General features: G+C 59.2%; 45 protein-coding genes and 2 pseudogenes (1 of these 47 running past the window's edge). 28 read left to right on the forward strand and 19 right to left on the reverse strand.

Annotation, left to right across the window (positions count from 1 at the left end; genetic code table 11):
- Window positions 1-92, reverse strand: a pseudogene (locus tag FJ942_RS29090) (molybdate ABC transporter permease subunit); the annotation flags it as partial.
- Window positions 93-699: 607 nt separating this feature from the next.
- Between FJ942_RS29090 and FJ942_RS07105 the strand changes: the two are divergent.
- The 3 genes from FJ942_RS07105 to FJ942_RS07115 all read left to right on the forward strand — a co-directional run bounded on the left by FJ942_RS07105 (window position 700) and on the right by FJ942_RS07115 (window position 4,287).
- Window positions 700-1,374 (forward strand): hypothetical protein, encoded by a 675-nt coding sequence (locus FJ942_RS07105; protein ID WP_140567311.1) that lies wholly within the window; start codon window positions 700-702, stop codon window positions 1,372-1,374.
- 538 nt (window positions 1,375-1,912) lie between these two features.
- A complete protein-coding gene (locus FJ942_RS07110) occupies window positions 1,913-3,262 on the forward strand; it encodes a UDP-glucose/GDP-mannose dehydrogenase family protein (RefSeq protein WP_140513535.1) in 1,350 nt (449 codons plus the stop codon).
- Window positions 3,259-4,287, forward strand: a complete 1,029-nt coding sequence (locus FJ942_RS07115; protein ID WP_140513533.1) for an NAD-dependent epimerase/dehydratase family protein — start codon at window positions 3,259-3,261, stop codon at window positions 4,285-4,287. The genes FJ942_RS07110 and FJ942_RS07115 overlap by 4 nt, the downstream gene beginning before the upstream one ends.
- Before the next feature lie 57 nt (window positions 4,288-4,344).
- Here the strand turns inward: FJ942_RS07115 and FJ942_RS07120 are convergent, their stop codons facing one another.
- A complete protein-coding gene (locus FJ942_RS07120; protein WP_140513531.1) occupies window positions 4,345-5,244 on the reverse strand; it encodes a formyltransferase family protein in 900 nt (299 codons plus the stop codon).
- A gap of 433 nt (window positions 5,245-5,677) precedes the next feature.
- Between FJ942_RS07120 and FJ942_RS07125 the strand changes: the two genes are divergently transcribed.
- The 9 genes and pseudogenes from FJ942_RS07125 to FJ942_RS07165 all read left to right on the forward strand — a co-directional run bounded on the left by FJ942_RS07125 (window position 5,678) and on the right by FJ942_RS07165 (window position 18,186).
- Window positions 5,678-6,661: a sulfotransferase domain-containing protein gene (locus FJ942_RS07125; RefSeq protein ID WP_140513529.1), complete on the forward strand. Its 984-nt coding sequence runs from the start codon at window positions 5,678-5,680 to the stop codon at window positions 6,659-6,661.
- Window positions 6,662-6,678: 17 nt separating this feature from the next.
- The gene (locus FJ942_RS07130; protein WP_140525323.1) at window positions 6,679-7,782 is read left to right on the forward strand and encodes a glycosyltransferase family 4 protein; all 1,104 of its coding nucleotides are present in this window, start codon (window positions 6,679-6,681) and stop codon (window positions 7,780-7,782) included.
- Between the two features lie 371 nt (window positions 7,783-8,153).
- Window positions 8,154-9,974, forward strand: coding sequence for a sugar transferase (locus FJ942_RS29095; RefSeq protein WP_140513525.1), 1,821 nt, complete (start codon window positions 8,154-8,156; stop codon window positions 9,972-9,974).
- 288 nt (window positions 9,975-10,262) lie between these two features.
- Window positions 10,263-11,666 (forward strand): lipopolysaccharide biosynthesis protein, encoded by a 1,404-nt coding sequence (locus FJ942_RS07140; protein WP_224519136.1) that lies wholly within the window; start codon window positions 10,263-10,265, stop codon window positions 11,664-11,666.
- Complete coding sequence (cysD, locus tag FJ942_RS07145; RefSeq protein ID WP_246679710.1) at window positions 11,667-12,677, forward strand: sulfate adenylyltransferase subunit CysD; 1,011 nt, start codon at window positions 11,667-11,669, stop codon at window positions 12,675-12,677.
- Window positions 12,677-14,608 carry a sulfate adenylyltransferase subunit CysN gene (gene cysN, locus FJ942_RS07150; RefSeq protein WP_140897414.1) on the forward strand — a complete coding sequence of 644 codons (1,932 nt, stop codon included), beginning with the start codon at window positions 12,677-12,679 and terminating at the stop codon, window positions 14,606-14,608. The genes cysD and cysN overlap by 1 nt, the downstream gene beginning before the upstream one ends.
- A 6-nt stretch (window positions 14,609-14,614) precedes the next feature.
- Entirely contained in the window at window positions 14,615-15,832 is a 1,218-nt protein-coding gene (locus FJ942_RS07155; RefSeq protein ID WP_140498434.1) for a glycosyltransferase family 4 protein, read from the forward strand.
- Window positions 15,833-15,844: 12 nt separating this feature from the next.
- Window positions 15,845-15,937: pseudogene (locus tag FJ942_RS28820) on the forward strand (sulfotransferase); the annotation flags it as partial.
- Between the two features lie 50 nt (window positions 15,938-15,987).
- Complete coding sequence (locus FJ942_RS07165; protein WP_140567298.1) at window positions 15,988-18,186, forward strand: acyltransferase family protein; 2,199 nt, start codon at window positions 15,988-15,990, stop codon at window positions 18,184-18,186.
- Window positions 18,187-18,284: 98 nt separating this feature from the next.
- Here the strand turns inward: FJ942_RS07165 and FJ942_RS07170 are convergent, their stop codons facing one another.
- A complete protein-coding gene (locus tag FJ942_RS07170; protein WP_140513519.1) occupies window positions 18,285-19,163 on the reverse strand; it encodes a sulfotransferase domain-containing protein in 879 nt (292 codons plus the stop codon).
- A 438-nt stretch (window positions 19,164-19,601) separates the two neighbouring features.
- Here FJ942_RS07170 and FJ942_RS07175 point away from each other — a divergent pair, with 438 nt between their 5' ends.
- Together FJ942_RS07175 and FJ942_RS07180 are read left to right on the forward strand one after the other, a co-directional pair.
- Window positions 19,602-21,758 carry a nucleoside-diphosphate sugar epimerase/dehydratase gene (locus FJ942_RS07175; RefSeq protein WP_140567295.1) on the forward strand — a complete coding sequence of 719 codons (2,157 nt, stop codon included), beginning with the start codon at window positions 19,602-19,604 and terminating at the stop codon, window positions 21,756-21,758.
- A gap of 20 nt (window positions 21,759-21,778) precedes the next feature.
- Entirely contained in the window at window positions 21,779-23,233 is a 1,455-nt protein-coding gene (locus FJ942_RS07180) for a hypothetical protein (RefSeq protein WP_140897415.1), read from the forward strand.
- Between the two features lie 103 nt (window positions 23,234-23,336).
- On the opposite strand, the gene FJ942_RS07185 is transcribed toward FJ942_RS07180, so the two are convergent.
- A complete protein-coding gene (locus FJ942_RS07185) occupies window positions 23,337-24,677 on the reverse strand; it encodes an O-antigen ligase family protein (RefSeq protein WP_181169841.1) in 1,341 nt (446 codons plus the stop codon).
- Window positions 24,678-24,957: 280 nt separating this feature from the next.
- Between FJ942_RS07185 and FJ942_RS07190 the strand changes: the two genes are divergently transcribed.
- Window positions 24,958-27,255, forward strand: a complete 2,298-nt coding sequence (locus FJ942_RS07190) for a polysaccharide biosynthesis tyrosine autokinase (RefSeq protein ID WP_181169843.1) — start codon at window positions 24,958-24,960, stop codon at window positions 27,253-27,255.
- 36 nt (window positions 27,256-27,291) lie between these two features.
- Here the strand turns inward: FJ942_RS07190 and FJ942_RS07195 are convergent, their stop codons facing one another.
- The gene (locus FJ942_RS07195) at window positions 27,292-28,422 is read right to left on the reverse strand and encodes a glycosyltransferase family 4 protein (RefSeq protein WP_140633019.1); all 1,131 of its coding nucleotides are present in this window, start codon (window positions 28,420-28,422) and stop codon (window positions 27,292-27,294) included.
- A gap of 66 nt (window positions 28,423-28,488) precedes the next feature.
- Complete coding sequence (locus FJ942_RS07200; RefSeq protein ID WP_140633022.1) at window positions 28,489-29,709, reverse strand: glycosyltransferase; 1,221 nt, start codon at window positions 29,707-29,709, stop codon at window positions 28,489-28,491.
- A 143-nt stretch (window positions 29,710-29,852) separates the two neighbouring features.
- On the opposite strand from FJ942_RS07200, the gene FJ942_RS07205 reads away from it, so the two are divergent.
- The 9 genes from FJ942_RS07205 (at window position 29,853) to FJ942_RS07245 (ending at window position 39,125) form a co-directional block, all read left to right on the forward strand.
- The gene (locus FJ942_RS07205) at window positions 29,853-31,214 is read left to right on the forward strand and encodes a polysaccharide biosynthesis/export family protein (protein WP_140498443.1); all 1,362 of its coding nucleotides are present in this window, start codon (window positions 29,853-29,855) and stop codon (window positions 31,212-31,214) included.
- Window positions 31,211-31,873, forward strand: coding sequence for a sugar transferase (locus FJ942_RS07210; protein ID WP_140498444.1), 663 nt, complete (start codon window positions 31,211-31,213; stop codon window positions 31,871-31,873). The genes FJ942_RS07205 and FJ942_RS07210 overlap by 4 nt, the downstream gene beginning before the upstream one ends.
- The gene (locus tag FJ942_RS07215) at window positions 31,870-32,547 is read left to right on the forward strand and encodes a PIG-L deacetylase family protein (protein WP_140498445.1); all 678 of its coding nucleotides are present in this window, start codon (window positions 31,870-31,872) and stop codon (window positions 32,545-32,547) included. The genes FJ942_RS07210 and FJ942_RS07215 overlap by 4 nt, the downstream gene beginning before the upstream one ends.
- A 22-nt stretch (window positions 32,548-32,569) precedes the next feature.
- Window positions 32,570-33,745, forward strand: coding sequence for a DegT/DnrJ/EryC1/StrS aminotransferase family protein (locus FJ942_RS07220; RefSeq protein WP_140897418.1), 1,176 nt, complete (start codon window positions 32,570-32,572; stop codon window positions 33,743-33,745).
- Entirely contained in the window at window positions 33,742-34,752 is a 1,011-nt protein-coding gene (locus FJ942_RS07225) for a thiamine pyrophosphate-dependent dehydrogenase E1 component subunit alpha (protein ID WP_140897419.1), read from the forward strand. Before FJ942_RS07220 ends, FJ942_RS07225 begins: the two co-directional genes overlap by 4 nt.
- A gap of 3 nt (window positions 34,753-34,755) precedes the next feature.
- Window positions 34,756-35,688 (forward strand): transketolase C-terminal domain-containing protein, encoded by a 933-nt coding sequence (locus FJ942_RS07230; protein WP_140498448.1) that lies wholly within the window; start codon window positions 34,756-34,758, stop codon window positions 35,686-35,688.
- A gap of 6 nt (window positions 35,689-35,694) precedes the next feature.
- Entirely contained in the window at window positions 35,695-36,789 is a 1,095-nt protein-coding gene (locus tag FJ942_RS07235) for a NeuD/PglB/VioB family sugar acetyltransferase (RefSeq protein ID WP_140498449.1), read from the forward strand.
- Window positions 36,790-37,111: 322 nt separating this feature from the next.
- Window positions 37,112-38,296 (forward strand): acyltransferase, encoded by a 1,185-nt coding sequence (locus FJ942_RS07240; RefSeq protein ID WP_140818776.1) that lies wholly within the window; start codon window positions 37,112-37,114, stop codon window positions 38,294-38,296.
- A gap of 97 nt (window positions 38,297-38,393) precedes the next feature.
- On the forward strand, window positions 38,394-39,125 hold the full coding sequence (locus FJ942_RS07245; RefSeq protein WP_140897420.1) for a cysteine hydrolase: 732 nt from the start codon (window positions 38,394-38,396) through the stop codon (window positions 39,123-39,125).
- Between the two features lie 161 nt (window positions 39,126-39,286).
- Here the strand turns inward: FJ942_RS07245 and FJ942_RS07250 are convergent, their stop codons facing one another.
- The 5 genes from FJ942_RS07250 to FJ942_RS07270 form a co-directional block, all read right to left on the reverse strand.
- Window positions 39,287-40,048, reverse strand: coding sequence for a Crp/Fnr family transcriptional regulator (locus FJ942_RS07250; protein WP_140498452.1), 762 nt, complete (start codon window positions 40,046-40,048; stop codon window positions 39,287-39,289).
- A 131-nt stretch (window positions 40,049-40,179) separates the two neighbouring features.
- Window positions 40,180-40,959: a response regulator transcription factor gene (locus tag FJ942_RS07255; RefSeq protein WP_140498453.1), complete on the reverse strand. Its 780-nt coding sequence runs from the start codon at window positions 40,957-40,959 to the stop codon at window positions 40,180-40,182.
- A 440-nt stretch (window positions 40,960-41,399) separates the two neighbouring features.
- Window positions 41,400-43,049, reverse strand: coding sequence for a GMC family oxidoreductase (locus FJ942_RS07260; RefSeq protein WP_140567280.1), 1,650 nt, complete (start codon window positions 43,047-43,049; stop codon window positions 41,400-41,402).
- 144 nt (window positions 43,050-43,193) lie between these two features.
- Window positions 43,194-43,673: a MucR family transcriptional regulator gene (locus FJ942_RS07265; RefSeq protein ID WP_318012505.1), complete on the reverse strand. Its 480-nt coding sequence runs from the start codon at window positions 43,671-43,673 to the stop codon at window positions 43,194-43,196.
- A 485-nt stretch (window positions 43,674-44,158) separates the two neighbouring features.
- Complete coding sequence (locus FJ942_RS07270; RefSeq protein ID WP_140498455.1) at window positions 44,159-44,353, reverse strand: hypothetical protein; 195 nt, start codon at window positions 44,351-44,353, stop codon at window positions 44,159-44,161.
- 688 nt (window positions 44,354-45,041) lie between these two features.
- Here FJ942_RS07270 and FJ942_RS07275 point away from each other — a divergent pair.
- From FJ942_RS07275 to FJ942_RS07290, 4 genes are all read left to right on the forward strand, one after another.
- The gene (locus FJ942_RS07275) at window positions 45,042-47,048 is read left to right on the forward strand and encodes a DUF4838 domain-containing protein (RefSeq protein ID WP_140897421.1); all 2,007 of its coding nucleotides are present in this window, start codon (window positions 45,042-45,044) and stop codon (window positions 47,046-47,048) included.
- 758 nt (window positions 47,049-47,806) lie between these two features.
- Window positions 47,807-48,136, forward strand: a complete 330-nt coding sequence (locus FJ942_RS07280; protein WP_140658147.1) for a DUF768 domain-containing protein — start codon at window positions 47,807-47,809, stop codon at window positions 48,134-48,136.
- Between the two features lie 79 nt (window positions 48,137-48,215).
- Window positions 48,216-48,716: a metallophosphoesterase family protein gene (locus FJ942_RS07285; RefSeq protein ID WP_140498549.1), complete on the forward strand. Its 501-nt coding sequence runs from the start codon at window positions 48,216-48,218 to the stop codon at window positions 48,714-48,716.
- A 178-nt stretch (window positions 48,717-48,894) separates the two neighbouring features.
- Window positions 48,895-49,200: a hypothetical protein gene (locus FJ942_RS07290; protein ID WP_140498458.1), complete on the forward strand. Its 306-nt coding sequence runs from the start codon at window positions 48,895-48,897 to the stop codon at window positions 49,198-49,200.
- 135 nt (window positions 49,201-49,335) lie between these two features.
- Here the strand turns inward: FJ942_RS07290 and FJ942_RS07295 are convergent, their stop codons facing one another.
- The 8 genes from FJ942_RS07295 to FJ942_RS07330 form a co-directional block, all read right to left on the reverse strand.
- Window positions 49,336-50,520, reverse strand: coding sequence for an FAD-dependent monooxygenase (locus FJ942_RS07295; protein ID WP_140672073.1), 1,185 nt, complete (start codon window positions 50,518-50,520; stop codon window positions 49,336-49,338).
- Window positions 50,517-51,239: a class I SAM-dependent methyltransferase gene (locus FJ942_RS07300; protein WP_140672075.1), complete on the reverse strand. Its 723-nt coding sequence runs from the start codon at window positions 51,237-51,239 to the stop codon at window positions 50,517-50,519. The genes FJ942_RS07295 and FJ942_RS07300 overlap by 4 nt, the downstream gene beginning before the upstream one ends.
- Window positions 51,240-52,325 (reverse strand): type III polyketide synthase, encoded by a 1,086-nt coding sequence (locus FJ942_RS07305; protein ID WP_140513489.1) that lies wholly within the window; start codon window positions 52,323-52,325, stop codon window positions 51,240-51,242.
- A gap of 455 nt (window positions 52,326-52,780) precedes the next feature.
- Window positions 52,781-53,968 (reverse strand): extracellular solute-binding protein, encoded by a 1,188-nt coding sequence (locus FJ942_RS07310; RefSeq protein ID WP_140672076.1) that lies wholly within the window; start codon window positions 53,966-53,968, stop codon window positions 52,781-52,783.
- Window positions 53,969-54,002: 34 nt separating this feature from the next.
- Window positions 54,003-54,764 carry a glucosamine-6-phosphate deaminase gene (locus FJ942_RS07315; protein WP_140672078.1) on the reverse strand — a complete coding sequence of 254 codons (762 nt, stop codon included), beginning with the start codon at window positions 54,762-54,764 and terminating at the stop codon, window positions 54,003-54,005.
- A gap of 2 nt (window positions 54,765-54,766) precedes the next feature.
- The gene (locus FJ942_RS07320; protein ID WP_140650349.1) at window positions 54,767-55,819 is read right to left on the reverse strand and encodes a LacI family DNA-binding transcriptional regulator; all 1,053 of its coding nucleotides are present in this window, start codon (window positions 55,817-55,819) and stop codon (window positions 54,767-54,769) included.
- 212 nt (window positions 55,820-56,031) lie between these two features.
- Complete coding sequence (gene uxuA, locus FJ942_RS07325; protein ID WP_140625465.1) at window positions 56,032-57,216, reverse strand: mannonate dehydratase; 1,185 nt, start codon at window positions 57,214-57,216, stop codon at window positions 56,032-56,034.
- Between the two features lie 35 nt (window positions 57,217-57,251).
- Window positions 57,252-57,671, reverse strand: the 3' portion of a protein-coding gene (locus FJ942_RS07330; protein ID WP_140672117.1) for a GntR family transcriptional regulator. Its footprint extends 255 nt past the window's final position; 420 of the gene's 675 nt are visible here — the last part of the coding sequence; the start codon falls outside the window, past its right edge — the gene reads right to left on this strand; the stop codon is at window positions 57,252-57,254.

The following is a 57,671-nucleotide window of genomic DNA, read 5'->3' on the forward strand; positions in this document are numbered from 1 at the left end:
AAGCCGAGCGTCAATCCGAAACCCGGAATGACGCTCGGCTGTCGAAACCGCCAACCCGCCCGAGCGGGTGCTGTGATGGCCACTGCTGTCATGGAGTTCCGGATCGCCCCACTCTTCAAGCCAGATTGCCCTTCGCTATGACTTCAAGAGCCTTGGGCGTGCAAGTTCGTTGAAAGATACGGCGCCTACTTCCATTCGCCCAAAGGCGTGTGGATTTTCTTCCTTCGCCGTCATTCGGGCTTTCTCCAGCTCTTCTGACTACTCCTTACTGCGCAGGTCTCCAGGTCTGGTTGGATGAGCACCATAACCGAAATGATAGGGTACGCGCATTCTTCAATCGTCGAAAAATTAAGCCACAAGCCTTGCATGTCGCGACCAGCGTTGGGTCCCGAGCATCCACCGCGCGCATACCGCCCGGCAGACGGCGTTCGGCGGATCGGACGGCAGAATTTGCAGACGTCGTCGTGTGGACCAGGCGACGCCGACAATGACGAAAGCGAAGCTATGGCAGCAAGTAGTAGCGAACACAATCGCGCGCGGATCAGCCGACAGTCGGAAGTGGGACCCTTGCTCAAAAGAATAGGTTGGCCACGCCACTAAGATATCTCACGCGTTCCCGTGATGGCCTTCTACGCAATACAAAACCAACGCATCATGGAGCGCATAAATCAGATTAGAAATCCGCCTGGGGAGGAGGATATGAAAAACATCTCAAATGACCTGATGGAAATTGCCGGCCGAATTCGCCCTGCGCGGGAAGCCTTCGCGGAGGCGGACAGGAGGAGGGTCGAATCCGCTTTGGAGGCAGGACGACTTCTTTGCCAGGCCAAGGACGACTGCCTGCACCAGCAATGGATGGCTTTCCTGAGATGGGCCGATATGGATGAACAAGAGGCTCGAAAGCTGATGCAGCTTGCCCGCGCGGGACTGACATCGTGCATCGTTTCGGAAATCGGCGGCATCGATGCGGCACTGGCCTATCTTGTGGAGGCAAGATTGCCCGAGCCGGAAGAGTGCCTGACTGTTGGCCGCGTAGGCTGGCCGGAAAAGAACACGCCCTTCGCGATTATCAAACCCAATGCCGCGCATCCCGGCTATTACGATATCGCCATTGCCGACATGTGGGCCAATCCAGCAACGGTTTTCTCATCGAGAAAGCCGCTTCGGGGGGAAAGCATGAGGCAAGCCGACGGGTCGTTCTTCAACAGCCTCTGGCATATTGTCGATCGTGAATTGGATGTCCCGCATTCGCAGCGCGAGTTCCAGATGATGCCGGCGGATCTGTTCTCGCGAGATGGTGCCTTCCTCTTCGCCAAGCCTGTCTCCGCGGCTGACAGTGCGACGGAAAGCGAGGCCCACAGCTACATTCTTTGAATGTTCGCCGGCAAACGCGACCGCGCAGCCCCGCAACAATTCCATTGCATGGACCGGAAAATCGCCCTGCCGGCCTCGGCGTGCTCTGCCTAGCCTTGTTCGTCACGGCAGAACACTCCAGCGCGCCGTCTCACCCGGACGAAGATCTATCAAGCTCAGGCGAGGCTGTTCGAGGGCAATTTCCTGACTCGGCTCCCGGACGGCAAGTTGAAGCGAGAACCGAGCTACCTCTAGGAACATGGCAAGAAGACCAAACGGCAGCCGACCGGAATTTTTGACGGAAAATGAACTCAAGCAATCGACGCGCCAATAAAGCGCCGTCAGCCGGCTTGCAGCCGAGCGTGGCTACGCGCCAGATCATCTCGTCTCGTCCATTTGCAATGGCCATCAGCACTTAGCGTTGTCAAACCGCGCCAGACGACCGTCCGGGCCCATACCAGGTCTCGGAAGTGGTAATGTCTTATCCGATTGCGCACTCCATTTTCTTGGCCGCTGCTGGCTTAATCGCGTCAGTTGTCATCATCAGAGTGGCGGTTACATGCGCATCGCGATTGTTGGTTCGGGTTACGTGGGTCTTGTATCGGGCGCTTGCCTGGCTGATTTCGGCCATCAAGTCGTCTGCGTCGATAAGGCGGAGGCCAAGATTGCCGATCTCCAGGCCGGAAGAATGCCGATCTATGAGCCAGGTCTCGACGACCTCGTCGACAAGAATTCCGCGAGCGGCCAGCTCACCTTCACCAGCATGCTTACAGCGGCAGTCGCCGACGCGGACGTGGTGTTCATTGCGGTCGGGACGCCTTCGAGGCGAGGCGACGGCCATGCCGATCTGTCCTATGTCTACGAAGCGGCCCGGGAAATCGCGGCCGCTGTTCACGGGTTCACCGTGGTGGCAATCAAATCCACTGTGCCGGTGGGCACGGGGGATGAGGTCGAACGGATCATTCGCCAATGCAATCCCCTGGCCGATGTGGCCGTCGTCTCCAACCCGGAATTCCTGCGCGAAGGAGCCGCGATCGACGACTTCAAACGACCAGACCGGATCGTTATCGGCCTCCCGTCGGACGAGCGTGGCCGGGAGGTGATGGCGGAGGTGTATCGGCCGCTCTATCTCAACCAGGCACCCATCCTGTTTACCGGCCGCCGCACGTCCGAGCTGATCAAATATGCGGCCAACGCCTTCCTGGCGCTCAAGATCACGTTCATCAACGAGATCGCGGATCTCTGCGAGAGCGTGGGCGCGAACGTGCGCGAGGTAGCGCGGGGCATCGGGCTCGACAATCGCATCGGCTCAAAGTTCCTGCACGCCGGCCCGGGCTATGGAGGATCCTGTTTTCCAAAAGACACGCTGGCTTTGGTCAAGACGGCGCAGGACAGCGGCGCGCCATTGCGCCTGATCGAAACGACGGTTGCCGTGAACGACCAGCGAAAACGCACCATGGCGCGCAAGATCGTATTTGCCTGCGGCGGAGATGTCCGCGCAAAGACAGTGGCCTTGCTGGGTCTTACCTTCAAACCCAACACCGATGACATCCGTGAAGCGCCTTCCCTCTCGATCATCCAGGCCTTGATCGATTTTGGAGCACATGTCCGAGTGTATGACCCCGAAGGCATGGAACAGGCGAAAATCGTGCTCGGCACAAGCGTAAGCTATGCCGAAGGCGCCTATGAATGCGCCGAGGGCGCCGACGCGCTGGTCATCGTGACCGAGTGGAATCAGTTCCGCGCCCTGGATTTTGAACGACTGTCCCGCACGATGTCGAAACGGGTGGTGGTCGACCTGCGCAACATTTACCGGCGGGAAGACATCTCCAAGCACGGCTTCGAGTACGTGAATATCGGTGAGGGAGCGGTCGGAGACAAGGCAGTTTTCGCCGCGGCCGCGGAATGAGGTATCTGGTCACCGGCACCGCAGGATTCATCGGTTTTCACTTGGCGCGCCGGCTCCTCGACGACGGTCATCGCGTCACCGGCTTCGACGGCATGACGCCATACTATGACATCGTCCTGAAGCAGTCCCGACACGCCCTGCTTCAAAGATACGACGCCTTTCGCGCCCATATCGGCCAACTGGAAGACCTGGATGCCCTTCGCCGCGCCGCGGACTACGCCCGGCCCGATGTGATCGTGCATCTGGCCGCGCAGGCCGGTGTCCGCTACTCAATCGACAATCCGCGAAGTTACACGGACAGCAATCTCGTCGGCTCGTTCAACGTCCTTGAGCTTGCGCGTGATCTCAAGCCCCGGCATTTGCTCCTTGCGTCCACGAGCTCGGCCTATGGAGCGAACGACAAGATGCCATTCGTCGAAACCGACAAGGCTGATTGGCCGTTAACCTTCTATGCGGCCACGAAGAAGGCGATGGAGGCGATGGCGCACTCCTATTCACATATCTTCGGAACGCCGACCACATGCTTCCGCTTCTTCACCGTATACGGCCCCTGGGGCCGGCCCGACATGGCGCTCTTCAAATTTGTCGACGCGATCGAGAACGGCCGTCCGATCGAAGTGTATGGCGAAGGCCTGATGAAGCGCGATTTCACCTATATCGATGATCTCGTCGAAGCCATCGTCCGACTCGTCGAATGCACGCCGGCGACAGGTCGCGCGGCGTCCGCTCCCGGCGTCGTCGACACGCTGTCACCCGTCGCGCCGTGGCGTGTCGTCAACATAGGCGGCGGCGAGCCTGTCGGGCTGCTGCCTTTCATCGAGACGATCGAGAACTGCCTGGGCAAACGCGCCATCCGCAAGATGTTGCCGATGCAGGCTGGCGACATGCGGGCAACCTATGCCGACCCCCGCCTGCTGGAGGCCCTTACGGGCTTTCGCCCTTGCACCAGCGTCGAGGACGGGGTGACCGCCTTCGTACGCTGGTATCTGGAAGAACGGCCGTCGCGGCCGACAATCGCCGCCTGAAGCGCGCAGACCTGTGCTCCGTGCACGCGCCTAGGTCCTTGGCGCGACACAGGTTGGTCATGCCGAGGCCAGCTTGGCATGTATCCTGGGCCTTTCGCCATGCCAGGATGTCACCTCAATGGCGGCTCCGTCTCCACAAAGCACTGTAAAGCCGCTGTCGGTATGAGTTTGGACCTGGCCGGTCAGCCCGATATGGCGCCCAGGCGGGGCAAACATGCGCGCCTTGTCGATCACGATCTTGGCACCGGCAGTGAAAGTGAAGGCGCCCGGATAGGGATCGCCGACGGCGCGGACGAAACGAAGGACATTCTCGGCAGCATCGCTCCAGTCGATTATTCCGTCATCGGCCGTGCGCTTTGCGCAATAGCTGGCAAGGGATTCGTCCTGCGCGACGCCCACGGCCTTGTCACGACTTATCGCCGAAACGACAAGCGGCGTCATCTCGAACAGTGCCTGCTTGTGCTTGTCGTAGAGCGAGCGCGCGGTCTCGTCCGGTGCCACGGCAAAAAGCTTCTGGAGGACGATAGGGCCACTGTCGACACCCTCGTCGAGCCGGAAGAAAGTCGAGCCCGTCTCCTTTTCATTCGCAATGATCGTCCAGGGGATCACCGCCCTGCCCCGAAAACGCGGTAACGGCGCCGGGTGAAAGCCGATCGAGCCATATCGGGCGACCGAGCGAAATTCGCCGCGGCAGATTTGCGACCAGCCGACCACCATCGTCAAATCGGGCCGCTCGGCTTCGAGCCTGTCGATCGTGTCGGGCGCATTGATGTCCTTGGTCAGGTGGACCGCGGCCCCGGCCAGGCGTGCCGGCCCCGCCAGATCGACGAAATCGGAATGGCGTTTGGAAGCTTCGCCCGCAAGGGTGACAAGCAGCGAAGGCGTCATGCCAGCTTCGACAAGGGCATCGAATGCGACCCGAGATCCCTCCACCGCACCGACAAAGGCTATGCGCATGAATTCAAGGCTCCAACTCACCGGCGTGAGCGATAGATGGACACAGATCTCTTCTATTGTCTGCTTCGTTTCTGCGCCCAAGTCCTCCTTTAGAGGTAAACGGCAGCCGGCGATGCATCCCTATGTGCAACTCGTCCCTTCAAAGAAAGCTGGGTATTTAGGGGTTGCGACAGCGGGATTGGAATACGCGATGGACAGCTTCGCCGGCTTGGCATTTCTGGATCGCAGCGCCACTACAGTCGGGAAGGGCGGATCTGATCTGCTACGCATGGCGATCCTGCTTTCTGGACGCCGACGCATTTGTGCTTTCGTCCCGCTACGAAGATTGCGCGGTACCACTCAAGGCCATGGCCGGCAGCCCGCCCATCGCGTCCTTCGACTGCGACGTCATACATGCTGCGCTACGATCCCCAAGGACTGAAGACCTGTCACCATGCTGACGACCACCCGTCTGACATTGCATAAGATCGACGCCCGGATCAGGATGACCTGGGCTGCGTCGGGCGCAGACGCGTTTCTTGTCTCCTATCCCGAATCTGGAGCAACCCAGCTTAGACATATCCTTTCGGAATACTTTCGTCGCCACGCCAACGGCGAAAATGTCCATCTTTCGCCAATGTTCGAGGTTCTTCCGGATTTCGATCTCGATCCGACGAGGGGCATCCCGGCTTTTCGTTACACAGATGAGCGCCATCGTGTGCCGCTCGTCCTGGTTTCGCACCTCACCTATAGACGCTCGCTTTTTCTCAACCGACCCATCATCTTCATGACTCGAGATCCGCGCGACGTAATCGTGTCAGCTTATTTCGATGCCACACGTCACAAACGCTGCTTCGAAGGCACCATGGACGCGTTCATTGCCGATCGCGAACAAGGCCTGCCGGCTCTGATAGTATATCTGAATGATTGGGGTAGAGGTCTAAAGCATCACGTAAGTGCAGTATTGGGCTATGGGGAACTGACGGAAGACCCTATGGGTGCCTGCACGCGTATCCTGAGATTTCTCGGCCACACACCGTCCGTGCGCGCGCTTCAGGATTCTATCGACGCCTCGCGTTTCGATGTAATGCGTGAGCATGAGATGGCGGGCGGCCTAGCGGCCCACGATGGCGAAAGCCAGCATGCGCGTCCCGGCAAGGTCGGCGGCTTTTCCGATCATCTTAGTGATGCGCAAGCCGAACTCATTGAGCAGACCTGCATCGACTGGCTAACTCCAGCCGCGATCGAACTGCTTGCCCGTGGCGGAACGCGGCTCGCATGCGGCTGGTATGAACTTCGCCGCCAATTCATGGATGAACACGGCCAAGGCGAGACGATCAAGAGAGATCTTCCTGTCGTCGAATCCCTTTCCACCAATCCATGCAGCAACTTGGCGGAGATCGCCGAGAAGTATGGAAACAATCCATCGACGTCCTGACGTTAAGAGGGGAGTAAATGCGACTTGCGATTGTGCAGGCGGGCCTGGGTGCAGGAGGGACGGAGCGCGTCGTCAGTCTGCTTGCCGCAGATCGATGCAGGCGCGGAGATGAAGTCCATCTATTTGCTTTCGTGGGAGAGCAAGACAAGAGCTATTTTGCCCTGCACCCGAAGGTCACTGTCCACAGACTTGTAGAGGATGGAGCTTCGCGGCTTTCGAAACTCGGATTTGTCCGCAGCTTGCGGCGCGTGGTCGTGTTGCGCGCGGAATTCAAGCAGCTTCAGCCCACTCTGATCGTTTCATTTCTAACAAAGATTAATATTCTCTGCCTGCTGGCGGCGAAGAATCTTGGCATCCGGGTTATTATCTCGGAAAGAAACAATCCCAAAGCGCAGAAGAAACACGCCGCTTGGCGGCTCGTTTCTGGCATCATACTTCGGCAGGCGGATCGGCTCGTCATGCAGACTGATGCGATTGTCAAGACGCTTCCGGATACGCTCAGAAAAAAAGCCCACGTTATCGGAAATCCTTGCGAGGTCATCGGAAATCCGTGCGAGGCGACCGATGCCTACAAAGACCATGGCAATGAGATGTTTCGCCTGGTCGCCGTCGGACGCCTGGTGGAACAGAAAGGCTTCGACACGCTGATAAAGGCGTTTGCTAAAGTCGCCAGCGAATTTCCGGCATGGGCGTTGACAATCTTCGGCGAGGGACCTGATCGGGTTCTTCTTCAACGTCAGATCGATGCGTTGGATTTGGAGGACAGGGTAAAGCTTGCCGGCATTACCGAGCGTCCGGGCGAATGGGCGCGCGACGCCTCCCTCTTTGTCCTGCCGTCACGCTACGAAGGCTTTCCCAACGTGCTGATCGAGGCGATGGCGGCAGGCCTGCCCGTCGTCGCAACGGACTGCGATTTCGGTCCATCCGAAATCATCGAACCAGGCGTTTCGGGTCTGCTGGTACCAGTCGACGATGTTGCCGAGTTGGCATCCGCGATGGCATGCCTGATGCGAAACAATGCTCTTCGCCACAAAATGGGTAGATCGGCCCGGAAAACGATCGATCGGTTCTCAATGCAGCAGATTGCGGAAAAATGGGACTCCGCTTTGACGAAATTCTGAAAGTGAAGGCAATCGATCACGAACTCAGTTATTCAGGTTCGTGATCTACGGATGAAAATATCCAATGCCGGACAAGAACACCTCGAGCGTTTTCAAATCTGGCGCACATATCCTGATGTTCATCCGGAGAATGATCTTTGATAGGCGCACTTTACAGCCAATGTAACTAAAAGCGGCGACCTGTCGCGCGTGGAAGGCAATGCCCGCACATCGTCCCTGATTGGGATCGGTCTCAAGACACAAGGCACATGTAGACTTCGAGATTGTGTCCCGTGGCGTGGCCTGGCTTTTGACCACTACGAAGCCTTGCGGTTGGCCAGAGGACGTATCAGCGAGCTGCGGCAGGCATGCCGATGAAAGGAGCATCGCTCATGAAACGCACGTTCGATCTGCTCGGTGCCGCCTGCCTTCTGCTGCTGATGTCGCCCTTCATCGCGGTGCTTTCAATAGCAGTCGCGCTGCTTCTTGGGCGGCCTGTTTTTTTCCGCCAGGAACGTCCCGGCCTGCACGGGAAACCATTCAAGATAATAAAATTCAGAACGATGACCGATCGTCGGGATCGTCATGGCCGGCTGCTTCCCGATGCTGACAGGCTGACTGGCTTTGGCAGCTTTCTGCGCGCAAGCAGCCTTGATGAGCTGCCCGAATTGATCAATGTATTGCGGGGTGAGATGAGCCTCGTCGGGCCTCGTCCCCTCTTGATGGAGTATCTCCCCCGCTACAGCCCTGAGCAGGCGCGTCGTCACCAAGTCATTCCCGGCATCACAGGTTTGGCGCAGGTGAACGGCCGCAACGCACTTGATTGGGAGAACCGCTTCGTCCTGGACGTCTGGTATGTCGATCACCGGACCTTCGCACTTGACCTGAAAATTCTCTGCCTGACCTTTTACAAGATCTTCACCCGAGAGGGGATCAGCGCCGCGGGACACGCCACCATGCCCGAGTTCATGGGCTCGCAGGTTTTGCAGTCGGGCGGGCCGTTGAGGACGTCTGGATCGCGCCTGCCACGGTTGGCCGCAAGGGTTGCAGCCATCGGTATTCTGCTAGAACTTGGGACTGCCGCTTTCGTTTTTGTTGTCGATCCATATGGGATCAACCATCATCTGGAGATTCCTGATTTCAATGCCGAAAAGACACATCGCCTTTCGATCGGTACGACAGCCGAGCGCTCACTACGTCTATGGCTCACCGACTACGACACTTTGATCCTCGGCGGCTCGCGGGCGCGCGTCGGGCTTGATCCCGCCGGACCGAGCCTAGCTAGGCTGAAGGCCTACAATGCCGCGGTTCCGCATGCGAGCATGGTCGAACTCTATGACATTGGCATGTTCGCCCTGGCTCACGGCGCACCCCGCCGGATGATCGTCAATCTCGATTTCTCCATGTTTGAGGCGGACCGAACGGAAACCCAAGATTTTCCGGAGTCCGGCTTTGCCGGAGTTCCAATGCCTATCGTTTATGCGCGGTCCCTGTTCTCCCCCGAAAGCTTTATCGACGCTTTGCGGACGGTGCACGCCAACAGCATTGGATTTCGGGAGACCGACAAGGAAGACGGTTTTCACCAGATCATGTTGGCACATAATTACAGCTACAGACAGGTGTCCGACCAGAGGCTGAATCGGTTGATGGCGGAGTTTTCGTCTCCCGGCAGCTTCGATTATGACATCACCAGAATCGGCCTGTTGCATGACCTGCTGGATCGTCTCACCGCCGCTGGAGTAGACGTCACGCTCTTCATTTCGCCGATACATGCTCGTCAGATGGAAGCACTCAGGGCCATGGGGCTACTCCCGGTTTACGACCGCTGGCGTGTGGATCTGACGTATACCGTAAGTCAGGTCAACGCATCCAAGACAGCCACGTCTGAAGTGAAACTGTGGGATTTTAGCGGCTATAACTCCGTTACAATGGAAGACATTCCGGATCCGGGCGATCGTCATCAGACGATGCGGTGGTACTGGAGCTCTGCGCGTTACACTCCGGCCTTGGGAGAGTTGATGCTGGATCGCATGCTCGGCCAAGCCTATTCGGGCCCGTCGGATTTCGGCATATCTCTTACCGGATCCAACCTTAGATCAATCCTCGACCAACAGCGAAAGAGGCGCACCATATATGTCGTGCTTCATCCCGAGGAGATTAATAGGATATGGAGCCGTTTGCTTTTATTTAAATTTACAAAGCCAAATATCTAGGCAATTTTCTCTTTATTAGTTCGGTATGTCTTATAGTTCTACTTTTTTGTTCCGCATATATTTAGCGATAAAACGGCCATGAAGCTGCTACCGCTAATGGGGTAGGCCATCGGTCGTAGCGGCGATCAGGTCCTAGCTTATTGGGGTTGCGACAGGACCAAACTTGGTCGTGGCGGCTTTCTGGTTTCTGCCGATGATGGATGCATCGGCAGAAACAATCCCGGAGAACGACCAAGGGACGCGTACTGCCGATCAAGAATGAGCGGGGCGACTTTGGCTACGGTTGCGATGATCGGAAGACTGGCTCGACGGGTGCTGCAAGCTGCCAGGCGCAAGAGTGCGGGCCGCACGCGCCTGGCCAATATCGCACACCTTCTGACCGGCAATTTTCTTGGCTCATTGCTGGCGCTTGTAGCCTTTACGCTTTCAGCACGAGCGCTTGGCGTGACGAACTATGGTGAGCTTGCATTGATCATCGCGTTCACAAGGGTCGTCGAGCGCGTTGTCAGCTTCCAGTCGTGGCAGCCAATTATCAAATACGCAGCCGGCATGAACGCATCCGAGGGCCACGAGAATTTGCGCGTCCTCATGAAGTTCGGCCTGCTTATCGATGTCGGCGCCGCTGTCAGCGCCTGGGTCGTCGCCATTGGCGCGGCCCTTCTCATTGCGCCGGTTTTCGGTTGGTCGACGCAAATCGTGCATCTTCTTGTTCTCTACTCCAGCGTTCTGCTGTTTCAGATTTCCGGCGTCCCCGTGGCTGTCCAACGCATGGCCGGCAACTTCCGCCTCCTCGCCTATGGGCAGTTGCTCAACGCCGTTCTGCGCGTATTGCTGTGTCTGCTCGGCGTGCTGCTCAATGGCGATCTCGCTTACTTCACGGCGGTTTGGGCCGGAACGCAGATCCTCGGCTCCCTGGCGCTCCTGACGCTGACCATGCGCGCGCTACACAGGCAGGGTGTCCACAATGTCCTGGGCGCGCCTTTGGCCGGCATCACACGCCGCTTCCCTGGCATCTGGAATTTCGCGTGGTCGTCGAACATCTCACTCACCTTGCGCGCGAGCGCGCAAGAACTCGATACGCTGCTGGTCGGATGGCTAGCCGACCCGGCCTCGGCTGGCTTGTACCAGATCGCCAAGCGCATAGGCCGCGTCGGCCAGCAAGTAGGCCCGCAGGTGCAAAACGTTCTCTATCCCGATGTCGCCCGCCTTTGGGCAAAAGGCAGCATCGAGGAATTCAAGCGGGTGATCTTTCAGACCGAAGCCATGCTGCTCTGCTTTGGCGTCATTTGCGTCCTGGTCGTGGCGGTGCTCATCCGGCCGCTGCTCGCCTGGACCGCGGGACCGGAGTTCATAGGCGCAGCCAGCCTCGTCATCGTGCAGATGGTGGCGGTCACGTTCGTGCTTTCGGGCTCAGCCGCCCGCTCGGCGCTGCTTGCCATGGGCCGGCAACGTGAGGTGTTGCGCATTGTTGTCGTTGCCACAGCCGCCTTCCACGTGACGGCCCTCCTGCTCATCCCGCGGATCGGCGCGATGGGGGGCAATATTGCCCATATCGTCCTGGGCATTCTGTGGGCCTTCGGCCTGGCGCTTTCGTTGCGACAGGCGCTCAAGACCGCCCATCATCCCGACCGGCAAACCCCGCCGGCGGACGCTCTCAACCAAGCAAGTCTTGCCCCTTCAAAGGCGATCTAGATGTCTCTTGCACCTCAAGCTCTTGCGCCTCAAGCCCAGGCACCTCAAGCCCAGGCACCTCAAGCCCTGGTCACTTTGCCTGCAGCGCAGCGGCGCTCGCCTTCCTCTCCTTCGTCGCTCACACATCTGCAACGACTCGAGGCTGAATCAATCCATATCATTCGCGAGGTCGTCGCCGAACTGCGCAACCCGGTGATGTTGTATTCGGTGGGCAAGGACTCGGCCGTAATGCTCCATCTCGCGATGAAGGCCTTCTATCCGTCGCAACTGCCGTTCCCCCTTCTCCACATCGACACGACGTGGAAATTCAAAGAAATGATCCGTTTCCGCGACGAGACTGTCGCGCGGCTTGGCCTGAAGCTGCTGGTGCGTCGCAACGAGGCCGGCCTGGCCGAAGGGATCACGCCATTTACACATGGCTCGTCGACCTACACGCAGATCATGAAGACGGAGGCGCTGAAATCGGCACTGACCTCGCTCGGCTTCGACGCCGCTTTCGGCGGCGCGCGGCGCGACGAGGAAAAGAGCCGCGCGAAAGAACGGGTGTTTTCGCTGCGCAGCGATAGCCATGGCTGGGATCCAAAGAACCAGCGCCCGGAACTATGGAACCTCTACAACGGCCGGCTGAAACCAGGGGAGTCCGTCCGGGTCTTTCCTCTCTCGAACTGGACCGAAACCGACATATGGCAGTACATCATGAGGGAGAACATCCCCATCGTCTCGCTGTATTTCGCGGCCAAACGCCCCGTGGTGGAGCGCGACGGACAGTTGATCATGGTGGACGACGATCGTCTGCCGCTCCGCCCAGGCGAATCCCCCGAAATGCGCTCGGTACGCTTCCGCACGCTTGGCTGCTATCCCCTCACCGCGGCCACTGAAAGCACTGCCGCGTCTGTTCCCGAAGTGCTCCAGGAAATGCTTGTCGTGAGGACCTCCGAGCGATCAGGTCGGCTGATCGACCATGACGAGGCAACCTCGATGGAAAAGAAAAAGCGCGAGGGGTACTTCTGATGCTGGGTTTTGCTCAAACCGCGGAACTCGAATCTTCTTCGATAGACGAGATCACTTCGCAATATCTTGCTGTCCACGAGAAGAAGAGCCTGCTGCGATTTTTGACATGCGGCAGCGTGGACGACGGCAAGTCGACGCTGATCGGCAGGCTGCTCTACGACACGAAGCTGCTGATGGAAGACCAGCTTGCCACACTTACCCGCGATTCCCAACGCCACGGCACAACCGGCGGCGATCTCGACTTCGCCCTTCTGGTCGACGGTCTGGCCAGCGAGCGCGAACAGGGCATTACGATCGACGCGGCCTATCGTTTCTTCGCCACGGAACGGCGCAAATTCATAGTCGCCGACACGCCCGGCCATGAGCAATACACCCGCAACATGGCTACTGGCGCATCCAATGCCGACCTGGCGATCATTCTTGTCGATGCGCGGCAGGGCATTCTGACCCAGACACGCCGACATTCCTTCATCGTTTCGCTGCTCGGAATCCGGCATGTCGTCCTTGCGGTCAACAAAATCGACCTGGTCGATTATTCGCAAACGGTATTCGACGAGATCGAGGCGACCTATCGAAGCTTCGCGGAACCGCTTGGCTTCGCGTCTCTGGATGCCATCCCGCTGTCGGCGCGTTATGGCGACAATGTTCTTTCGAAAGGCGAGAACCTGCCCTGGTATCGGGGCCCGACGCTCATCGAGCATCTGGAAACCGTCGAGGTGGAACGAGACCGCCGTAGCGCGCCTTTCCGGATGCCGGTGCAATGGGTCAATCGCCCGAACCTCGACTTTCGCGGGTTTGCCGGCACCATCGCCGCCGGCGTGATCCGGCCGGGAGACCGTGTGGTCGTGGCACGATCCGGCGTGACGAGCCTGGTCAAGCGCATCGTCACCCAGGACGGAGACCTGTCGGAGGCAGCGGCCGGCGAGGCTGTCACGCTGACGCTCGAAGACGAGATCGACGTTTCTCGCGGCGACGTCCTGGCGGGGGCGGCGGAGCGCCCGGAAGTGTCAGACCAGTTTGCGGCCCATCTGCTCTGGATGCACGAGGATCCATTGATCCCCGGCCGCCCGTATCTGATCAAGCTCGCCACCAGCGTGGTGGGTGCGAGCGTTACGCAGATAAAACACCGGGTTGACATCAATAATTTTGCAAAACTGGCAGCAAAAACCCTCGAGAAGAACGACGTCGGCTTCGTCAACTTGACGACACAGGCACCGCTCGCCTTCGACCCGTTCTCCAACGTGCACGAAACCGGCGCGTTCATCGTCATCGACCGGATCAACAACCACACGGTCGGTGCCGGAATGATCGACTTCAGTCTGCGCAGGGCGAACAACGTCCATTGGCAAGCACTGGATGTCGACATGAATGCGCGGGCGATCGCCAAAGGTCAAAAGCCCGTGGTGCTGTGGTTCACAGGCCTGTCGGGCTCCGGAAAGTCGACGATCGCGAATCTCGTGGAGAAGCGCCTCCATGCGATCGGCAGGCACACCTACCTTCTGGACGGCGACAATGTTCGCCATGGCTTGAATCGAGATCTCGGCTTTACCGACGCGGATCGCGTGGAGAACATTCGTCGCGTCGCCGAGGCCGCCAAGCTGATGGTCGACGCGGGGCTGATAGCGCTCACTTCATTCATTTCGCCATTCCAGGCGGAGCGGCGGATGGCGCGCGACCTCTTCGGCCCAGGGCAGTTTATCGAGATCTTCATCGACACACCACTGGAGGTCGCTGAAAGCCGCGACCCGAAGGGCCTTTATCGACGCGCCCGAAATGGGTTGATCCAGAATTTCACGGGCATCGGCAGTCCCTATGAGCGCCCGGAAGCGCCACAGATCACGGTTACGCCGGATCTGAGCGCCGAGGAGGCCGCGGAAGTGATCGTCAGCTACCTCGAACGAGGCAGCTACCTCGGAACCGCGACCGGGTAACAGGCGATGGTTGGAGGAGCTAGCCAAGGGCCGATACGGGTTTGCTTTCCATTTATCGGTGATGATGTCGGTGGAAGCCACATCTCGGCGCTCAAGCTCATCCAGAACCTCGATACATCGAAGGTCGTTCCGATTCTGGTGCTTCAGGAAACGGCCGGGCCTCTGGCGGCCTTTCTGCAAATGGAGGGCCAGCCCTTCACGGGTTTTCCGCTGCCGACGACTTCGCCTGGAAAGGGAATAATCCCCGGCGATGTCATGACCTATCTGACCAGTACGCTTCCGCGCATGCGGCGTTTCATCAAGGAGCAGAAGTTCGATATCGTTCACACCAATGACGGCAGGACGCATGTGAATTGGGGCATTGCGGCGAGGCTGGCAGGTGCTCGGCTGGTTTGGCATCATCGCGGCGACCCCGACGCCAAGGGCGCTAACGTGCTTGCGCCGCTCATCGCGCATCGCATGGTGACGGTGTCGCGATTTTCGCGACCGCGGCATCCGATCAGATCCCTCAAGGGACGGCTCAGCGTCATCCATAGTCCCTTCGACCATCCGTCGACTGTGCCTGACAGGATCGCGGCCAAGGCCGCACTTCTGGACGAGCTAGGCCTTGCACCAGGAACACGCGTCCTGAGCTTCATCGGCGGGCTGATCGAACGAAAGCGGCCGCTCCTCTTCATCGATATCCTTGATCGTTTCGTGCGGGAGCATCCGCAAATCCCGGTCGTCGGCTGCGTGTTCGGGAATTCACCCGCGGGCTCGCAAGATCTTGAAGCGGCCGCCCGCGTGCGCTGCGCCGAGCGCGGGCTCGGCCAAACGGTGCGCTTCATGGGTTTTCGCAACCCGATCGAACCTTTCCTCGCGGCAACGGATGTTCTGGTGGTTCCCGCCATGGGAGAGCCCTTCGGCCGAACCCTTATCGAGGCGATGTTTCTTGGGACGCCGGTGGTTGCAACCGATCATGGCGGCAATCCGGAAGCTATCGAGAACGGGCGGACCGGATTTCTGGTCACACCGGAAGACGCCGGGGCCTTCATGGAGCCGCTATCGCGGTTGCTGTCCAATCCGCCGCTCTGGGCCCGGATCAGCGATGCAGCCCGCGACCACGCCTTCTTCTCCTACAGCACGCACCGCCATGTCGAAAATGTCATGAAGATCTATGACAGGGCGCTTTGCTCCCGCAAAGCCGGCTTGGCGACCGACCTAACCAGCGAAATCGGCGGTTAAAGGATTTTCGCAATGCGGGTAGAGCACATCGATTTCCTTGTCATCGGAGCCGCAAAAAGCACAACGACCTGGCTGCAGCAGCAGCTTCAGGCCGATCCGAGCGTCAGCACGCCGGCATCCTGATAGACGCATCCAAGGGAAGGGCCTCCTTTGACATGAGTGAGTTTCACGAAAAGTCAGCTGCGCCATTGACATATGGTTCCCCCGGCATTGATCGAGGTCTGCCGTACGAAGCCCATCATCCTGCTCGCAATGCGAACCAAGACACGGGAGCTGCCCAGAGTGGGATCGTGGCCACGACCCCGGCCGGTCAAGTTGGATATCGCCGCGAAATTGACGGCCTGAGGGCGATCGCAGTCGTTCTGGTGATCCTCTACCATTCAGGGCTTCGCGTCGCGGGCCTTGACCCCTTTGCGGGCGGTTTTATTGGCGTTGATGTCTTTTTTGTTATTAGCGGCTATCTGATTGGCTCGATTGTACAGCGGGAAGTCATGGATGGGACTTTCTCGTTCGCCAATTTTTACGAGCGTCGCGCGAGACGGATCCTACCTGCGCTGTATACCGTCTTAGCAGTAACGATCCCCTTCGCTTGGCTATATATGCTGCCGAGTGCCTTTAGAGACTATTCGGCGAGCCTTTTGGCAACCGTGTTTTCAGCCTCCAATCTATATTTCTGGCATGTTGCGAGCTATGACGCAGCCGACAATCTTTTTCGTCCATTAATTCACACCTGGAGCTTGGGGGTCGAAGAACAGTTCTACGTGATCTTCCCTTGCTTTCTTCTACTGGTGTGGAAATTTTCTCGGAAATTTTTAACAGCCATCCTGTGCATTGGGCTCGTCGTTTCGTTCATTCTTGCGGAGTGGATGACGCGGCATTTCCCGGACGCATCTTTTTTTCTACTGCCAACCCGAATCTGGGAACTAGGGTTGGGGGTGTTTCTGGCAAGACGTGAATTGACTGGCGGCCGGCTTGTGTCGATGCGCTCTTCGCGAGTCGCGCCTGCGGTCGGTTTGGCGCTCCTGATCTGCTCGGTGCCGCTGATGAGGCCGCAGTGGCATCACCCAGGACTTGTAACGTTGATCCCGGTTGCAGGAACGGCATTGCTTATCTGGTATACAGGGCACGGCGATCCCATTACACGAGCGCTTTCCTCCCAGCCATTTGTATTTGTCGGCCTGATATCATATTCCCTCTACCTTTGGCACCAGCCGATATTTGCTTTCGGCAGATTGAGTGTGACCAATTCTGTCGATGGAACGATGGTATTTTGTTGGATTTTGATGTCTGTCATACTTGCCACTGCGACTTACCGCTTCGTTGAGATGCCGACTCGCAGCAGAAAGCGAACCAGCAAGCGCGTTATATGGCTGATTGCCTCACTGGGGGCCGTGTTACTCAGCGGCGGCGGATACTACTGGTATGTCCAAAATGGCATGCCAAGCCGTTTTGCGGACGGCCTGGCCCCGATTGCCGCTGCATCCGATATTCGCGAGGCTCAGATCTTTCAGAACGGGAAGAGCTGTCTCAACTTTGCGCCTGAACAGGGCCCTTGTACCTTTCATGGCTCGAATCCCGAGGGCTATGCTCTTGTTAGTTTAGGTGACTCTCACGCTCGCACTCTGCTTGGTCCGATGCGAGACAGCCTCGATGACTACCGAGATATCGCCTCGTTCACACCGCTCAATCGAGGCGGCTGCGTATTTCTCCTCGGTCTGCAAAGGGTTGACGTGGACCAACCGGGTTGTCCAGGCGACTACAACGACAAGAGGCTCGACTACGTAGGCAGGCTGAAGCGACCGATAGCCGTGCTCTTGTGGCGTCTCCCCATTCTCGTGGAGCAGAGCCGTTACAACAATGGCGAGGGGGGAATCGAGCCGGGCGACGATCACCCGCATTTGGCCAAGCTGGGTGAAACCGGGCCCGCCGATCCGGCTGCAGTCGCCACGGCCATTTCCCGCACCATAAACACACTTCTGGAGCGCGGGGTGAAAGTTGTCTTAGTCTATCCTGTCCCGGAGATGGGTTGGAACGTCCCGCAGGTGCTTCTCATGCGGGCCAGACGCCAGAACGATCCTGCAGCTTATATGCAGGCGGACCCGATTTCGGTTTCCTACGGGGATTTCCGCCGGCGAACGCAACGGACATACGCATTATACGATAATGTCGGATCCGATCCAAATCTCGTGCGTGTGTATCCGGAGAAGGCCTTCTGCGATCAACAGCGCTGTTTCGCCAATCGAGGCTCTCAGATTTTTTATCGGGACGATAACCATCTCAGCGAGACCGGGGCGTCCAAGCTCAACGTTTTGATCATGGACGCCATCAAAGCACGGTGGGGAAATGACCGATGACAGGCGAAGGAAGAGCCGTGGACTTTTTCGACCGGGAAGTCTTATGCGACGTCCCAGCACGGAAGCGACAAGGCTTCCCCTTGCAGTAGAGCTCGACGCTATGCCTTGCGGTGGTATATTTCGAAATACGGGTCCAAAGAGCTGGAAATTCTCTCATCCATGTAAGCGATCTCGTCTCTGTTGAAATAGTCGACATAACCGCCAATTTTACCCCGGCGCACCTTAAAACTGTCGGGATTCGACTGGTCCGTCGGGCGCATTCTTTCGTGACCGAAAGCGTCTGCCATTTCGATCTTTCGCAAATTCTCGAAAGAGCCAAAGGTTGTCGCCTCATCGAGGATCATCTCCGGCACGCCCTGAATGCCCAGAAAATCTAGCGCCGTGCGAAGCGCCGATTTTGGAGCTTGGCGCATATGTTCGTAGGACAGCATTTGAAATGCCTTCACCTTATCGCGGTTGTGCGCCCAAGCGTTGTAGAACGCTATGATGGAATCAATGCTGCCGACATCCTGGGCAAGAAACTCACTGATCGTTCCGTCAAACACCTTCATTCGGTGCGTTGCGTCGAAATAATATGAAACAAGCACGTCTCTCGGATCCCGAACCAGAAATAGGATCTTTTTTCCTGAATATTTTGACTTATCGACCTGGATTTCGCTGGGACGCTTAAGGTTTGGGCTGTCGTCGTGAGAAAAGCCGATGCAGGGAATATTCGATGAGATCTTCCAGAAATGCTGGATTTCCATCGGATTCTGCAGGTTAAGGCCGTAGTGTTTGTCGATGACGCGGCCAACCATGGTGCGCAGCCACGTTCTACCGCATTTCGGGTATGAAAGCACAAAGGAGTCTCGCGACCAAAAGATCATCTGGCGGCGCAACGCTCCCAGGGGACCCGAGTAGCGTATTTTCTTTGGAACGACGGCTTCGCCAAGGAAAAAGGTAGCGTCGCGAAGATTGTTCTTCAACTGTCCGAGCATAGAAAGCTTCCTCTGCTAGCGTGAGTTTGGCGCATTGGCGGCGTCAACAATGAAGTGCCCGAAGAACGGGACCGCCGGACCGAAACTCAAGCGACCATTTTAATCTCCGCCATTGTAAGCCATTGCGTCGGTGCAGCGAGACCTAGCTAGCTGGCTGGCCCGGACTGATGGGAGTACCTCTTTGGATTAACGCGGCAAAGTCCGCTTGCAGTTCCGATAGCCCCCCCATGCACAAAAGCATGTGTTGCTTAGAAAGCGGGTAAAGCGCCCCATAGCAGCGATAAGATCGTAGCCTCGAATCCGAACGATTGCAGGCCAACCTGTTCTTGATTGAGCAAGGGACTGGCAGGCACGGATTTGTGCCTGCGAGTTCAAACAGCCGCATCTCTTGACGCGCTCTCTTGGGGCGCGGCGGCTAAGCTTTGTCGAGGTCTAGAAATGAGCCAGTCAGATCAGCCGTTTGAGGCAATCAGTCCACTGGGAGGCCAATCCCTTTTGCTGGCCACTGCGATCGCTCTCGGCCGTCTCGTCAGCAAACCGCGGACGATTGTTCATGTGCTGTCTTACTTGCGCCGGCGGGTGACCGGGCGCGCCAAGGCCGTTGGCAAGAACCTTCATCTCTACATCATCGATCTGGCCCTGGCGCTGGCGGCACTGTCGTTTGCTTCATTCATGCGATTGGGCCTTGATGGAGAATTCACCGGTCCGGAAAGCCACGCTTCGTTGCTCTTCGCACTCCCTTGCTTCCTGCTTACATGCGCCGTGGTCTTCCCGGTGACTTGCCTCTACACCCGCAACTGGCGATATGCTTCTGTCGGCGACATGCTCGGTATCGTTCGCGCGGCATTCGTCACATCGCTGGCCTTCGTGTTCCTGATGTTTGTGGCTACACGGCTCGATTCGATCCCGCGCTCGGTGATAGTGATCCAGTTTCTGTTGCTCGTGCCGCTGCTTATTTCAGTTCGCATCCGCTCCAAGCTCGTTGAGCTAAGCCGCTTTGGTCCGACTGCGAACAGAGCGAGAAACGGACGCGACGTGGTCCCTGTGCTGCTGATCGGTGCAGGCGATGCGGCCGATCTTTATATTCGCGCGCTGCAGCGGGATCCGAATGCACGCCATTGGCCGGTCGGCGTGCTCGATAATGGCGCAACGACAGAGGGCTATTTCCTGCGCGGCGTGCCGGTTCTGGGCAGCATCGAAGACTTCGACATGGTCATCGGCGATCTGGAAGGTCGCGGCATCAAGCCCCGCCACGTGATTTTCACCGAAAGGGTGCCTGGCCTCGTCGACCCGATGCTTGAAGCGCTGATCGACCGGGCCGACCGTCTGGGCATCGCTGTCTCTCGCCCCGCCCCGGTCCTGGAACTGCGCAATCCTAAATATCAGAGTCGCTTCGACTTGCGCCCCATCGAACTTACCGACCTTCTGGAGAGGCCGCAGGCGGTTCTTGATAAAGATGCGTTGTCCCGAATGATCGAAAACAGGCGCATCGTCGTCACCGGCGCCGGAGGCTCGATCGGCGGAGAGCTCACGCAGCAGATTGCCGCGCTCGGCCCCACCGAAGTGGTCCTGATCGATAACAGCGAGTACAATCTGTACGCCATCGATCTGGAATTGGCGGAGAAATTCCCGAATGTGCGCCGGAAGCCATATATCTGCGACGTACGCGACCCTGTTCGCCTGGGCGAGATTTTCCGACGCCATCGCGTTGACTTGGTCTTCCACGCGGCGGCGCTCAAACATGTGCCGATGGTCGAGTTGAATCCCTGTGAGGGCATTCTTACCAACGTCATCGGTACTATGAACGTGGCAGAAGCGACCCGCCTTTGCGGCGCCAAGGCAATGGTCCAGATATCCACCGACAAGGTTGTGAACACGACCAGTGTCATGGGCGCTACCAAGCGCCTAGCGGAACTCTACTGCCAGTCCCTGGACCTCGCCTTCACCGCCGGCGATACCCCCGTCCGCTTCATGACCGTTCGTTTCGGCAATGTTCTGGGTTCAAGCGGGTCGCTGATCCCGCTGTTCAAGCGCCAACTCGCCCACGGCGGTCCGCTGACCGTGACCGACATGGAGATGAAGCGCTTCTTCATGACAATACGCGAGGCGGTTGAACTGACCTTGCAGGCATCGGCCCATGGTCTGGAGAAAAAACTCGGACAGGGCGAAATCTTCGTTCTCGACATGGGTGCGCCAATCAAGATCATCGACATGGCGCGCCGCATGATCAAGCTCGCGGGATTTCGGCCGGATGAGGACATCAAGATCAAGATTGTCGGCTGCCGGCCGGGAGAAAAGCTGTTCGAGGAACTCTTCGACGAAAGCGAAAGACGTGTCGACGTTCCGATTTCCGGAGTCTTGGGCGCCGTGCCCAACGCGATGCCGCTTGACACGCTTCGCAAGGGATTTTCGCAATTGCGTCGCTTGGCGAGGGCCGGCGACACTGAGGGAGTGTTAAATCTTGTTGCGGATATGCTTCCCAGTTATCGCAGAGACGAAGCCAAGCCTGCGGCGGCGGTGACGGCGCCATTCGTGCCTCATGTGATCCTCGGTTCAGCCAAGGCAACCACGCGTCCACACGAGGCGGCCGCTTGAGGCCCAGCGGGAGCGCTGCCGTGCTAAGGCATATTGCCTCGGCTCTGTTTGTCGCGCTGTCGTGCGGCACCGCACTGGCCGGGGCGCCTCAACCTCAGCCGACAGTGGCCGAGGCACGGGAGGCGGTCGAGGCTGCCGGGGCCTATTTCCGCGATCATCTCGGTGTGGCGGGAACTTATGTATGGAAATATTCCCTCGACGGCCAAAAGAGGGTGGGCGAAGGCGGTACCGTGCCCGCGAGCGTTGGCTGGGTGCAGCCGCCTGGTACGCCGGCTGTCGGCGCTGCGTTCCTGCGCATTTTCGAGGTTACCGGCGACAAGCAATGGCTTCAGTCTGCCCAGGTCGTGGCAACCGCTCTGGTCAAGACTCAGCTGGAGTCCGGCGGATGGTTTTACAAGATCGAGACCGACCCGCAAAAGGCGGCGACATGGTGCTACCGCGCACTGAAGGTAGGCGGGAATACCTGTCGCGATATCAAGGACAATCCGCAACGCAACGAGACTGTCCTCGATGACAACAACACACAGAGCGTGCTGAATTTTCTGATGTGGTTCGACCTGGCGAGCGGCGGTTCGGATCCGGAGGTCCGTTCCTGCATCGACAGGGCGCTTCATCGATTGATGCGGGTGCAATACGCGAATGGGGCCTTCCCGGTCTTCTTCAAGGGAGCCGCGCCTGGGGCGGATGTAAAGGCTGCGGCCAAGGCGAGTATTCCGGCCAGTTGGTCTCACGAGTGGCAGAAGCCTGATCGTCCGCCCTATTTCATCATCAACGACAATCTTCCCCGCGATATGGGTCGTCTCTTTCTCAACGCCTTTCGCACATATCATGATCCCGCATATCTCAAGACGGCGGAGAAGGTCGGTGATTTTCTCCTAGCAGCCCAGTTGCCCGCGCCACAACAGGGCTGGGCTCAGGGTTACGATCGTTCCATGCAGCCGGTTTGGGGGCGCAGGTTTGAGCCGCCAGCGGTCGTCTCGCGCGAAACCGCCGGTAATATTGATTACCTGATCGAGTTGAACGAGCAAAACAGGGATGCGCGGTTGCTGCACGCGGCGACGACTGCGGCCACCTGGCTACAGGCGGCGCGCCTGTCCGACGGCAGTTGGGCACGTTTCTACGAACTCAACACCAACCGGCCGCTTTACATCGATGAGGGCGGCCAAGTGACCTTCGACGACATGGACCTCCTGAAACACTACGGCATGAAAACCGGTGCAGAGATCGAGCCGGTGTTCGCTCGGCTCGAGATTGCAAACCGGGGACAGAGAGTTTCACGTCAACGACTGTGGATCAGTGCCGCGGATGAGTTGAGTGCTGGCGAACTGAATTCAAAGGTGCGTCAGCTCGTCGACAGTCAGGATACCCAGGGACGCTGGGTTGAGGGCCGGTTTATCGAGGGAGAAGACTTCGTCGAGGGCGTGTTCGCCCTCGCTCGTTTCATCTCCGCGCAAGCATCAGAACCGGCGAAATAATTTCCATATATCGCTCGCTCTTGCGATGGGGCGATCCTGACCAGATCTTCCGGTGCGTCGATCTAGCCTTTGTAGGAGCTGGAAAGCTCGGCTGGTGGGCCCCTTAGATCGGCCTGCGTAGGAAAGGCCGCGAACGACCGTATGTGGAGCGAGTACCGCGAAGAAAGCGCGTGACCGTTCTTGAAGCTGGGCCGTCGCGCAAAATCGCAACACTGGGCGCCATTCCAAGCAGCAGAGGCACGAGAAAGAAACGACTGTAAAGATGCGGCAGCGCGTTGGCCAGCGCCGCGAAAAGGAGAACGGTCGTCGCTGTGCAAATGGCGGATACCTTGCCTTCACGACTCCGAGCGGCAAGGATGGCGATGGTGATGCCTGCCACGAGCAGGAGCAGAAAACCGACGAATCCGGGCAGCCCTGCCTCGACCCATATGAGGAGATAGGTGTTGTGGACCGGGGCGTGCAATTCGCTGACCAGCCGATACTGGTCGGCACCGATGCCAAGCAGCGAATTATTGTCCGCTTTGCCAATGGCCTCATGGATGAGCCGCATACGGTCTGCAAACGTGCCAGCCTCATCGAGGTCACCATTCTGCAGTGCATTCAGCACGCGGTGTTGGAAGACCTCGGGCAAGAAGTCCCGACCCCAGGTAACGGCAATGAAGAATGTTGTGAGCGACGTCACTGCTAAAGAAATGATGCGGCGCCACGAGCCCGTCGCGACTACGAAGATGGTGACCGCAAAGACAAGGCCGATCAGGCCGGTATTGGATCCTGTCAAAATAATGCCATAACCAAAAAGCGGCAGTCCGACCCAAAGCCAGCGACGCTTTATGCAACCTGACGCCACCAGCCACAACATTAGCGGGACAGAGAGCGCTATCAGCGTTGCGCATTCATTCTCGCGTTCCACCCAACCCTGGAAACGACCATTGCCGCTGACAAAGACGGTGCCGCGTTGCTTGAGGATGTCGATTATCACTATCCCCTGCAGACACATCACGGCGATCGAGCAAAGAAATGATTTCATCAAGAGAACGATTTCGGCCCAGGGCCTCGACACGATCATGAAGGCCAGGAGAAAGTAAGCGTACAGATATTGCGCCGAGATGATGAAGCCTCGCTGCGGATCTCCGTGGATCAGACTGCTTAGCAGCAGCATCCCGCATAGTAGGGCGATGCCGATGTTCCATAGAAACGTCCCCGCGCCCAAGGGAGAGATCGAAAAGGATTTCCCGAGTATGGCTGCGAATACGGCCGCGAGAGCGAAGCCGTCGCTGATGGTAAAATAGAATGCATCAAACCGAAGAATATTGAAGGGCGTGAGAAAGACGGACGCCACGGCGAACCAGAGCCCGAGTCTCCCGGCTACCTCTGGCAACGATGTGACGGCCGGTTTGGGGCCGGGCCTTGTCCAATAATGGCGAGGAGCCCTGGCGTAGTTCATCCTCACTCCTGAATCTGCTTGAGAGTCCTTTTCGCCAGCCCTCATTGGGCCTGCAGTTCAGCCTATCTGCCAAGATAGGGCCCGGGCCGGTTACGCTATCCTTTTGGATGATGTCGCCTTTGCGGCTAAGCCTCTTGAGCGCGATTGCGGCCGCGCAACCATGTTAAAACTGTCGTCGCGGTAAGTCGCGAATTCGATGTTGGGTAGCCTCCAGGTCCGATGTGGCAGGGCCGGCTTGGACCAGTCGAAGACAAACAAAAAAGGGGCGGGATCTGTGAGCTTGATAGACGACAACAGCGTGTGGAGCCGTCTGGAACCATTTCTTCAAGAGCCGATCGAGCCGTCGAAGGAACGCACTTTCGGCCCGCGCGAGCTCTACACGCTTTTCCGAAGGCGCCTCCCCTTGATCCTTGCGGTCGTGACTACCGGCACCGCTCTCGCGCTCATCACGGCCGTGGAACTTCCCAAGACGTACACCGCTCGCTCGATGATCGTTGTCGAATCCGACGATCCCAATCCTCTCGACACCGCACAAGCGCAGCCTAATCAACAGCCCGACAAGTCGCGAATGGACACCGAGGCGGATCTGATCACCTCTCGTGTCTTTGCCAGCCTGGTCGTCGACAGACTGGACCTCATCAAGGACCCGGACTTCAACACCTATCTGAAACCAGCCGCGAGCCGAGCTTCCCCTTCGGATTCGGGCCCTGGACTGCTGTCACAGGCCGTCGGCTTGATCGTCTCGATACCGCGAGCGCTATGGAGCCTTGTCGCCGGCGCCGACCCGCAGGATCCCGCGTCGCTGCCATCGAAGGGGGTTCAGCAAGATCGGGCGATTTCATCGTATCTGTCGAGCGTTTCGGTTGACCGGTCCGGAGAGAGCTCGGCGATGACGATCTCCTTTTTCAATGACGACGCGTCGAGGGCGGCCCTGATAGCCAATGCGACGGCCAAACTGTTCGTGGAATGGTCCCGGGACAACAAACGGCAGGACATCAAGGACGCCGTTAGCTTTCTGAGGCAGCAATCGACGGAGCTTGCGTCACGGATAGCCGCCATAGAAGGCCAGATCGCCCAGTATGCGCGAGAACACGGCGTATCCAGCGATCCACGCGATGATCTGCTGCGCGCCTCGATCCAGCAAAGCAACGAGCAGCTCAGCACCGCCAGAGGTGAATACACGCAAGCGCAGGCGCGCCTCGCCCAGGTCAGGCTGGCGGCCAAGACCGGCGACGCGGGCGCGAACGTCGATCCCCTGCTCTCATCGGACTTCCTGACATCCCTGCGCAACGACGAAGCGACGGCGATGAGGGATCGCGCGCAACTGGCCAGCAACTACGGGCGCAATCATCCCTTGGTCCAGGAGGCGGATGCAAAAGTAGCGGCCGTCCGCGCGATGATCTCTCAGGAGATGCTGCGTACGATCGCAATCTTGGAAAACGACGTCCGCGTCAACGAAGGCAGGGTCAACCAACTCGCGAAGACTTTGGAGGAGTCCAACGAGCAACTGCGGCAAAGGAGCCTGGCGGAAGCGAAGCTTCGGGAACTGAACAACCAATTGTCGACCGAGCAGAAGCTCTACGACCTCGTATCAGGCAGGCTTGGCAGCCTCGATCCGTTTTCCGAGGCGGTCGAGCCCGGCGTGCGGACGGTTTCCGCTGCCGAGATTCCGACGAGCCCTTCCTTTCCCAAACTTCGTCTGATGACGGCAGGCGGTTTCGCCGCGTCGCTGATCCTAGCCCTGATCCTTGTGCTGACGCTTGAAAGCATGGATGTGAGAATACGCGAGTCACAACGGGTATCGAAGCTTATCCGTGCGCCACTGCTGGCGTCGATTCCGCAACTGCCCAAGAAATTCCTGCAACGCGCCACGCCTCCTCTTGAAACCTTGTTGTCGCAACCACGGTCGGCCTTCTCCGATGCCTTCCGGTCGCTGTACATGGCCTGCACCCGGATGAACGGTGGCCGGAGCAAACAGGTGATCCTGGTCAGCTCAGGACTACCACAGGAAGGCAAGACAACGACGGCCATGGGCCTCGCCGTGGCAGCTGGAATGGACGGCGCCCTGACAGCGCTGATTGATCTGGATTTGCGAACCCGCAGCATCCATAGCGCCATGCAGTTTGGGCCCGCCGACAAGACACTCAACGACTACCTACATGGTGGTTGCACCCTGGCAGAGATCGTTCAGACGCTTCCTGAAGTTCCGCGACTGGATGTGCTGGCGCCATCTGCCGACGACCAGACCTTGCCTGAATTCCTCAATTCCAGCCAATTCGCGAAATTGCTGGAGGCGTTCCGGCTCGAATACGACGTGGTGATCATCGACGCGCCGCCTGTGCTCGTCGTCGAAGACGCAATCAGGATTGCCGCCTCGGTGGATACCGTCGTGGTCGTGGCCGCGTGCGACAGCACCACGCAAGAGGCTCTCTCCCAGGTTGTCGAGCGCCTGCGGTTCGCCGGCGGTCCATCGATCGGCTGGGTGTTCAACCGCGTCGACCCCTTCCGACAGGCCCGTGGTGCCCTGCGGAAAGCCTATTTGAAACGGCAGCAGATTCGTCGTTATTTTCCCGCTTGACCGCCATCGGCCGCGCGGCCGATCAGGCGCGGCCGACTATATCCCCATCGCCTCGAGCAGGGTTTGGTTCACCTTGTGAACATCGAACCGGTCTTCCGCGAGCTTTCTTGAGTTGGCGCCCATTTTTGCGGCGAGTTCCTCATCCTCGAGAAAAGCCCGCTGCGCCGAGGCGAGAGCTTCCACGTCTCGCGGCTCGACCCGGAAACCGTTCTCGCCCTCGATCACCGTTTCTTGACAGCCAGGGGCGTTGGTCGTGATTATCGGCCGACCGGTCGACAAGGCTTCCAGCGCGCTGCGGGGAATGCCCTCCCTGTAATAGGACGGCAACACGAACACGGTGGACGCGGTCAAATAGGGACCGACGTCGTGTGTTTCGCCGAGATATTCAACGGCGCCTTCCTTGGTCCACTGGTCCATTTCGGCTTTCGAGATGGAGAGGGGACTGGGATCGAAGGGCCCGAGAATCTGAAAGCGTGCAGCGCGGTACTTGGTCTTCAGGATACGCGCGGCGGCAGCAAACTCGGCAATTCCCTTTTCGCGAAGCAAGCGAGCGATCAGAAGGAAGACGGGAGGCCCTGAAGGTGGGGGGCTTGCGGCAAACAGTGTCAGGTCCACTCCTGAACCCGGGATCATGATCACCGGCGTCGTCGCAGAAACCATCCCATGGCGCCGGATGTCGGAAGCGTCGGCGTCATTGTAAGCGAAAACTGCTTCGCAGCCGACCAGAGCCGAGCGGTAGAGACCAATACTCAACCGGCGCAAAATGGTTGCGCGCAGCCCCGTCATGCTGCCGCTGAATATGAAGCCGAAGCCTGTAAAGAGCGCAAACCGGCGCGGTACACGGGCAAGGCGGGCAGCCAATCCACCATAGATGATCGGCTTCATCGTATACGCCAGGACGATTTCGGGCGCCAAGCCGCGAATGAGCTTGTAAAGCGCCTTGAGCGTTCGCAAATCGGCCAGCGGACTGGTACCCGTCCTGGCCATCGGAATCCGTCGGAAGGTCACGCCAATTGCCTTGAGACCGGCGATCGCCCGCTCATCTTCATCGGGGGCGAGCGCAATGACATCATGCCCCGCAGCGACCATGGCCTTCAACAATTCGAGACGAAAGTTGACAAGCGAACGCGTCAGGCTCGCAATGACGACGATGCGCTTGCGGCGCATCGCATAGTCCACAGGGGCGCGAGGAGAATCTCGACCATTCATGTGCACAGCAACCACCAGCCGCTCCTATCGGATATGGCGACGACGCCCTAGAGCTGCTTCGTAGAGTTCCAGGTGCCTGCCGACGTAAAGGGAAAGCGAGAAGTTCTCCATGACGCGACGACGCGCTTGTTGACCCAAGGCGCGGCGCTCGGCCGGTTCAAGGCTGACAAGCCTGATCAATCCGGCGGCCAGAGCTTCACTATCTCCCGGTGGAACGACCACGCCGCTGTCGCCGACCAGCCAGCCGGAGTCGCCGACCGCGGTAACCACCGCCGGCACGCCGCTGGCCATCGCCTCGCCTACGGCAAGGGAAAATGCCTCGCCCCAAGCCGAGCAAAGCGCGTAGACGTCGAAGCCCGGCATGAGGTCGGCGATGTCAGCGCGGATGCCGGGCGTGGTAATGCGGTCGTCTATGCCGAGCTCACGGGCGGTGCGCCGCACCGGGCCGTCGGCATGTCCCTCCCCGATAAATATGCCCTGAACGTCGTATCCCTGTTCCAGGAGCCGGCTGATGGCGCGGACCAGGCTAACCTGGTCCTTCATGGGATGGAAGCGTGCCACATGGCCGATCATCAGCCGTCCGGGCGGCAAGCCGAACAGGCGGCGCAGCTTCGCACCGGCGTCGGCCGAGGGGGAAAATTGATCGCAATCCGTCCCGTTCGGGATAACCACCCTCCGGCGCGGATCAAAGCCCAGGCGCTCGTGATCATCGGCGGCGACGCGCGAGCAATATGAGATCGCGCTGGTGCGCCTCGACAGGCGGGCCGAGAGCCGTATCAATTGGCGCGTCAATGGTTTTTCGTCGGCGAGATCTCGAACCGTGTGATGGATGCTCCAGATGACCGGCGAGAAATTGAGCCCTAGCATCGAGCCGAGCGTTGCCGCGACGTTGCCGTGATACATCCACCCGTGAAGAAGATCGGGGGCCGCCCGTCTTATCGACCGCGTCAGCCGAACGACATCGCGCGGTCGCGGCCGTTCCGTCATGCCGAGCGAAACGAGCCCCGATCTTGTATATTCTACGTTTGCAGCCACCGGACCGGGTGAAAGCAGGGACAGAACTGAAGTCGAGAAGCGATTTTGGTCGACCTGGCCAAGAAAACGGGCAAGCATGACCTGAGCGCCGCCGACGTCGAGACTGGTAATGGTGTGAAGAACACTTGTGTGCACGCAAGCTTCCCAGCTGTCTGCAACGCTCCGCCCTGAGGAAGCATTCAATCGTCCGACAGTATCCAGCCGCACCATACGTTGGTTGCAGTCGACATCCAGTTAGCCAAATTAGGTGGGAACCAGACCGAAGGTTGTCACCGCTCCACCAAAGGTATGACTCATTGTCCTCGCGCAGGTGTCGCTAGGGTCTTTGCAGGAAAATTCTATGGTGGGCTTCCATGGCATCTTATTGCAATGCGGCGCGGAGCAGGCGATCGACAGGCGCGTGGACCAGTACATTCCTTGCGAAAGCACTGGGATCCGCCAGTATTGCGATCCTTGCGGTTGCAGCGATTCTGATTTCCCAGCTTGATGCCTGGGCCGCGGCGGACGATGACTACAAGGTTTCGGTCGGCGATGTGGTGTCGTTTGACTTCATCGACGACGCGCTTCCCGCCGAACAACTCACGGTCGCCAGCGATGGCGCGATCAACATTCCGCTGATCGGCAGCTTTGAAGTCGGCGGCCTGACGGTGCCCGACGCCTTGAGTCGTATCCGTAAGGCATTCATCGAGCGTGAACTCTTCAATGACCCGCATATAGCTCTTGCGGTGGTGAGCTTCCGCCCGATCTTCGTCCTTGGGGATGTAAAGGCGCCGGGCTCGTTTCCTTACCAGCCGGCACTGAACGTGGAGCAGGCGGTGGCGCTTGCGGGCGGCCAGTCGACCGGGGGAGCCACGGCGGAGGATCGCGTCGTAACACGCGCCCGGTTGCGCGGAGCTCTTGATGAAAGCGTGGTGGAGATCGCCAAGGAGGCGGTCGCCGCTGCGCGCATCAAGGCCCAATTGGCAAACAGCGACAAGATCTCGGAACTGGATCTGCCTGCCAAGATCAAGGGCCTCATGAACGCCAACCTGCTCGCGACGCTGCTTCCTACCGAGCAGCGCATCCTTGAAGCAGATCAACATGCGCTGACGACACGTCGCAAGCAGCTCTCGGCGGGGATCGAAGAAGTAAATGTTGCCCTCGCCAATGTTCAACAGCTTTCGGACATACAAAAGACAGTGATCGCTTCGGCACAGGCGGATCTCGATCGCATCAGGGGCCTCAACAAGAAAGGTCTCGTCACAATCACAGACCTCTCGAACGCCGAGCGCGAAGCGACCACGCAGCAATCCCATCTGCTTGAAATCTACAATCAGGCATCGACGGTGCGCCGCGAATTGAGCCAGTTGCAGCGCGACCTGGATGACGCCACCCAGACCTGGACACACACGGCGCTGACGGATCTCCAGGCCCACAACTCTGAAATCGAGCGCCTGATCGCGGTTCGAGAATCGACCGAGGAACAGATCCTGCTGTTGAGCTCGCTGGCCGCGGAGCAGACACGCAGCAACAACTCCATCACGTTCACCTACCAGATCCGCCGCAAGGTAAATGGCCAGACCGCCACAAAGGTGGCGACCCTCGACGATCCGGTTGCGGCCGGAGATACGATCCTTGTGTCAATAAACCGCCTGGATAGCGCCCAGGACACGACAAGCCGTTCAGCCACTACCTTGGCGACGACCTCTTCCGTCCAGGTCGGACCGTCGCAATGATCGGCCTCAGCACCCCAACAGCACGTTCCGGCGGCTGGACTGCGCGCGTTCCGCTTGGCCGGGCCATACCAAGCCGTATCGCCGCGGTGATCCTTTTGGTTCTCAGCCTGCCGCTATGGCTCGTGGCTGCTGCCATTGTCTGGGCCAGTGTCGGCCGTCCATTGTTTTTCCGCCAGTCTCGCAGCGGGCTGGAAGGTCGCCCGTTCGTGATCTGCAAGTTTCGTACGATGCACGAAGGGCGAGACGGGAATGGCATGCTGCTCCCCGACGCCTTGCGTGAGACGCCGGCCACGCGGCTGATGCGCTCCGTCCGCATCGATGAGCTGCCGCAGCTTCTCTCGATCGCCAGGGGGGACATGGCCTTCATGGGGCCCCGTCCGTTGCTCCCGGCCACCATCGCCGAATTCGGCGAGCTGGGGCGTATTCGTGGCACGGTCCGCCCCGGCCTGTCCGGATGGGCACAGGTGAACGGCAATACCCGCCTCACCAACAGCGAAAAGCTGGCGCTCGACCTCTGGTATGTGCGCAACCGCAGCCTGTGGCTCGATCTGCACATACTGGTTCTGACTGTCCAAGTGGCACTGTTGGGCGAACGTGTCGACCGCCGCCATGTCGACCATGCTTTGAAGGCTATGCCCGCCGGGACGGTCCGGCCATGAACCCAGCACTCGGTCGACTTCTGGTGATCGCACCGCATCCTGATGATGAGGTCCTGGGGTGTGGCGGCACGATAGCCCGGATGGCTGCGCAAGGCGCAGAAGTTCATGTCGCAGTGGTTACGCGAGGCAGCCCGCCCGCCTTCACAGAGGAGATGACGGAACGGGTTCGCAGCGAGGCCAAGGCGGCGCATGCCTGTTTGGGCGTGCAACAGACGCATTGGCTTGATCTGCCGGCAGCGCAGATCGCCGAGACGCCGCACGCGACGCTCAACAGGGCGCTGCTGACCCTGTTGCGGGATGTCGTGCCGGATACGTTGCTCATCCCTTTCGTCGGTGATGTGCACATGGACCACCAGCTGATCTTCCTGTCATCGCTGGTAGCGGCTCGCCCGACCCAATCTCAATATCCGCGGACGATCATGGCTTACGAGACCGTCTCCGAAACGAACTGGAATGCCCCCTATGTGACGCCGAGCTTCGTGCCGAACGTCTTCATAGACATCGCATCGACGCTGGACCGCAAACTCGAAGCTGCGTCGATGTTCGCCTCACAGATCAGAGATTTCCCGCATGAGCGTTCGATCGAAACCTTGCGGGCGCTTGCGATCGTCAGGGGCACCGCCGCCCATCTGAGGGCGGCCGAGGCCTTTGTCCTTCTGCGAAACGTCATTTGAATCCTAGCTGGAGTATTCTGCGATGAAACGCTGGCCAATCTACGACGAAGAACAAATAACCGATGTGGTAGAGGTTTTGCGATCCGGCCAGGTGAACGCCTGGACCGGCGACCATGTGAAGACCTTCGAACGCGCCTATGCGCGCAGCCTCGGCCGACGTCACGCGGTGGCGCTGGCCAACGGCTCGCTCGCGCTGGATCTTGCGATGAAGATCCTCCACATCGGCGCCGGCGACGAGGTGATCGTCACGCCCCGCAGTTTCGTCGCCTCCGCCGCCTGCGTCATGTTTGCCGGCGCCACGCCTGTTTTCGCGGATGTCGACCCGAGTTCGGGCAACCTTTCCGCCGAGACGATTGCGTCGAAGATAACGGCTCGAACGAAGGCAGTGATCGTCGTGCATATTGCCGGCTGGCCGTGCGATATGGCGCCGATCATGGAGCTCGCAAAGCGCAGCGGCATAAAAGTCATTGAAGATTGCGCCCAGGCGCATGGAGCCGAATACAACGGACGACCGATTGGCTCCTTCGGCGACATAGCGGCGTTCTCGTTCTGCCAGGACAAGATCATCACGACGGGCGGCGAAGGTGGGCTTGTCGCAATGGACGATAAGAAATTGTGGCTCGCTGCCTGGAGCCTCAAGGACCACGGCAAGAACTATGATCTGGTCTTTGCCCCCCATAGGGCGACAGGGTTTCGCTGGCTGCATGACAGCATCGGCACCAACTGGCGCATGACATCAATCCAGGCAGTGCTTGGCTTGCGGCAGCTCGAACGCCTGCCCGATTGGACTCGCCAACGCGAGCGAAATGCCAGCATCTGGATGAAGACGCTTGCTGAATTGCCGATGCTGCACGCACCCCAGCTCGGTTCGGAGCATAAGCATGCCTGGTACCGATGCTATTTCTATATCAAGCCCGAGATGCTGTCCCCCGGATGGTCGCGCGACGAGTTGATTGCGGCTATCAATGCGGCCGGCGTCCCATGCTTCTCGGGAAGCTGCTCTGAGATCTATCTTGAACATGCCTTCGCGGACGCCGGGGTAGCGCCGCCCGAACGTCTGCCGATCGCACGGCAGCTCGGTGAAACGAGTATGGCTTTTCTGGTCGACCCGTCCTGGACGACCGAGGAGACCATGGCTGCCGCGTCGACGGCGCGGTCAATCCTTGTTACGGCTTCGCGCCAGCTCGAGGCAGCATGACAAAGGAACGCGCCATCAGAAAGGATGAAACCGTTCCAGCGTCTTCTCTGGCAGAGCTGCAGATAGTGACGTCGTCAGCAGCGCGGAACCTAACCCTTGCCCATACAGAGCGTAGTTTGCTCGGATTCGAACTGCCAGCCGCGGTTCGATTTTATCAGCAGATGATGCTCATCCGGCTCGTGGAGGAGCGCTTGCTCGATCTTTTTTCCCAAGGTCTCCTGTTCGGCACGACGCACACGTCCATTGGACAGGAAGCCAATGCGGTCGGCGTGATAAACGCTCTTGACCGGGACCGCGACATTGTCTGGAGCAACCACCGCTGCCATGGTCATTTCATTGCCTATTCGGGCGAAGTCGAAGGCCTGATAGCCGAGATCATGGGGCGTGTAACCGGCATTTGCGGCGGACGCGGCGGCAGCCAGCACCTGTGCTTCCGCAACTTCCACTCCAATGGCATCCAAGGAGGCATCGCACCCGTCGCAGTTGGTAGTGCGCTGGCGCGAAAGGACGAGGGCGCCGTCGCAGTGGTGTTCCTCGGCGACGGCACGATGGGCGAGGGAGCCGTATACGAGAGCCTTAACCTTGCGTCTGTTTTCGCCGCCCCGGTGGTCTTTGTGATCGAGGACAACGAGATCGCCCAGACGACGCCCAAGCATCTGACCGTCTCCGGTTCGATCGTCGCCAGGGCCGAGCCGTTCGGCGTCCGCACATTCGCCTATGACGGCAACGATCCGATCGCGATATATGAGCTCGCCCAAGAAGCCGTAGGCTATGTACGCGCCGAATCCCGCCCCTGCTGGCTCTACTTGCGAACCGAACGGATCGGCCCACACAGCAAGGGAGATGATACGAGGCCGGCGGAGCGTCTTGAGCAAGCTCGAGCCAGAGATCCCATACCCCCGATGCGCCGGCGCGTTGCGAACGCCGATGAGATTGACGCCTACTGCCTGAATGTCGTGGACCGCGCGGTCGAATCCGCCGCCGCGGCCGCCTTGGCGCGAGGGTGATCCATGCGTGTCGTCGAATCGATCAATCGCGCGCTACACGATCTCATGGGAGCCGATCTCCGTCTGGTGATTTTGGGTGAGGATGTCCTTGACCCCTACGGTGGCGCCTTCAAAGTCACCAAGGGTCTTTCGTCAGCCTATAAGGACCGTGTCTGGACCACGCCGATCAGCGAAGGCGGCATTGTTGGCATGGCGGCAGGCATGGCCATCAAAGGCCGGCCTGTGATCGTCGAACTCATGTTCGGAGACTTCATAGCCCTTGCTGCCGACCAGATCATCAATCACGTCGCCAAGTTCCGTTGGATGTACAACGACCAGGTTGAGGTCCCCGTCATCATCCGCGCTCCCATGGGCGGACGGCGCGGCTATGGGCCGACGCACTCGCAAAGCCTGGAAAAGCATTTTTGCGGCGTGCCCGGGCTGACGGTGCTTGCCACTCACGAGTATGCCGATCCTGGTACGCTTCTGCATCGGGCCTTCGCGTCGCGATCCCCTCACCTGATCATCGAAAACAAGGTGATGTATTCCAGGCCCGTGCTCGGACCCGACGCGCTTCCACGCCCGGCGGATGCAGATGTCGTGATCCTGACATATGGAGGTTGCGTCGAGCACGCTGTCGCGGCCGCAAAGAAACTCGCGCAAGAGGAGGAAATCGCGACCACCGTGGTGGCCGTCGAACAGCTGTCGCCCTTCCCTGGCGATGAGGTCCGAAGCCAGGTCGGCAACTGCACGCGTGTGGTCGCGGTGGAGGAAGGCTCTCCCGGCTGGGGCTTCGCGTCGGAGTGTGCGCGCGCGCTGATCGGCCGGGTCAGGCACTTCAGCGCATTGACCGGGCCCGATCACCCCATTCCCTCAAGCCGCGACTGGGAGGACGATCTGCTGCCGGGTGTGAACGCCATCCAGGCGGCCTGCATCGAGCTGTTCCAGAAAGGCTAAGCGTACATGACCGTGCTTGTCGAAGCCCCGCGGGTTAACGCCAACGAGGACAATCTCCAGCTCATCGAGATTCGGGTCGCACAAGGTGAAAGGGTCGAACAAGGCACCATTCTTTTCGTGCTTGAGACCACCAAGGCCGCAGTCGAGGTAGATGCTCCGGAGGCAGGAACTGTCGGCCTGCTGGACATCAAGGTCGGTGACTTCGTTCCTGTCGGCGCAACGCTTTGCAAAATCATCGACGAAAATTCGAATGTCGTTGTCGGGGAGACCAGCGCGGCCGATGTCGGGGCCAGCGAAGTCGCGATAACGGCTAAAGCCCGCAAGGCCGCATCCGAGCTCGGGGTCAACCTTGCGGACGTCATTCCGTCCAATGGCCGCATTGGCGAAGCCGAGGTGCGCGCTGCTGCCGGTCGCCGATCCGCCGCCAAGAGAGCCGAACCGGGCGAGCCGAGTTCCGTCGCTTTCTCCAGGCGGGCCGTCATCATCGGCGGCGGCGGCCACGCCGCCTGTTTGATCGATGCTCTCGATGGTGCCGGATACGATATCCTGGGCTGCACCGATCAAGCGTTGCCCGCCGGCCACCACGTCTGCGGCGGTATTTCGGTGATCGGCACGGAAGACTGCCTGGAGCGTTTGCTTGCGGAGGGCACGCGCTATGCTTTCATCGGCATCGGAGGCGCCCAGTCAAGCCAGGTGAGGCGGGCAATGTATGAACGCGCCACCGCAATGGGCTTCGTTCTGCCGCCTGTGATCCATCCTTCCGCGATCGTCTCCAAGGCGACCAGGATTGGACATGGCTGCCATATTCTGGCCGGCGCGAGCATCGGTCCGCGCTGTACGATCGGTAACAACGTCATCGTCAATCAGGGGACTATAGTCTGCCACGACAGCGTCGTTCAGGACAATGCGCACCTGACACCAGGCGCTATCATAGCCGGCGGAGTGGGCATCGGAGCCTTGACCGTCGTGGGAATGGGCGCAACGGTGCTCCTGGGCGTCCAGATCGGCGCCGACTGCCTGATCCACAACGGCGCGCACATCAGCGCCAATGTCGCAGACAACACCATCGTCGACGCGCAGGGCCGCCGCCATCTCCGCTAATGCATGTCGCCCAAGGCGATCTCCGGCTCGAGAAAGCGACATAGCGGGGCGGTTCGACGGGGCGGCTCCCGTGGCTGCGGCCGAGGGTTCGCCACTTCCGATCGGTGTCAAGCCGTACTTCGGTTGCGGTCCAGCGATCGCCCGCAATCAGCATCGGGCCTGGGTTAAATCAGTCCCGCAATGCGGCTGTTAGTCATCCGGTGGAGTTTTTCTGCGGCAGCCCACTACTTTTGGGCGGGGGTGTCCTTCGAATTCCCGAGCATTGCGAGACCTGGGATGGTGTACGGTGAAATGGTCTGCGAGATCCAACTTGAAGGCTCAGATGACCGTTGCACATCTCCATTCTCAGAACTCATCGGGTCCGCAGCATTTTCCCGTCGAAGCGTCAGCGAAGCCGGCTGGCGACAATTCGTTCAATGTAGCCGCGCATGGGTTGCGCGGCATTGCTTCTCTTATGGTCTTCTTCGCTCACCTCCTGGGCGGCACGGCGGAGCACGTCTACGCCTCCAATTCGGCCTATGTCGACCGCATTACGCCCTTCTGGAATTTCGGCACCTTCGGAGTCTGCCTTTTCTTCGTAATCAGTGGCTTCGTCATCCTGCCCAGTGCGATACGCTATAGTCCCGCTCAGTTTGCTGCCCGACGGTTCCTGCGCCTCTACCCTCTGTTTTTCGCGCTAAGCCTGCTTTTCATCTTGCTGAACGCAACCACCAACTTTTATCCCGAAACCAACAATCTCACAGCGGTTCTGGCAGGACTGACATTCCTGAACCTTGCAACCCATACCGAGCAATTGACGCCGAACGCGTGGAGCCTGACCTTCGAGGTCTGGTTCTATGTGTTTACGGCAGCGTTCGTTTTCCTGACGGTTCGTCGCCCAACCAGACTCGGCACAATTGCGCTCGGTCTTCTCGCGGCGCTCTTTATCGCCCGGTACCCGATCGCCTTGTATTTTCTTGCCGGCGGGCTGATCCGCCTTGCCTACGACCGATTTGAATGGGTAAACCGGGGCCGCCATCGGCTTGCCGAGAGCGGGGCGCTGGCAGCTTGCGTCTTTCTCGCCAGCCGCGGCCATTACGACTATCACTGGTCCGATTTCCAAAATGCCGAGCTTCCCTTGCTCATGGTCGCGACGGGGCTCTACTTCTGCCTTGCAGTGTCGCGGAACAGCTTGACGGCACTACTCCTTGGCAATCGGCTGCTTCGATACTTCGGAACGGTGAGCTACAGCCTGTATCTGGTGCATCCCTACACGTATCTTCTGACACGCTCGCTGTTTTCCCGCGCCCATCTTTTTTCCGGCAATGTTGTCCTATCGATGAGCGCCTTCATTTTGGCGGCGGCGGCGATCACCTGGGTGCTGACGCATTTCGCGAACCGAACGCTTGAGCTGTGGCCCTATGAGTTTGTCTATCATCAGAAGATCTATCGCTCGGCCTCGCAGCCAAGCGCGATGCGGCTTTGGCTGGCGTCAAATGCCAAACGTGCGGCATGGCTAAGGGGGTAGGATCGCCGTTGCGCGGCGGCCTGCGGCTTTTGAGGCGGATAGATAGCAGACTGGTCGTAACCACTGTTGTTAGGCTGCAAGCAGGGATGAGGACGAAATGCATCCATTTGTCATCGACGCCAAGCCTCAACCTATTTCAATTGATCCCGCTGACGCCGCCGTACTCGTCGTGGACATGCAGAATGACTTCGGCTCCAACGGTGGAATGTTCGACAGAGCCGGAATCGATATCTCCGGGATTCAACGGGCTGTAGGCCCTACTGCCAGCGTAATAGCTGCCGCTCGCGAATTGAGCATGCCCATCGTCTACCTGAAGATGGGATATCATCGCGACCTCTCGGACCTTGGAACGTCGGACGCCCCCAACCGTATTCGACATCTCCAGATCTTCGGGGTGGGCGCGAACATGACAGCCCCGGATGGCAGCGAGAGCCGGATTCTGATCCGCGACACCTGGGGAACAGAGGTCGTCAACGGCCTCAAGCCACAGGCAGGGGATTTCGTCCTCTATAAAACGCGATTCAGCGGTTTCTACGAAACCGAACTCGATTCTGTTCTGAAATCCGCAGGCGTCAAACACCTCATCGTGACAGGATGCACGACCAGCGTGTGTGTGGAATCGACAATTCGGGATGCCTTCTTCAGGGACTATCGCTGCATACTGCTGACGGATTGCACCAGCGAGCCCATCGCTTGGGACGACCCAAGGAGCAATCATGATGCCTCGATCACGCTCGTTCAGATACTCTTTGGATGGACATCGACGTCCGACCAATTCCTGAAGTCGGTCGCAGAGCGAGTTCACGGTCGTCTTGAACTAGCCGAATGAGCAGGCGAAGCTGCCTATCAGTCACCTTGGAGCACCGCGGCTGCCGCTCAGGGCCAGCGTAGATCAAGCCCAAACACAACCGACGTCCGGTCCCAATGCAACCCAGCAATCTCAGAGATCGCGACCACTCTCGAAAGGTGCCCCGACGCATCGCCTACGATTTAGTCGTCCGACTTTGCCACAAGATCGGCGATACGGGATACATCAGGCACGTAAAGCTCTTTGGCGTGGCGCAGCACGAGTCCGATGTTTTGCAGGTAGCTCAGCTCGCGTGCCACCGCCTCGCGGTGGGTGCCAATGCGGTGGGCCAGATCCGTATGGGTCGGGATAGGAGAAATCCTCGCCGAACCGTCGGCTCCGATGTCTTCAGCGCATAAGCGCAGCAACTCCTTATGCACCCGGGACCGAACGTTGAGCGTCGAAAGCTCAACGATGTGCTCGACAAGCACCTGCTGACGTTCCACCAACAATTGTACAACCGCATGCAGGGCTTCAGGATCCTGCTTGACTATGTCCAGAAAGGCACGACTGCCGATCGAAGCGATAGTGCATGGTCCCGCCGCTTCGACCGAATATGGCATCTGGATGTCGCCGCTCAAGGCAATTCCGTTAACAAGCGAGCCACGATGCGCAGGGGGGAGCGACACAATCTTGCCATTGCGGGTATAAACGAGCGCTCGAAGCTCGCCCTCGAGCAGAAAAAAAAGCCGGTCGACACTTTCGCCGGCCGGGACCAGGACGTCCCCTTCATTGAGATGCAACCAACGACAGCGGCGGTCTATCTCGATCAGCGTGGACGACTTAACATTGCTGAAATGCTCGATATTTTTCAAATCCGGCCCGTGCATATGGTTGGCATCAGCTACGGAGGTGATCTCCCCGTCAGTCTGCGGGCCTGGATATCGAACGGGCGGTTGTTTCATCCTGGGTAGCGCCCCCTTGCAAAGGTTCGCAGCCGCTTCCGTTGCGGCTGCTCCCCAAACTCAAGCAAATCACATCTACTAAAACGGTCCGTCAAGAACCATTACTCGTTGAGTGAGGCGGCACCCATATTTCAATTCCGTATGGCAATCCCTTCATACGGCGTTGTGTTGAGTATGTAGGCGACTTCGGTACGGTTTCTCGCACGAAGTTTTTTCATGACATTCCGAATGTGTACCTTGACCGTACTTTCACACATGTTGAGCTCGTACGCGATGACCTTGTTCGCCTTTCCTCGACGCAATGCCTCGATGACAGACATCTGACGCGAGGTAAAAGTGTTGTCTCCGTGCGGCTGCTGCTTGGTCGCGGACTGACCGTCGGTGACGGCGCGTCCTGAATGAAAGAGAACACTGGGCGGGACGAAAGTTCCGCCCGCCGCGACAAGCTGGATGGCCTTGGCGGCCACCTGCAACCTGACGCTGGTAGGAATATAGCCACGCGCGCCGTTTTCGACCACTTTGAGAATGTCCTCAAAGTTCTCGATATCCGATAGGATGACCACCCCTACCTCGGGCCTGGTCGCTTTCAGATGGCCTATCTGGGAAAGATGATAGTCCGCCTGGGAGTTCGACCACATCACACACATCAGGACCGTCGAAACTCTCTGCGTTTCTTCGGGATCCGCCATGTCGAACGCTTCGACCGACGCGTAATGCTGGATATGAAATGATGGCTCGATGATTTCGAGGCTTCTGCTGAAGCAGTCACACATCAAAGGCCGGCCATCGATGATTGCAATCTCGATTCCCTCTCCCGAGGACGGTGAGAGACGATTGACGTCGAGAATAGATGGATATTGATCAAGATCAGTTTTGTCCGTCCGATCATTCGCAGGCAAAAAACTTGTCATGACTCACCCCCGCGCAAATCTCGCCCCAACGGAGATTTCGCTTTTAAACCCATACCTTAACACTTTAGTAATAGCTTGTGGACCGGAGGTGGTGGTGTGACAAAACGCACAGCGCGGCCAAAATTTCGGTTTCCTCAAGCAATCAAAGTGAAAAAGTCGTGATTGCAGTATTATAGTTGGCTTCGAAGTCCATGCGCTTACCAATAGGGGGTAGCTACGGAAGTAGCGGTCATCCAGAATCGTTACGACAAAGAGCTGAACAGGGGTGGCTATGTGAGCCGTTGGTCAGACCTTCGCTCAAAACGCGCACACTTTCTCGGCAAAGCGTAAAATTACATTCAGGAGCCGGCATATTCCATATGGCGGACCTGCGGCATGAGACGTCGCAGCCTGCTCCCTTTCCTCGTCGATTGACCGCTTTGGCGAAGGTGGAGGCGAGCTTATTCGAGGCTTTGCCGCAAGTGCTGGCCCAGTCTGATAGCGAGCGCGACAATGGTGAGGGTGGGCATGTCGTTGCCTCCGGTCGGGAAGACCGAGCTGCCGGCGACGAACAGATTTGCGAGGCCGTGCACCTGGCACGAACTATCGACCACGCCGGTTCGCGGGTCGTCGCTCATCCTCGTCGTGCCCATGTGGTGTCGAACCCAGTGATATGGAATGTCTCGCTCCCCCGCCGGGTCTTTGTCCTGGCCTGGATGAATGGCGCTTCTATGCCCCAGCCGCTTCATCTCTTCAGTGATGATCGCCTGGACACGCTCAAGCGTCCGTCGGACGAGAGGCCCCACGTTCCATTGCAGCTTCACACGGGGCAGACTGAACTCGTCGAGCCTTGTATCGAGCGTGACGCGGCTTGCCGGATCCGGTTCTTGTTCCAGTATCGTGTCAAAATGAAAATGCCTTGCACGCCGACGTGAGTGCCAGATCCGTTCGAAACCTGCCGATATTGCTCCCGCCGGATGCATCAGGATAGTTCGGCCGCATTTGATAAGGTCGCGATGCAGCCGGCCTCTCCGCAGCCAGAAGGTAAGATACTGCAAAGCTTCGGAACCATCCATATGATTGACGCAAGGCCCAGGCTTGATCCATGTGCGGGAATCGAGGAGGCGCTCGCTTGCACGTATTTCGGGCCGCAGCGCCAGTCCGAATGCATCATTGGTGCCGCGGTTTTCAGGCGACAATCCGGTCGTGCGGGTCCAAGGCACGTGGAGGTCTATCATGTTGTCGGGCTGGCTGACTTGCAAGCTTCCCCATTTTACCCGGGGATGCTCCATGAAATAGCGGCCAACCAGGTCATACTGGTTTCCTATGCCATTCGGCGCCTGTCGGTTTGAAACAAGGAGCAGGCGCGCGTTTTCGATACCGCCGCAGGCCAGCACGAAAAATCGCGCAGCAATCTGGAATCGTTTGTTCGGCGTTCTCGCTACCTCGATGGAGCGAACCCGCCTTCCGCAGTCGTCGGTGTCGAGCCGCAGCGCCGTGGCATGCAGCACGACCTGGACGTTTTTTGCGTCCTGAAGCTTCTTGCGAAGCGTTGCTCCGAGATCCGGAGTGGGACTGAGAAAGCAGCGTTCCGAAAAGAGCGGCCCGTTTTCAGGCATGACCGCGGAAGTCGGCCAATCGGTCAGCAGGTCGTCGATTCCGAGCAGGCGGGCTGCGGTCTCATAATGGGGTAGTAATGATTTATGGGCGACGGGCCAACCACTCAGGGGTATCCAGGGCCGGTGCTCGAAATCGCCATGGTCCAACATCTTGCACCATCCGCCCCAACCAGCCTTGCCTGTGCTCCCGCCGAACTGACGAAGGCGGCAAAGATCAAGAGCTTCGTAAGGTTGACCCACGGACAGCCCGCGCGACAGCCGTTGGCGCCAGTGCTCGTACGTCATGCCACCGCTTTCGATGACGCATATGCGATGCCGCGTGCCTTCTAGTTGTGATGCTATCGCCAGGCCGGCGGCACCCGCTCCCACGATGCACACATCCGCCTCCAGGCGCATGCCTTGCGGAAAGGCGTTGCAATCTTCAATCATGGCGTCGATCGGGCATGGTGTCGATCGGGACCAGCAATTGCACGCCTGTGAGAGCGTGGCCATTTGCGCCTTGCCCCCACCCCCATTTGGCTGTTGGTCCCGCTGGCATCGGGCGGGCACGTCAAACTTGTGATCCGAAGAAAACAAATGTCACGATACGAGCAACGGCGCGAGGACTGCCGGAGCCTCGCCCTGTGCTCCATTCGGTTAGCCTCTGGAAGTTCGGCCACTGGCATTCCGTTGTCCAAGCCTGATCCTCTTGGCCGCCTCCGAGCGCAACGCAGTTAAATTTGGCGCCACAATCGGATAATCCGGCGGCAAGCCCCATTTCTGGCGATATTGCGCTGGCGTCATGCCGATGGATGTCAGATACCGCTTCAAGGATTTCATGCGGCGCCCGTCCTCCAGGTTAACGATGAAGTCAGGGGTCACCGACTTGCGGATCGGCACGGCTGGAACAGGTTTCGGTTCGGGCTGGTGATCGCCCACGGCAAGCTTTTGCAAAGCACGGCCGACATTCTGGATCAGATCAACCAGATCGGAAGGCGACGTCCGGTTTTTCCTGACATAGGCCGAAACAATATCAGCGGTTAGCTCAATGTGGTCGGCGGGGTCAGAGTCCATGAGTCCGCTCATTGCCTGAAGAAGGCTATCTTCCGTGGCCGAGGCGCGGAGCACGTTCTGCATCGCTCATTGAAGGATTGCCCACCGTCCCAGGAGAATGCTCCTGATGCCCCGCTCCTTGCATGGCCCAATGCCATCCCCAGGTGCCGTTTGTGTCAATTGTCCCTTGGCGGCAGTCGATCCATCCAAAAGTGGTACCGCTTGCCAATCCCGATCCCGTGATGGCAGCGGCGAAACCGGCAACACCGGCGGCACAGCTAAGCCGGCAAGACCTCACTGATCCGATGCCGGTGCGCACATGTCGCGTACCGGTATCGACCGTCAAATCGATATCCAGCGCCGCCTCGCTGCGACGGCTCGATTTATTCGCGACGGCTCGACTTGTTCAAGGCTGTCGTGTCTGGAGCTTCATGGCGCGCTTGAAGTCACGATTGTCCACGCGGCCGGCGCAAGACATGTCCAGGCCCGTAAGCCTTGAACAATGCTTGCGCCTTGTACTGTGCATGGGCGCTTGGACCTGAGCGGCGCGGCTTGACGAACCGCTCTTTCTACCACTCCGAGCCGGTATAGCCCGCAGCTTCCTTCCACAATGCGAGTGCGATGCTTGGCGAGCGGCCTTTCACTTCAATGTCTTTGCCGCGGTACTTTCCAGCCGCAATCCACACTGTCTTTGAACGCTGATAGATGTTGATGTCGAGGGCGCTGGCTAGAGCTTCCCAGTCCCTGCGTCTCGAAAAATCCATCCGACCCCCATCTCTCCATAATGTGGAGCAGTAACGAACATGGCGGATGAGAGTTCCCAGATCGTGAGGACTTCACCATTGGTTTGCGCAAATGGGTCGCACAGCGGTGAAAACTGCCTCCGCTGGCTACGCCAGCGGAGTATTGAATTGGGCGATATCCCCAGGCTGGAGCTATTTGGCCGCCTTTGCCGTCCTCTCCGCACCCACCAGACTTGCCAGCGGTTTTTCACCAGATCCGCAGGTGCCATCCGATCGGGCCGGCCTCGGACGACCCGACCTTTGTCCGGAATCGGCAAAACGACGAGGTGAAGAAGCCACTGAAGCACTCAGTGAGACTGTCAAAAGAATGTGTTCGATCATGATAAGCCTCCAAAAGAGGGCATTGCTTGTCCCGTGGAGATGGATAGTTTTTTCGAGAAAAATCGCGGATATCTCGATTAATTCTTTGAACCCTTTAAATGAGATAGGACTCTGTGTGCACGTACCTACTATACAAAGAGAACCCTTACACACTGATCTTCGCCTTGGCCCCGAACTGCAGACTGGCGAGCAATGGATCGGCATGCGGGCAAGGGAAACGTGACGGCTGAAGCATGCAAAGCTTACTTGATACAAATTGTTGTGAACGCCCGTCCTCGTAAAAAGGGTCTACATTCTTGGATGCGCGCGCATAAGTGAGGTCTTTGGCATGGGACCGTTATCGCGAAGGACGTTTGCACAGGGAACGGTTCTGGGCCTGTTACACTGGCTTGGCTTTACCAACCCTGGCAATGCGGCCACTCAATCTTCAGCTGGCGTAACGCTTATCGCCGGCGGCAGACCTGCGGCAACGCTCGTTATTTCGGATCAGCCGAGTGGCTCTGTTCACTACGCCGCCACGGAACTCGGCTGGCACATAGAAAAAGCGACCGGCATCCAACCTACCATCACAACTGAAAACCATGTCTCGCCGGCTGGCTTGCGTAACGCCGCCCATATTTTTCTGGGCGACACCCGGTTCGCCCGGGCAGCCGGAATCACATTCGGCGCATTGGCGCGTGAAACCTGTATCATCCGAACCGTCGGCAACCATCTGTGCATCGCCGGCCTCGATCATCCCGGCAGTGCACTCGACCAAAACACGTCCGCGGGCACCCTCTTCGGCGTGTACGAGCTCCTTGATCGCTATTTCGGTGTCCGATGGCTATGGCCAGGTGAACTGGGAACGTTTGTCCCAAAGGCACAGTCCTTGGTGATCCCCGCGCTTGATTACGTCGTTACGCCCCGGTTCATGCAGCGTCGCGTGCGCGCTGGGGCTGGCTTCACGAGCGAAGAACATCCCGAAATGGGTTTCACCGCAGCAGCGGCGAAAGAATATATGAAAGCCCAGGCCACGTTCCTGCGTCGCCACCGAATGGGCCGCAGAGTACCCACGAACTACGGTCACGCTTTCGTCGACTGGTGGCAGCGGTATGGCACCGAGCATCCCGAATGGTTTCAATTGGTCAGAGGCAAACGGGGCCCGGTGAGGCTGGGCGCTCGCTTCTCGATGTGCATTTCCAATCCGGGCTTGCGAGAAGAGATCGTCTCGCAATGGCGTGAGCATCGGAGCGCCTCTGCGGGACAGCCAACTTTCGTCAATGCGGTCGAGAACGACATCCCGGGGCAGTGCGAGTGCGAAATATGCAAAGCGCTGGATGGCCCAGAGCCGCCTGACTATCGAAAGTTCATTCCGTCGAAGTCGAAGATCGCCAGCAAGCCTTTCGTATCGGACCGCTATGCGCGTTCATGGCAAGCCATTCAGCGGATAGCCGCGAAAGACGACCCTAACGCGGTCGTGGTGGGATACGCCTATATGAATTACTTCGCGGCACCGACATCGGGAATCAAGTTGAACCCGAATATCCTGATCGGGTTTTGCCCATCGGCCTGGTACTATCCACGCAGCGGCGAAGAGCAGGACTGGATAAAAGACCAGTGGCGCGGATGGGCGGCAACGACTGCCCAGGTGTTCATGCGCACCAACTATTTCCTGGATGGCTACTGCATGCCGCACATATTCGCCGGCCAGTTCGCCGACGAGTTTCAGAACGCGGCGCGAAACGGGATGGTCGGAACCGATTTTGACTCGCTGACAGGCCATTGGGCGACGCAAGGTCCAAATCTCTATTTGTTGATGCGCCTGCAGACACATCCTGAGACTGCCGTGGAGTCATTGTTGTCGGAATATTATTCAGCCTTCGGACCTGCGGCCGACGACGTCAAAAGCTATTTTGATTATTGGCAGGTGTATACCTCGAACGCTCGCGCCCAGCTGCGGGAGGGGTTCGAGGCTCTTGGAGCATCTCGTTGGCGAAGCTGGGCGAAGGCGGCGCACGCTGTCTATCCAGAGGAGAGTTTCGCGCCGGCGGAAGCCTTGCTTGACAGGGCGGCAGCCTCCGCAATCCAAGATCCGGAAGCCTCGATGCGGGTGAAGTTTCTTGAGCTGGGATTGCAGCATGCGAAGCTGTGCTCGCGAGCGGCCAGCAAGCTCACGCTCGGCGATCCGCAATCCGCCTATGAGCGCGGAAAGCCGGAACTGGAAGCGTTGCTGCAATTTCGGCGATCATATGAGCATATGTGGATATCCAACATGAATCACTGCGCGTGGGTGGAGAGCCAGAGTTGGATCCTGCCGGGCTTTGCGATTCAATCTCCGGACCTTGATCCGGAATGATCCATCTATTTTGAAAGAAGATTTGCGGGAAGCTAGCTGGCCAAGCCGCGCGATATCGCGCCCTGGCCAGCTAGGGAGAGGTGGTCGGCGTTGTGCCAGGCACTGCCGACTGTGCTCGGTGCAGTTGCGGGAGCGCTTCTGTCCATGAACGGGGGGACTGCGTCAAGACAGGCGACAGACACGACAATCACCTCGCAATTTTTCCTCAATCGCCGGAGAGGACACGTCGTGCTGCGCGGAAGTCGGTGCCTGGCTCTGGTTTCCCGATGTGAGGCCGAGACTTGCCGGACTGCATTTTTCCTGTCGGCTTTGAGCTGTGTTAACGTTGCCCTTGAACCGGTGGATCGGACCGAGGGGACTAGGGTCCGAAACCCGATTTTCATCCTGTTTGGCTGACACCTCCCATTGTTTTGGGAGCTGTGAACCACCTGGGCATTTCGCGATTCGAAGGCGAACCTTCAACCGCGCCCTAGAGTATTGTTAGGCCCAGGTACTTCCCACCTCCCTTTATAGAACACGGGAAGTCTGTAACCTATGACTGCAAATTGTAAGCTGACAGTTTGGGGCTACTCCGTTCGGATACCGTGTGTTGCCGACGGCAAGGGCCGCGGCACCGATGGCAGCGGCAATGGCCATGCTCAACCGGCGCGTTCATCGGATCCCCGGTACCCAAGGTCAACGTCACAAGAGTCCGCAAAGTGTAGCCAGGAACATGGAACAACCGCTCTCAGCAGCAGTTGTCCGGTTCAGGAGGCAATATGAGCGCGACGATCGAGTTCTTTCGAACCTGGCTGCAGGAGAATGTCGGAAACCTGGCGACCGACACGCAAGTCAGCGTCGCGGTGTTGGCCCAGCAATTCGAGCAGGATGCGGACGCCGCAGGATACGGGCGCGAGGTTCGCGAAGAAGATATCGGCAACATAGAAGACGCCATCCAGCAGGCCCTCGACAAGGCGAACGCAGCCAACGGCCGGCAACCAGTTCCGGAGGAAGATGGCTCGCTTACGCCGATTATCCAAGGTCTTGAGGCTGCGGAGCCTGAACACTCAGCGTCTGCCGCCGGTGACGGCCGTAAGGAAGGAAGCTGACGAGCGCGTACAGCCGAATACCGGATCGTTAGTCCGGCGTATCGGGCTGGGTCGATCAGCGAGGGAAGTCGCGCACAGGATGATCTTCTTCACGAGCGATACTCATTTCAACGACCCACGCATCCTGCGAATTGATCGGCGGCCGTTCGGCTCGCTGGCAACGCATGACGCGGCGCTGATGAGCCTCTGGAACGAGACCGTCGGCTCGGACGACGAGATCTGGCATCTGGGTGATTTTGCCCGCCCGAAGGCCGGCATCGAAAACATCCTGTCGCAGCTCAACGGGCGCAAGCACCTGATCATCGGCAACAATGACGGAAGCGATGCAACGCTCGCATCTGGCTGGGCCAGCATCCAGCACTATGCGGAACTGGTGGTGGACGGTACCCTCCTCGTCCTGTGCCACTATCCGTTTCGGACCTGGAATCAGATGGGCAAGGGATCGGTGAATTTGCACGGCCATTCGCATGGCAAGCTGAAGCCGCTTACTCGCCAGCGTGATGTCGGCGTTGACGTGTGGAATTTCCGGCCGGTTTCCCTGCCGATCCTGCTCAGCAAGCACAACCGTCGATCAGGCTGAGCGTGGCCCGTCGCCACTGACCGGCAGTCGTCCTTTATACAGTTCTGGATGTGCTTCGCTCAGCATCAAAGCCGGACAAGAATGAAGATCGATCACGATTTTCCGTTACAGGAACAACAAGGACGGCGCTCCGTTGGGAAAGTGATCGCAACAAGCGATTTAACCAATGGAGGCACTTATGATGAAAACGATCTTGGTCGCATCCGCCCTGTCCTTAGCGCTCGCCACATCCGCCCTGGCCCAAACGAGCGGCTCGGGCAATGCCGGCGGTACCGCGGGCGGCGGCATGAACAACAGCGGCACGAGCGTCAACGGCTCCGGCAGCACCACGGGGACCGTCACAACTGATCCGAATGCGACGAACTCGACCACGACAACACCAAACGGCATGAATGACCGTTGCAAGGACACTGCGGGCAATGACGTCGACACCAATACCGCCAGCGGCACTGCCACCTCGCCGTCCCAAAATTGCAACAAATAGTTCCGCCAGCAGAATTCAGCTCAGGCCCGGCGATGACCCGGGCCTGAGACGTCATCCCTAATCGCAAGGCTGCGCCTATCGAAAGACAGAGTTCATGACCGCTATAGCGTCTTGGAGCACCAAGTCTTGAGCCTCTCAGTCGCACGCGATCGGCAGCGGTTTCGTCTTGCCGGTCAATCTGGCTCCCAGCGTCAGGCTGTTCGGGAAACCGCTCACGAACGTGTTCATCGCGGCAGCGGACATGGGATGGGAGGCAAGGCGTGCCAACAAGGCAGCCACGCGAATGCGGGTTGCAAATTGGCTGTTCCAGCCCTTGGAATAGCGGCGTCCAACAGCAATCCTTGCCGCTCGGTCCCAACGGGCGAACCTAGCCAGTTCATTGGCCAACAACCAGCCTGACTGCAAGGCCATCGAGATCCCTTCAGCGATGATGGGATGGGACTCACCGGCGAGGTTGCCCACCCGAAATATGTCGTTGGCAAAACATGGGCGTATGCCAGGCCGTATGGGACCTGCGGCGAGCCATTCGCCATCGAGCGTGGCATTCACGATCGTGGAGGCGACACGGGGACACGAAGCAAGGATATGCGCATGAACAGCTTGGGCTGCCGACGAGGCGTTGCCTTTTTTGCGTAGCCTGATCAAGGCGTCGCGGCGTATGCAGCACGACAGCGACATCCTGTTCCGGTCGGCCCAGACCATGCCGCCATAGCCGCCCGGAAATGCCAGCAGGGGCATGAGGTCGCGGTCGAGCTCAGCGCCGGTGAAATGAGCCTTGAATCCGAAAAGATCGTGCGGCGCGTTGGTTTTCGGCAGGTTCGTCGGAAGCCTTCCTTGTTCCCACGAGCCATGCGCGGCAATAACGACCGGCGCAACGAGAACTCCCTGATCGTGCTTGCTTTCGATCCGAACCATAGCGTTGTCACCATCGGTGGTGATCTCCGCCGCCCGCCAAGGCTGGAACACGTCGGCTCCGGCATCGCGAGCCGCATCCAAAAGCATGCCATCCAGAACGTCGCGCCCGAGCGCGCGTCCAAATGCATCTCCCGCGGCCCGCGGCATGCCCGCATCCGTGCCGGGACCCGATGCAAAAAGTGCAACCCGCTTGACCTCCGGACCGGCTTTGGCGCGAACCGCGGCGCCTCCGCCCAATCTATCCAATAGATCCAGATTGACCGCGGACATGTATTCCCCGCAAACTTTGCGGCGCGGGAATTCACTTCGCTCGACGATGGCAACGGCGCGCCCCTGGCCGCTCAAAGCCAAGGCCACCGAAGAACCACTTGGCCCGGCGCCTATGACGATGGCGTCGTACATCATGGCAAACCTTCCGAAGCGCGGTCGACGGCAAGGAAGGCATGGGTAAACGGTCCAATTCTGCGTTCTGCACACTGGCGCCTGAAATCCGGGGGCCATAGGCTGGAAAGCTCATGACCCGCAAAACCGGCGCGGACGCTTGCCGGCGCATCGTGCAAAGTCACCTCGTTCGCGCCAATGATATGCAGAAGCGAGCAGGCTCTTAAGGCAATGGCGTTTCGGCTCGGCTCGGTGGCGAGAAACACTGGCGCCAGAGGGCGAATCGCCAAAAACAGGCGTTTCAGGGCTGCGTCCGGAAAATGGTGCAGAAACAAGTTGGCCGATACCACATCGAAGGCGCCTGCTCGGGGGCTTTCGATCCATTCGAAGACATCATCGATGATGATTTCGACCCGCCAACCAAGTGCATAGAAATCAGCGAACCGCCTGTCCGAAATGAGGTTGAACTGGTCAAGCATGACCAGGTCGACATCTGTCCAGCGCCGGGCGAGGCGCTTTGCGACGGAAAGCATGAATGCTCCATCGCCGGAACCAATTTCCAAAAATCTGGTCGGGCTTTTGCGCACGCTTGCCTTCAACAGGCTGGCCATGATCGCGCTCTGAAACATCAGTGCGTTTATCCAGGCGAGATCACGCCGCGAACCGACGGCCCTTGGATCGTCGGGAGGCAAATTGTCGAGCAGTTCCCGCTCGATCCGACGATGGTCGAGATCATTGACCATTCAGGTATCGCCGGCTGTGTGGAACATCATCGTCTCGGTCGTCAGGCCAGGTCCGAATGCCATGGCACAACCCACACGGTCTTCCTTTGTGGCCTCGCGCAGCATTCGCTCGAGTACGAACATGACGGTAGCAGAGGACATGTTTCCGTTTTCACGAAGGACCTCGCGGGAGGTCGACAACGCATCGGAACGGAGATTCAGCGCGCGCTCCACTGCGTCGAGAACGGAGCGGCCGCCCGGGTGGACGGCCCAAAGGTCGACGTCTGAAACGCTCCTGTTTCCCAGAATGCTGCCTATGTCTGTGCCGAGTGCATGGTGGATTGCGGCGGGAACCTCTCCCGACAACACCATGTCGAAACCGTCGTCGTGTATGTTCCAGGTCATGAGGTCGCGGCTGCCGCCATCGACGAGCGCGTGAAAACTATCCAGTCCTATGCCAAAAGGACTGGCGCTTACCGACGCAGCCGAGCAGCCATCGCCCCACAGGCAGAACGAGAGCAGCTTTTCAAGGTCGGAGGTCTCCTTGAGGTGAAGCGTACAGAGTTCGATGCTGACCACCAGAACCCGGGCCTCGGGTTCCGACCGGATGATGTGTCGTGCCTGCTTGAGTGCGTTGATCGCTGCATAGCAACCCATGAAGCCGAGGATTGTGCGCTCGATGGAGGTCGGCAGGTTGCACCGGGCAATTATTTCCAGATCCAGGCCGGGGGCGGAAAACCCCGTGCAGGTGGTGACGATCAAATGTGTGATACGGCTCCTGTCCTGACCATGAAGGAGCTTCTCCACGGCCTGTTCAGCCAGAGCGGGCGCTGTGGCCGCGAACATCTCCATGCGCTTTGCCGTGCCTGGAAACGCGCCGCGTTTGAAAACACCCTCCAAATCGACACTTGGGCCTTCAGGATCATCGGCGGGCGCAAAGCACGAATAACGATGCTCTATTCCGCATCTGTCCGCCATGCGATCAAAGATCGCCCGGCGACGGGGATTTGCCGTCAACTGGGAACCGGCAAATTGAAGAAAGAAGCGGTGAACGCCATTCTCCGGAACGGCTGCCGCAATCCGGTTGATGAAAGCTTGAGCGGGCATCTTTTCCTCGGCCTACAGCTTTAGGCTGGTGTACCGCGGGCGGTGACTACGAACCCGACCGGGTCGGGACCAGCCCCTGAGAGGTGGTAAACACTCTCATAAACGTTCGGGACAGATGAAAGCTTCCCTCGTCCTCGACGATTTCCAAGGTGCCGGCCAATGGCGGCACCAAGCGCAATTGGAGGCATCCTCGCTGTCGGCGGCGCAGGCGGGCGAGCGTCGAATGTGGCACCGTACCGCAACGGATGCCGCATTCGCATCAGGATGGATGGCATCGCGGCCGCCATATAGCCAGACGAGTCATCCATTCCTTGACCGGCCAAGGCCTGGCCAGTCGACCGCGATCTCGGGTGGACCGGCGGCTTCCCCGGACCACCAGGGGTATTGTTTAAGGCGGCCTAGCCATCATGGCGGCGGGGACAAACCGCTGTCGAATGGCGGTGCGCGGAGATACCCTATTTGCCGTTTTTGGCCCCGCCGATCTCCTTGTCCCACTTCTCGAACATGGCAACCAGCGGTTTGGCGTCGAGCGGCGGTTCGATCGGGTTGTCGGCGATCATCGCGGCATATTCGGGCCGGCCGAAACGCTTGATCGTGTCCTGGCTGTCCTGCGGCGCCATCTCTATCGGCACGTCCCTGATCGACGGGCCGGGGTACATGTAGCCGTGATCGTACATGAATGCCTGCTGCTCGGGCTCAAGGATGAAGGCGATCAGTTGCAGGAGAACGCCGAGCTTTTCGTCGGAAACGCCCTTTGGGATAGCCACATAGTTGGCGTCGCTGACCCAGTGGAAGCCCTTCAGGGTCGCAATCTTGTAGTCTTCGGGAACGATGCCGAGATAGCGCGGATTGATGTCCCATCCGGTGGTCGTGACGATGATGTCGCGCGTGCCGTCACCCAGTTCCTTCATGGTGACGGTCGTGCCGGAGGGATAATAGTCGATGCAGTCGTTCAGTTCCTTGAGATAGGCCCAGGTCTTCTCCCAGCCGTCGATAGGATCCAGCGGATCCTTGTCGCCGAGCAGGTAGGGAAGGCCCATGACGAAGGTTCGGCCGGGGCCGGAATTCGCCGGGCGCGCATACATGAACTTTCCCGGATGCGCCTTGCACCAGGCAAGCAACTCTTCAGCGGTCCCAGGAAGGTCCTTGACCCGATCCGGCGCATATTCCAGGAGCGGGCCTGACGGATACCAGCTATCGACGAAGGCTTGGCCCTTCGCCATCTGCTGCATGGCATAGGCGCCCGGTAGGTAGCGCTCGTCGAGCTTGGGGAACATATCGGCGTAGTCGGGCAGGATCTGGGTCCACAATCCCTGGTCGATGCCCGCGGCAAGGGCGTCGTTACCGGTGAGCACGAAATCGATGTCCAACCGGCCTGCCGCCTGCTGGGCCTTGAGCTTGGCGGCAAGTTCGGGCGCGGGCGCCTGCGTGTAAACGAACTTCGAAATCAGTTCCGGATGGGTCTCGGCGAACTTTTCAAGCGCCCGCTGGCTGAGTTGCAGGTCGCCGGCAACGTCGACCACATTGATGACCAGCGGTTCCTTCGGCTTCGGGAACTCCTTGGCAAGCACGAAAACCGGCCTTGCCGCCGCGGCAACGCCAGCACCCAGGATCGTTAGAAGGGCATTGCGTCGGGTTGTCATTGGTGTCTCCTCCCTTTCTAGGTTGCGTGGACGGTTATTCGCCCACGGTGTCCGGCACTTCGCGAAGCAGAGCAGCCGATTGCGGATCGAGAAACAGGTGGCAGTCGGCATGCCTGCGCAAGATACCGGCCGGCACCATCGGCGAGATCGGCGCTTCGACCGTGTCGCGCACCGCCTCGGCCTTGCGGCGGTCCGGCACCGCCAGCACGATCAGACCGCTTTTCATGATCTGGTTGACGGTCATGGAGATCGCCCTGTGCGGGACGTCTTCCAGCGTCGGAAACCAGCCTTCGCCGAACTGCTGGCGGCGGCAGCGGTCGTCCAGCGTTACCAGGTGGAACGGTGCGGTCGTCTCGAAGTCCGCGGGCGGATCGTTGAAGGCGAGGTGGCCGTTCTCGCCGATGCCCGCGAAGGTCACATCGATGGGGTGACGCGCAATCAACGCATTGATGCGCGCCACCTCGGCACCTGGATCCGGCACGTCCCCGTCGATGAAATGAAAGGCCCCGAACGACGGCAGCAACGCGGTGAAGCGCTCCTTGAGATAGCGCCGAAAACTGGCCGGATGCGTATCCGGCATGGCGACATATTCATCGAGGTGAAAGCCGGTGACGCGCGACCAGTCGATGTCATCCCGCTCCACCAGCGCGGCAAGTACCTCGAACTGGCTGGCTCCGGTGGCGACGACGATATTGGCCGCGCCGCGCGCCTCGATCGCGGCGCGGATCGACTGCGCCCCCAGTTCAGCGGCAGCGGCGCCCAGCAGCTTTTTGTCCGGTTTCACGTAAATTCGCATGATCACTCCGTGGTTGTAAGTCGATCGAGCCCCGCCGTGGCTCGCTGCGAGCACGGGGCCTGGGTTGTCGCCCTGATGACGAATTCGGTGACGAGATTGATGCGCTTGTGAGCGAGCGGCTTGCCTTGCAGCATAGCGACGAGAAGCTCGACCGCCTGCCTGCCGGCCTCCGCGCAATGGGTTGCGATGGACGTCAGGGGCGGGAAAAGGGTCGGCGCCAGTATGCCGTCGCAGCCGATCACGCTGTAGTCGCCCGGCACCGACAGGCCGCGCGCGGCAAGCCCGGCCATGATGCCTTGCGCCATGACATCGTCGAATGCGAGTACGGCGGTCGCGGCCGTCAGGACGAGTTCATCGACGCAGGCCTGGCCGGCCTCGAAGCTTGGCCGCGAGGTCGGAACCCGTACAATCTCAACCCCAAGCTCGGCGGCCCTCCTGGTCACGGTGCCGTAGCGCTGGCTGTTCGACCAGGAGAATGCCGGCCCGGAAACATAGGCGATCGATCTATGGCCCAGCGAAACCAGATGCTCCAGCGCCTGCCCATAGCTTGGCCCGCTATCGACCAGAAGCCGTACCATGCCGGGAATGTCGCGGTTGACGAGGACGCAAGGCCGCCTCCGCGCATGTTCAAGGATCTGTTTCGTGTGCAGGCGCGAAGAGGCGATGATGAAACCTTCTACCTGCGCCGACAGCTTGGTCAGGAGAATGTCTTCCACTTCCGGCGTCTCGTCAGAATCGCCGATAAATGTCGCATAGCCACAGTCGCGGGCCGTCGCCTGCCCCCCACGCATCAACGCCGCGAAGAACGGGTTGGTGATGTCGGGCACGATCAGCGCGATATTGCCCATCCGGCCGGTGCTTAGTGCGCGCGCGGCATGGTTGGGGACATAGCCGAGTCTTGCGGCGACCGAGTGAACCCGCGCGACCGTCTCGCGACTGAGAAGCTCCGGCCGGCTGAAAGCACGCGAAACCGTAGCCGAAGAGACGTTGGCTGCGTCCGCCACCTCGCTCAGCGTCGGTGCTGAAGATGAATTGTTCCGCCTTCGGTCAGGCATGCGCGCCCCTAATGCAAGCGCTTGCATGAAAGCGCTTGCACGAAGTCGTGTCAAGGATTGATTGGCCTAGAACAGGTCGGATAATCGGACTGTCCCCCGAGGCAGTCCTCCACAGGCGGAAACCGACCTAATGCCGATCGACGTCAGGGATAGGGCAGGATCGGCGCAGGCGGACCGAAGCCGCGCCGATCACGGTAGGCATTGCCGCGCTGTCAACCCTTCGACTGGAGCGCGTGGATCACGCCGCGCAGTTCCGCCAGACCGCGCAGGCGACCTATCGCCGGATAGCCGGGATTCACCGTTTTTGTGAGATCATCCAGCATGCGGTGGCCGTGGTCGGAGCGGAAGACGATGGTGTCGTGCGGTTCCCGTTTGCCGTCTTCGGCCAACAATTCGCGCAGTACCGCAACCATGTCCACGTCGCCGTCCAGATGCGCCGCTTCATGGAAGGTGCGGCCATCGCCTTCGCGCTTGGTCGCCCGCAAATGTGCGAAGGGGATGCGCGACGCGAAGTGCTTCGCCATCGCCGGAAGATCGTTGTCGGCGCGCACGCCAAGGCTTCCGGTGCAAAAGCACATGCCGACGGCCGGCGACGGAACTGCCTCGAAGAGCGCGTTGTAGTCGGCGGCGGTCGAGGCCACCCGCGGCAGACCAAAGAGCGAGCGGGGCGGATCGTCCGGATGCAGCGCAAGCCGGACGCCGCTGCTCTCTGCGGCGGGCGCGATCGCCGCCAGGAATTCGGTGAGATGGTGGCGCAGCCGGGCGGCATCGATGCCCGCATAACGCGCCAGCCGGTCGCGAAACTGCGGGACCGTCAACGGCTCCGTGGTCGAGCCCGGCAGCGCACTGGCGATGTTGGCGACGAGGGTCGCGGCCTCCTCTTCGCTCATCGCCTCGAAAACAGCTTTCGCCCGCTCGCGGTCCTCGTTCGAATAATCGGCTTCGGCTCCCCTGCGCTGCAGGATGTGGAGGTCGAAGGCTGCAAACCGGTCCTGGTCGAAACGCATCGCGGTCGCGCCGCTTGGCAGTTCGTAATCGAGATCGGTGCGGGTCCAGTCCACCAGGGGCATGAAATTGAAACAGATGATATGGATGCCGTTGGCCGCAACCGCTTCCATGCTGGCGATCCAGGCCTCGATCTCGGCTTTCGCCTCGCCGCCGTGACGCTTGACAGCGTCGGGGACCGGTATGCTTTCAACGACCGACCAGACAAGCGGCGAGCGGTCGGACGGCGTATCCTCGATCATCGCCTTGCGCGTCGCCACCTCCGCCTTCGTCCAGGCACGCCCGATCGGGACTTCGTGCAACGCCGATACGATATCGGTGGCGCCGGCCTGACGCACGGCATCGAGCGGAACCCCCGCATCCGGCCCAAACCATCTCCATGCCTCGCGCATTCGTCATTTCTCCAACTATTTCAGGGCTGGTCGGCTCAAATAAACCAGTCGGGGTAGGCGTCGCGCAGTTGCTCGACATCGGGAATGACAGCGCCCAGGTGGATTCGCATGGCCTCGCAGGCAGCCTTCACGTCATGCGCCCCTATAGCGTTGCGGATGACCGTATGCTCGCCAATCACATGGTCCATGCGGCCGAGCGCGGGCAGCGTCATGCGTCGCGCCCGGTCGATCTGCACCTTGACCGGCTTCAGATAGTTCCAGATGCCGGAATAGCTGGCTATTCGGGCAATCGCCTCGTGAAAGGCCTCGTCGGCCTCGTGAAATCCGTTCATGTCCTGTCGTTCGGCAAGGAACCGCTGCCGCGCCAATATGTCGTCGAGCTTTCCCACATCGTCGCCGTTTGCGCATTGCGCGGCCTTTTCGACCGTGGCGCCTTCCAGCGCCTTACGGATGAC

Source organism: Mesorhizobium sp. B2-4-2, assembly GCF_006442845.1.
Lineage (GTDB): Bacteria > Pseudomonadota > Alphaproteobacteria > Rhizobiales > Rhizobiaceae > Mesorhizobium.

Coding starts and splice junctions, on each gene's coding strand:
- FJ942_RS29095 (WP_140513525.1), top strand. CDS start 8,154: ATGAAACGCACGTTCGATCTGCTCGGTGCCGCCTGCCTTCTGCTGCTG.
- FJ942_RS07230 (WP_140498448.1), top strand. CDS start 34,756: ATGCGTGTCGTCGAATCGATCAATCGCGCGCTACACGATCTCATGGGA.
- FJ942_RS07280 (WP_140658147.1), top strand. CDS start 47,807: ATGAGCGCGACGATCGAGTTCTTTCGAACCTGGCTGCAGGAGAATGTC.
- FJ942_RS07195 (WP_140633019.1), bottom strand. CDS start 28,422: ATGCGCCGCAAGCGCATCGTCGTCATTGCGAGCCTGACGCGTTCGCTT.
- FJ942_RS07275 (WP_140897421.1), top strand. CDS start 45,042: ATGGGACCGTTATCGCGAAGGACGTTTGCACAGGGAACGGTTCTGGGC.
- FJ942_RS07235 (WP_140498449.1), top strand. CDS start 35,695: ATGACCGTGCTTGTCGAAGCCCCGCGGGTTAACGCCAACGAGGACAAT.
- FJ942_RS07175 (WP_140567295.1), top strand. CDS start 19,602: ATGAGCCAGTCAGATCAGCCGTTTGAGGCAATCAGTCCACTGGGAGGC.
- FJ942_RS07320 (WP_140650349.1), bottom strand. CDS start 55,819: ATGCCTGACCGAAGGCGGAACAATTCATCTTCAGCACCGACGCTGAGC.
- FJ942_RS07200 (WP_140633022.1), bottom strand. CDS start 29,709: ATGGTGCGGCTGGATACTGTCGGACGATTGAATGCTTCCTCAGGGCGG.
- FJ942_RS07205 (WP_140498443.1), top strand. CDS start 29,853: ATGGCATCTTATTGCAATGCGGCGCGGAGCAGGCGATCGACAGGCGCG.
- FJ942_RS07115 (WP_140513533.1), top strand. CDS start 3,259: ATGAGGTATCTGGTCACCGGCACCGCAGGATTCATCGGTTTTCACTTG.
- FJ942_RS07185 (WP_181169841.1), bottom strand. CDS start 24,677: ATGAACTACGCCAGGGCTCCTCGCCATTATTGGACAAGGCCCGGCCCC.
- FJ942_RS07295 (WP_140672073.1), bottom strand. CDS start 50,520: ATGATGTACGACGCCATCGTCATAGGCGCCGGGCCAAGTGGTTCTTCG.
- FJ942_RS07245 (WP_140897420.1), top strand. CDS start 38,394: ATGCATCCATTTGTCATCGACGCCAAGCCTCAACCTATTTCAATTGAT.
- FJ942_RS07265 (WP_318012505.1), bottom strand. CDS start 43,673: ATGCAGAACGTGCTCCGCGCCTCGGCCACGGAAGATAGCCTTCTTCAG.
- FJ942_RS07260 (WP_140567280.1), bottom strand. CDS start 43,049: ATGGCCACGCTCTCACAGGCGTGCAATTGCTGGTCCCGATCGACACCA.
- FJ942_RS07305 (WP_140513489.1), bottom strand. CDS start 52,325: ATGCCCGCTCAAGCTTTCATCAACCGGATTGCGGCAGCCGTTCCGGAG.
- FJ942_RS07125 (WP_140513529.1), top strand. CDS start 5,678: ATGCTGACGACCACCCGTCTGACATTGCATAAGATCGACGCCCGGATC.
- FJ942_RS07225 (WP_140897419.1), top strand. CDS start 33,742: ATGACAAAGGAACGCGCCATCAGAAAGGATGAAACCGTTCCAGCGTCT.
- FJ942_RS07300 (WP_140672075.1), bottom strand. CDS start 51,239: ATGGTCAATGATCTCGACCATCGTCGGATCGAGCGGGAACTGCTCGAC.
- FJ942_RS07130 (WP_140525323.1), top strand. CDS start 6,679: ATGCGACTTGCGATTGTGCAGGCGGGCCTGGGTGCAGGAGGGACGGAG.
- FJ942_RS07120 (WP_140513531.1), bottom strand. CDS start 5,244: ATGCGCATAGCCTTTGTCGGTGCGGTGGAGGGATCTCGGGTCGCATTC.
- FJ942_RS07270 (WP_140498455.1), bottom strand. CDS start 44,353: ATGGATTTTTCGAGACGCAGGGACTGGGAAGCTCTAGCCAGCGCCCTC.
- FJ942_RS07110 (WP_140513535.1), top strand. CDS start 1,913: ATGCGCATCGCGATTGTTGGTTCGGGTTACGTGGGTCTTGTATCGGGC.
- cysD (WP_246679710.1), top strand. CDS start 11,667: ATGTCTCTTGCACCTCAAGCTCTTGCGCCTCAAGCCCAGGCACCTCAA.
- FJ942_RS07240 (WP_140818776.1), top strand. CDS start 37,112: ATGACCGTTGCACATCTCCATTCTCAGAACTCATCGGGTCCGCAGCAT.
- FJ942_RS07210 (WP_140498444.1), top strand. CDS start 31,211: ATGATCGGCCTCAGCACCCCAACAGCACGTTCCGGCGGCTGGACTGCG.
- FJ942_RS07155 (WP_140498434.1), top strand. CDS start 14,615: ATGGTTGGAGGAGCTAGCCAAGGGCCGATACGGGTTTGCTTTCCATTT.
- FJ942_RS07310 (WP_140672076.1), bottom strand. CDS start 53,968: ATGACAACCCGACGCAATGCCCTTCTAACGATCCTGGGTGCTGGCGTT.
- uxuA (WP_140625465.1), bottom strand. CDS start 57,216: ATGCGCGAGGCATGGAGATGGTTTGGGCCGGATGCGGGGGTTCCGCTC.
- cysN (WP_140897414.1), top strand. CDS start 12,677: ATGCTGGGTTTTGCTCAAACCGCGGAACTCGAATCTTCTTCGATAGAC.
- FJ942_RS07215 (WP_140498445.1), top strand. CDS start 31,870: ATGAACCCAGCACTCGGTCGACTTCTGGTGATCGCACCGCATCCTGAT.
- FJ942_RS07170 (WP_140513519.1), bottom strand. CDS start 19,163: ATGCTCGGACAGTTGAAGAACAATCTTCGCGACGCTACCTTTTTCCTT.
- FJ942_RS07315 (WP_140672078.1), bottom strand. CDS start 54,764: ATGCGAATTTACGTGAAACCGGACAAAAAGCTGCTGGGCGCCGCTGCC.
- FJ942_RS07250 (WP_140498452.1), bottom strand. CDS start 40,048: ATGAAACAACCGCCCGTTCGATATCCAGGCCCGCAGACTGACGGGGAG.
- FJ942_RS07220 (WP_140897418.1), top strand. CDS start 32,570: ATGAAACGCTGGCCAATCTACGACGAAGAACAAATAACCGATGTGGTA.
- FJ942_RS07255 (WP_140498453.1), bottom strand. CDS start 40,959: ATGACAAGTTTTTTGCCTGCGAATGATCGGACGGACAAAACTGATCTT.
- FJ942_RS07140 (WP_224519136.1), top strand. CDS start 10,263: ATGATCGGAAGACTGGCTCGACGGGTGCTGCAAGCTGCCAGGCGCAAG.
- FJ942_RS07165 (WP_140567298.1), top strand. CDS start 15,988: ATGAGTGAGTTTCACGAAAAGTCAGCTGCGCCATTGACATATGGTTCC.
- FJ942_RS07285 (WP_140498549.1), top strand. CDS start 48,216: ATGATCTTCTTCACGAGCGATACTCATTTCAACGACCCACGCATCCTG.
- FJ942_RS07105 (WP_140567311.1), top strand. CDS start 700: ATGAAAAACATCTCAAATGACCTGATGGAAATTGCCGGCCGAATTCGC.
- FJ942_RS07290 (WP_140498458.1), top strand. CDS start 48,895: ATGATGAAAACGATCTTGGTCGCATCCGCCCTGTCCTTAGCGCTCGCC.